Annotated in this window: 53 protein-coding genes and 1 tRNA gene (1 of these 54 only partly in view); 30 read left to right on the forward strand and 24 right to left on the reverse strand. The window is 70.3% G+C overall.

Annotated elements, in window-relative coordinates; all coding sequences use genetic code 11:
• Positions 1-318 precede the first annotated feature (318 nt).
• The 4 genes from IE239_RS09595 to IE239_RS09610 all read left to right on the forward strand — a co-directional run bounded on the left by IE239_RS09595 (position 319) and on the right by IE239_RS09610 (position 4,884).
• Positions 319-1,014 (forward strand): TnsA-like heteromeric transposase endonuclease subunit, encoded by a 696-nt coding sequence (locus IE239_RS09595; protein WP_229878019.1) that lies wholly within the window; start codon positions 319-321, stop codon positions 1,012-1,014.
• Positions 1,015-1,019: 5 nt separating this feature from the next.
• Entirely contained in the window at positions 1,020-3,074 is a 2,055-nt protein-coding gene (locus IE239_RS09600; RefSeq protein ID WP_491591135.1) for a Mu transposase C-terminal domain-containing protein, read from the forward strand.
• A complete protein-coding gene (locus tag IE239_RS09605; protein ID WP_190148871.1) occupies positions 3,071-4,093 on the forward strand; it encodes a TniB family NTP-binding protein in 1,023 nt (340 codons plus the stop codon). The genes IE239_RS09600 and IE239_RS09605 overlap by 4 nt, the downstream gene beginning before the upstream one ends.
• 464 nt (positions 4,094-4,557) lie before the next feature.
• Positions 4,558-4,884 carry a hypothetical protein gene (locus IE239_RS09610; RefSeq protein ID WP_190148872.1) on the forward strand — a complete coding sequence of 109 codons (327 nt, stop codon included), beginning with the start codon at positions 4,558-4,560 and terminating at the stop codon, positions 4,882-4,884.
• A 255-nt stretch (positions 4,885-5,139) separates the two neighbouring features.
• Here the strand turns inward: IE239_RS09610 and IE239_RS09615 are convergent, their stop codons facing one another.
• The 14 genes from IE239_RS09615 to tap form a co-directional block, all read right to left on the reverse strand.
• Positions 5,140-5,724: a hypothetical protein gene (locus IE239_RS09615; protein WP_190148873.1), complete on the reverse strand. Its 585-nt coding sequence runs from the start codon at positions 5,722-5,724 to the stop codon at positions 5,140-5,142.
• Between the two features lie 69 nt (positions 5,725-5,793).
• Positions 5,794-7,473 (reverse strand): DUF4209 domain-containing protein, encoded by a 1,680-nt coding sequence (locus IE239_RS09620; protein WP_190148874.1) that lies wholly within the window; start codon positions 7,471-7,473, stop codon positions 5,794-5,796.
• Between the two features lie 71 nt (positions 7,474-7,544).
• Entirely contained in the window at positions 7,545-8,795 is a 1,251-nt protein-coding gene (locus tag IE239_RS09625; RefSeq protein WP_190148875.1) for a competence protein CoiA family protein, read from the reverse strand.
• Between the two features lie 377 nt (positions 8,796-9,172).
• Positions 9,173-10,651, reverse strand: coding sequence for a GIY-YIG nuclease family protein (locus tag IE239_RS09630; RefSeq protein WP_190148876.1), 1,479 nt, complete (start codon positions 10,649-10,651; stop codon positions 9,173-9,175).
• 362 nt (positions 10,652-11,013) lie between these two features.
• Positions 11,014-11,439 carry a DUF3592 domain-containing protein gene (locus tag IE239_RS09635; protein WP_190148877.1) on the reverse strand — a complete coding sequence of 142 codons (426 nt, stop codon included), beginning with the start codon at positions 11,437-11,439 and terminating at the stop codon, positions 11,014-11,016.
• A gap of 172 nt (positions 11,440-11,611) precedes the next feature.
• On the reverse strand, positions 11,612-13,150 hold the full coding sequence (locus IE239_RS42935) for a serine/threonine-protein kinase (protein WP_190148878.1): 1,539 nt from the start codon (positions 13,148-13,150) through the stop codon (positions 11,612-11,614).
• Positions 13,151-13,291: 141 nt separating this feature from the next.
• On the reverse strand, positions 13,292-13,753 hold the full coding sequence (locus IE239_RS09645; RefSeq protein WP_190148879.1) for a hypothetical protein: 462 nt from the start codon (positions 13,751-13,753) through the stop codon (positions 13,292-13,294).
• Between the two features lie 206 nt (positions 13,754-13,959).
• Positions 13,960-14,033: transfer RNA gene (locus tag IE239_RS09650), tRNA-Met, on the reverse strand.
• Positions 14,034-14,089: 56 nt separating this feature from the next.
• Positions 14,090-14,293 (reverse strand): cold-shock protein, encoded by a 204-nt coding sequence (locus IE239_RS09655; RefSeq protein WP_060880712.1) that lies wholly within the window; start codon positions 14,291-14,293, stop codon positions 14,090-14,092.
• A gap of 189 nt (positions 14,294-14,482) precedes the next feature.
• Positions 14,483-14,764, reverse strand: coding sequence for an HU family DNA-binding protein (locus tag IE239_RS09660; RefSeq protein WP_190148880.1), 282 nt, complete (start codon positions 14,762-14,764; stop codon positions 14,483-14,485).
• A gap of 342 nt (positions 14,765-15,106) precedes the next feature.
• Positions 15,107-15,757 carry a DCL family protein gene (locus tag IE239_RS09665; RefSeq protein ID WP_190148881.1) on the reverse strand — a complete coding sequence of 217 codons (651 nt, stop codon included), beginning with the start codon at positions 15,755-15,757 and terminating at the stop codon, positions 15,107-15,109.
• 271 nt (positions 15,758-16,028) lie between these two features.
• Positions 16,029-18,428, reverse strand: a complete 2,400-nt coding sequence (locus tag IE239_RS09670) for a DEAD/DEAH box helicase (RefSeq protein WP_190148882.1) — start codon at positions 18,426-18,428, stop codon at positions 16,029-16,031.
• Between the two features lie 38 nt (positions 18,429-18,466).
• Positions 18,467-19,042 carry a telomere-protecting terminal protein Tpg gene (gene tpg / locus IE239_RS09675; RefSeq protein ID WP_060880709.1) on the reverse strand — a complete coding sequence of 192 codons (576 nt, stop codon included), beginning with the start codon at positions 19,040-19,042 and terminating at the stop codon, positions 18,467-18,469.
• A 22-nt stretch (positions 19,043-19,064) separates the two neighbouring features.
• A complete protein-coding gene (gene tap / locus IE239_RS09680) occupies positions 19,065-21,614 on the reverse strand; it encodes a telomere-associated protein Tap (protein WP_229877973.1) in 2,550 nt (849 codons plus the stop codon).
• 265 nt (positions 21,615-21,879) lie between these two features.
• On the opposite strand from tap, the gene IE239_RS09685 reads away from it, so the two are divergent.
• From IE239_RS09685 to IE239_RS09695, 3 genes are all read left to right on the forward strand, one after another.
• The gene (locus IE239_RS09685) at positions 21,880-22,527 is read left to right on the forward strand and encodes a hypothetical protein (RefSeq protein WP_229877975.1); all 648 of its coding nucleotides are present in this window, start codon (positions 21,880-21,882) and stop codon (positions 22,525-22,527) included.
• A 73-nt stretch (positions 22,528-22,600) separates the two neighbouring features.
• Positions 22,601-22,990, forward strand: coding sequence for a DUF6354 family protein (locus IE239_RS09690; protein WP_190148883.1), 390 nt, complete (start codon positions 22,601-22,603; stop codon positions 22,988-22,990).
• 109 nt (positions 22,991-23,099) lie between these two features.
• Positions 23,100-23,738 (forward strand): hypothetical protein, encoded by a 639-nt coding sequence (locus IE239_RS09695; protein ID WP_229877977.1) that lies wholly within the window; start codon positions 23,100-23,102, stop codon positions 23,736-23,738.
• Positions 23,739-23,763: 25 nt separating this feature from the next.
• Here the strand turns inward: IE239_RS09695 and IE239_RS09700 are convergent, their stop codons facing one another.
• Together IE239_RS09700 and IE239_RS09705 are read right to left on the reverse strand one after the other, a co-directional pair.
• Positions 23,764-25,248, reverse strand: a complete 1,485-nt coding sequence (locus IE239_RS09700) for a hypothetical protein (RefSeq protein WP_190148884.1) — start codon at positions 25,246-25,248, stop codon at positions 23,764-23,766.
• A gap of 44 nt (positions 25,249-25,292) precedes the next feature.
• Positions 25,293-25,802 (reverse strand): hypothetical protein, encoded by a 510-nt coding sequence (locus IE239_RS09705; protein ID WP_190148885.1) that lies wholly within the window; start codon positions 25,800-25,802, stop codon positions 25,293-25,295.
• 248 nt (positions 25,803-26,050) lie between these two features.
• On the opposite strand from IE239_RS09705, the gene IE239_RS09710 reads away from it, so the two are divergent.
• The 9 genes from IE239_RS09710 (at position 26,051) to IE239_RS09750 (ending at position 33,331) form a co-directional block, all read left to right on the forward strand.
• Positions 26,051-26,635 carry a hypothetical protein gene (locus tag IE239_RS09710; RefSeq protein ID WP_190148886.1) on the forward strand — a complete coding sequence of 195 codons (585 nt, stop codon included), beginning with the start codon at positions 26,051-26,053 and terminating at the stop codon, positions 26,633-26,635.
• A 340-nt stretch (positions 26,636-26,975) separates the two neighbouring features.
• On the forward strand, positions 26,976-27,473 hold the full coding sequence (locus IE239_RS09715) for a hypothetical protein (RefSeq protein WP_190148887.1): 498 nt from the start codon (positions 26,976-26,978) through the stop codon (positions 27,471-27,473).
• A 67-nt stretch (positions 27,474-27,540) separates the two neighbouring features.
• The gene (locus tag IE239_RS09720) at positions 27,541-27,801 is read left to right on the forward strand and encodes a hypothetical protein (protein WP_190148888.1); all 261 of its coding nucleotides are present in this window, start codon (positions 27,541-27,543) and stop codon (positions 27,799-27,801) included.
• 78 nt (positions 27,802-27,879) lie between these two features.
• Complete coding sequence (locus IE239_RS09725) at positions 27,880-28,332, forward strand: hypothetical protein (protein WP_190148889.1); 453 nt, start codon at positions 27,880-27,882, stop codon at positions 28,330-28,332.
• A gap of 25 nt (positions 28,333-28,357) precedes the next feature.
• Positions 28,358-28,714 (forward strand): hypothetical protein, encoded by a 357-nt coding sequence (locus IE239_RS09730; protein WP_190148890.1) that lies wholly within the window; start codon positions 28,358-28,360, stop codon positions 28,712-28,714.
• Between the two features lie 60 nt (positions 28,715-28,774).
• Entirely contained in the window at positions 28,775-29,293 is a 519-nt protein-coding gene (locus tag IE239_RS09735; RefSeq protein ID WP_190148891.1) for a hypothetical protein, read from the forward strand.
• Positions 29,290-29,979 carry a hypothetical protein gene (locus IE239_RS09740; RefSeq protein WP_229877978.1) on the forward strand — a complete coding sequence of 230 codons (690 nt, stop codon included), beginning with the start codon at positions 29,290-29,292 and terminating at the stop codon, positions 29,977-29,979. The genes IE239_RS09735 and IE239_RS09740 overlap by 4 nt, the downstream gene beginning before the upstream one ends.
• A 1,049-nt stretch (positions 29,980-31,028) precedes the next feature.
• Complete coding sequence (locus IE239_RS09745; protein WP_190148892.1) at positions 31,029-32,120, forward strand: ParA family protein; 1,092 nt, start codon at positions 31,029-31,031, stop codon at positions 32,118-32,120.
• Positions 32,117-33,331, forward strand: coding sequence for a hypothetical protein (locus IE239_RS09750; protein WP_190148893.1), 1,215 nt, complete (start codon positions 32,117-32,119; stop codon positions 33,329-33,331). The genes IE239_RS09745 and IE239_RS09750 overlap by 4 nt, the downstream gene beginning before the upstream one ends.
• Before the next feature lie 176 nt (positions 33,332-33,507).
• Here the strand turns inward: IE239_RS09750 and IE239_RS09755 are convergent, their stop codons facing one another.
• Entirely contained in the window at positions 33,508-34,758 is a 1,251-nt protein-coding gene (locus IE239_RS09755) for a Fic family protein (protein WP_190148894.1), read from the reverse strand.
• Between the two features lie 2,105 nt (positions 34,759-36,863).
• Between IE239_RS09755 and IE239_RS42940 the strand changes: the two genes are divergently transcribed.
• The 13 genes from IE239_RS42940 to galE all read left to right on the forward strand — a co-directional run bounded on the left by IE239_RS42940 (position 36,864) and on the right by galE (position 51,763).
• Positions 36,864-38,054 carry a hypothetical protein gene (locus IE239_RS42940; RefSeq protein WP_190148895.1) on the forward strand — a complete coding sequence of 397 codons (1,191 nt, stop codon included), beginning with the start codon at positions 36,864-36,866 and terminating at the stop codon, positions 38,052-38,054.
• Positions 38,051-39,115: a bifunctional DNA primase/polymerase gene (locus tag IE239_RS09765; protein WP_268254503.1), complete on the forward strand. Its 1,065-nt coding sequence runs from the start codon at positions 38,051-38,053 to the stop codon at positions 39,113-39,115. Before IE239_RS42940 ends, IE239_RS09765 begins: the two co-directional genes overlap by 4 nt.
• Complete coding sequence (locus IE239_RS09770; RefSeq protein ID WP_190148897.1) at positions 39,112-40,689, forward strand: AICE element replication initiation protein; 1,578 nt, start codon at positions 39,112-39,114, stop codon at positions 40,687-40,689. Before IE239_RS09765 ends, IE239_RS09770 begins: the two co-directional genes overlap by 4 nt.
• 608 nt (positions 40,690-41,297) lie before the next feature.
• Complete coding sequence (locus IE239_RS09775) at positions 41,298-42,029, forward strand: phosphotransferase family protein (RefSeq protein WP_190148898.1); 732 nt, start codon at positions 41,298-41,300, stop codon at positions 42,027-42,029.
• A gap of 76 nt (positions 42,030-42,105) precedes the next feature.
• Entirely contained in the window at positions 42,106-42,942 is an 837-nt protein-coding gene (locus IE239_RS09780) for an SDR family oxidoreductase (protein WP_190148899.1), read from the forward strand.
• Positions 42,943-43,133: 191 nt separating this feature from the next.
• On the forward strand, positions 43,134-44,153 hold the full coding sequence (locus IE239_RS09785; protein ID WP_229877980.1) for an XRE family transcriptional regulator: 1,020 nt from the start codon (positions 43,134-43,136) through the stop codon (positions 44,151-44,153).
• A 285-nt stretch (positions 44,154-44,438) separates the two neighbouring features.
• Positions 44,439-44,564 carry a hypothetical protein gene (locus IE239_RS42945; RefSeq protein ID WP_268254504.1) on the forward strand — a complete coding sequence of 42 codons (126 nt, stop codon included), beginning with the start codon at positions 44,439-44,441 and terminating at the stop codon, positions 44,562-44,564.
• A 30-nt stretch (positions 44,565-44,594) separates the two neighbouring features.
• Complete coding sequence (locus IE239_RS09795) at positions 44,595-46,145, forward strand: site-specific integrase (protein ID WP_190148901.1); 1,551 nt, start codon at positions 44,595-44,597, stop codon at positions 46,143-46,145.
• Complete coding sequence (locus IE239_RS09800; protein WP_190148902.1) at positions 46,142-47,875, forward strand: hypothetical protein; 1,734 nt, start codon at positions 46,142-46,144, stop codon at positions 47,873-47,875. The genes IE239_RS09795 and IE239_RS09800 overlap by 4 nt, the downstream gene beginning before the upstream one ends.
• Positions 47,872-50,013: an integrase gene (locus IE239_RS09805; protein WP_190148903.1), complete on the forward strand. Its 2,142-nt coding sequence runs from the start codon at positions 47,872-47,874 to the stop codon at positions 50,011-50,013. The genes IE239_RS09800 and IE239_RS09805 overlap by 4 nt, the downstream gene beginning before the upstream one ends.
• Positions 50,010-50,417: a hypothetical protein gene (locus tag IE239_RS09810; RefSeq protein ID WP_190148904.1), complete on the forward strand. Its 408-nt coding sequence runs from the start codon at positions 50,010-50,012 to the stop codon at positions 50,415-50,417. The genes IE239_RS09805 and IE239_RS09810 overlap by 4 nt, the downstream gene beginning before the upstream one ends.
• 47 nt (positions 50,418-50,464) lie before the next feature.
• Positions 50,465-50,608 carry a hypothetical protein gene (locus IE239_RS09815; RefSeq protein ID WP_190148905.1) on the forward strand — a complete coding sequence of 48 codons (144 nt, stop codon included), beginning with the start codon at positions 50,465-50,467 and terminating at the stop codon, positions 50,606-50,608.
• 159 nt (positions 50,609-50,767) lie between these two features.
• Positions 50,768-51,763, forward strand: a complete 996-nt coding sequence (galE, locus tag IE239_RS09820) for a UDP-glucose 4-epimerase GalE (protein WP_229877982.1) — start codon at positions 50,768-50,770, stop codon at positions 51,761-51,763.
• A 17-nt stretch (positions 51,764-51,780) separates the two neighbouring features.
• On the opposite strand, the gene IE239_RS09825 is transcribed toward galE, so the two are convergent.
• From IE239_RS09825 to IE239_RS09855, 7 genes are all read right to left on the reverse strand, one after another.
• Positions 51,781-52,479: an alpha/beta hydrolase gene (locus IE239_RS09825; RefSeq protein WP_190148906.1), complete on the reverse strand. Its 699-nt coding sequence runs from the start codon at positions 52,477-52,479 to the stop codon at positions 51,781-51,783.
• A gap of 70 nt (positions 52,480-52,549) precedes the next feature.
• Complete coding sequence (locus IE239_RS09830; protein ID WP_190148907.1) at positions 52,550-53,323, reverse strand: sugar phosphate nucleotidyltransferase; 774 nt, start codon at positions 53,321-53,323, stop codon at positions 52,550-52,552.
• A gap of 14 nt (positions 53,324-53,337) precedes the next feature.
• Positions 53,338-54,402 (reverse strand): DUF2332 domain-containing protein, encoded by a 1,065-nt coding sequence (locus IE239_RS09835; RefSeq protein WP_190148908.1) that lies wholly within the window; start codon positions 54,400-54,402, stop codon positions 53,338-53,340.
• Between the two features lie 12 nt (positions 54,403-54,414).
• On the reverse strand, positions 54,415-55,080 hold the full coding sequence (locus tag IE239_RS09840; RefSeq protein WP_190148909.1) for an RraA family protein: 666 nt from the start codon (positions 55,078-55,080) through the stop codon (positions 54,415-54,417).
• A gap of 16 nt (positions 55,081-55,096) precedes the next feature.
• Entirely contained in the window at positions 55,097-56,317 is a 1,221-nt protein-coding gene (locus tag IE239_RS09845; RefSeq protein WP_190148910.1) for an SIS domain-containing protein, read from the reverse strand.
• Positions 56,318-56,338: 21 nt separating this feature from the next.
• Positions 56,339-56,842: a sugar nucleotide-binding protein gene (locus tag IE239_RS09850; RefSeq protein WP_190148911.1), complete on the reverse strand. Its 504-nt coding sequence runs from the start codon at positions 56,840-56,842 to the stop codon at positions 56,339-56,341.
• Entirely contained in the window at positions 56,734-57,234 is a 501-nt protein-coding gene (locus IE239_RS09855) for a sugar nucleotide-binding protein (protein WP_190148912.1), read from the reverse strand. Before IE239_RS09855 ends, IE239_RS09850 begins: the two co-directional genes overlap by 109 nt.
• A 220-nt stretch (positions 57,235-57,454) precedes the next feature.
• On the opposite strand from IE239_RS09855, the gene IE239_RS09860 reads away from it, so the two are divergent.
• A protein-coding gene (locus tag IE239_RS09860) for an NsdA family TPR-like regulatory protein (RefSeq protein ID WP_190148913.1) crosses the window boundary here: on the forward strand, positions 57,455-57,516 show its 5' end (the start). The gene runs 1,255 nt beyond the window's last position; 62 of the gene's 1,317 nt are visible here — the first part of the coding sequence; the start codon lies at positions 57,455-57,457; its stop codon lies off the right edge, out of view.

Consider the following 57,516-nt stretch of genomic DNA (forward strand, 5'->3'; position numbering starts at 1 on the left):
GGCCGAGTTCGAAGCCCTCCACGCAGCATCACCCGCACCCCAGACCACCCCCTGAAAACCAGCTATCCCACCCTCCACAAAACCCGGGGCTTGACAGGTGTGCGGACGACGCGCGGTGTGACAGTCGGAGCAAACGAATTTCCAAGCTCGTTCGGACGCTGGGCGAAGGGTGTGTCCCCTGACGCTGAACCTGGACCGATTGCCAGGGAAGTTGGACAACCACTACGTTCCTGCCATTGATGTTGGACCGAAGAGGTTGGGGGCAGGGTGGGGGCACCGGCTCTTGCGTACGGGGACGCCGCGTTATCGGCCTTTGAGCTGGACTTTCTTGAGCGCGGGCGTCGGCGTCGGCAGCCCTTGGGGCAGGGGTGGACCACACAGTTCGAGGCCGTGGAGCCGGTCCGGGACTTCCGCTGGGCCAAGGGGGTCGAGAGCTTCGCGGGCTGGTACTACTGCGCGACGGCCCGGGACCACGTTGGCTACGAGTCGTGGCTGGAGCGGGACCATCTGATCTTGATGGACCGTGATCCGCAGGTGGTGGGGATCTCCTCGCAGCCGTTCTGGCTGCACTGGCACAACGGCACCCGTCGGCGCCGGCACGCGCCGGACTACTTCGTCCGGCTCGCCGACGGCCGCGGCCGTGTTGTGGACGTGCGGGCTGATGACCGGGTCGATGACGCTGCGTCCGAGTCGTTCGAGGCGATGGAGCTGGCCTGCCGGGCGGTGGGCTGGGAGTTCGTCCGGGCCGGGGCGCCCGATCCGGTCTTCATGGCGAACGTGCGATGGCTGGCCCGCTACCGGCGGCGCCGGTGTCTGCGGTGGGCGATCGCCGCACGGCTGCTGGAGGCATTCGAGGAGCCCGCGCCGCTGCTGGAAGGGGTGCTGGCGGCGGGCGACCGGCTGGTGGTGCTGCCGGTGCTGTTCCACCTGATGTGGTCCGGCGTCCTGGCCGCCGACCTGCGGGGCGAGTTGCTGCACGACCACAGCATGGTCTGGAAGGAGCGGGGCCGGTGAACGCGATGCGGCGGCCGACGGGCATCGAGGTCGGGTCCTGGGTCCGCTTCGACGGCCAGGTCCGCGCGGTGACCGCGGTGACCACGACGACGGTGACGCTGACCGCGACGAACGAGCTGGCCGTGGTCGTCGAGCTCGACGTGCTGCTGCGCGGTGAGGACTTCGCGGTCGTCGACGTCCCGGTCCGCCAGCCGCTGCCGGCGGGCTCGCTGCTGGAGACGTTCCCGAAGGCGGTGCGGGAGAAAGCCCTGTGGTGGGAGGGGCACATTCTGGAGGTCCTGCACGGGCTGCCGCCCGGCGCCGATCCAGGGACGTCGCCGCGGCCCGAGTACCGGTCGGACCGCTCGCTGACGGCCCGGCAGCGGGCCAAGGCCGCTGAGCTGACCGCAGCCGGGCACAAAGTGGCTGCTCAGACGGTCGCCAACTACCGGCGCCGCTACCAGGCCGACGGGATCGTCGGGCTTGCGGACCACCGTCCGGTCCGCAAGAAGCGCGAGTTCGGATCCGTCGACGACGCCGTGGTCGCGGCCATGCGGCAGGCGATCGCCGAGGCGACGGACGCCTCGACCCGCCGGGGAACGTTCCTGCTCTGGCGGACCGCCGAGATCCTGCGGCAGACGCCCGCCGGCCGGGCGGTCAAGCTGCCGTCCGAGCGGACCCTCTACCGGCTGCTGGACAAGCTCACCCGAAACACGCACACCTTCAGCTCGGCCACGACCCGCAGGTCACGGGCCCACGGCGCCAGCGGGGAGTTCGGCGAGCTTCCCGTGTTCGCGCCGGGCGAGGTGATGCAGATCGACTCCACCCCGCTCGACGTCCTGGTCCTGCTGGACAACGGGGTGATCGGCAAGGTCGAGCTCACAGCCATGATCGACGTCGCAACGAGGTCGCTGACCGCGGCGGTGCTGCGGCCGACTACGAAGGCGGTCGACGCCAGCGTGCTGCTGGCCCGCACCGTCACCCCGGAGCCGATGCGGCCCGGCTGGGTGGACGCGCTGAAGATGTCCCGGTCGGTGCTTCCGCACCGCCGCCTGCTGACGCTGGACGAACGGCTCGAGCACGCCGCCGCCCGCCCGGTGATCGTCCCGGAGACGATCGTCTGCGACCACGGCAAGGTCTTCATCTCCCGGAACTTCAAGTCGTCCTGCCGCTTTCTGGAGATCGACTTCCTGCCCACCCACAAGGGCTCGCCGTTCGAGAAGGGGCACATCGAGCGGATGCTCGGCTCGGTGGCCTCGCTGTTTGCCCAGTTCCTGCCCACCTACACCGGCCGCAGCCCCGAACACCGCGGCCGGAACCTTGACCAGGGCCGGGCCTGGTCCCTGCTCGAACTCCAGGACCTGCTGGACGAGTGGATCGTCGCGAAGTGGCAGAACCGGCCCCACGACGGACTGCGCGACCCGTCCCACCCGGGCCGGCTGTTCACACCGAACGAGAAGTACGCCGCCCTCGTCGAGGCCTGCGGCTACGTCCCGGTCGCCCTGGAGGGCGACGACTACATCGAGCTGCTCCCGGCCGAGTGGCGGGCGGTCAACGACTACGGCATCAAGATCAAGAACCGCACCTACAACAGCGCCGACCTCGCCCCGATGCGGCGCCGGCACTCCGGCGTCACGGCCAAGCGGGGACTCTGGGAGATCCACCGCGACCCCTACGACGTCTCCCGGATCTGGGTACGCGACCACCGCGGCCGCGGCGAGTGGGTGCCAGCCGTCTGGAAGCACCTCAAGCGGGTCCCGGTCCCGTTCGGCGAGCTGGCCTGGGACCACGAGGCCCGCAAGCTGCCCGGCGCCACCGAGGCCGAGATCGCCGACGTCGTCGCCGCCCTGCTGACCCGGGCCCACGCCGGCCCCGGCCGGCCACGGACGGGCACGGCCGCGAAGAAGGACCGCCGGGTCGCGGCCCGCACCCGGGCCGCCCGTCCGTCGACGCCCCTGCCTCCGGCGGTCCCTGAGCCGGAGCCGGTGGCCGAGGCCACATCCGAGGAGCCGGAGGAGCTGGCCGAGGTGATCCCGCTCGGCCTGTTCGACCCGCTGGAGAACCCGTGGAGGCGCTCATGACGATGCCGGACACCGTGGACACGGACGCCGCCCGGCATCTGACCACCAGGGAAGGCTGGCACGCGTTCACCTCGCAGCGGCCCTCGCCGCCCGCGCTGCTGAGCGAGCACGAGTACGCGGCCCTGTCGGAGGCGGAGCTGGAGCGCTACAACGAAGACCGTCTGGACCATCACGCCCGCCTGCTCGTGGTGGCGACCTCCACGGTCCGGCACACGGTGACCAGCGGGCGGCGGCTCATCCTGCTCAACCGGCACGCGGTCAGCGCCCGCCGGGGCCTGATCGTCTCCGGCCCGGCCGGAACCGGGAAGACCATCGCCATCACCCAGCTCGGCCTCGCCCACGAACTGCAGGACCGGGCACGGCACCCGGACGTCGACGACCGCATCCCCGTCGTCTACATCACCGTCCCGCCGGCGGCGACCCCTCGCATGATCGCGGCCGAGTTCGCCCGTTTCCTGGGCCTGCCCACGGCACGCCGGTTCAACATCACCGACATCATCGACTCGGTCGTCGGTGTCTGCACCGCCGCCCGCACCGGCCTGGTCCTGGTCGACGAGCTGCACAACATCTCGCTGACCACCCGGCACGGCGCCGAGGTCGCCGACACCCTGAAGTACTTCTCCGAACGTATCGCCGCCACGTTCATCTACGCCGGCATCGACATCGAGCACAGCAGCCTGCTCTCCGGCACCCGCGGAGCCCAGATCGCCGGGCGCTTCACCCTGATCCCCACTCACCCTTTCCCCTACGGTCAGGAGTGGAAAGGGCTGGTCAGCACCATGGAGAAGACGCTGCTGCTGCACCGTCACGCTCCCGGAACGCTGGTCAAGCTCGATCGCCTCCTGCACAAGCGGACCGGCGGCATGATCGGCGCGCTCTCCCACCAGATCCGCGGAGCCGCGCTCGACGCTGTCCTCACCGGCACCGAAAAGATCACCCAGGACAGCCTGGAGGCCGTCCCGCTCGACGTCGCCGCAGAGTCTCCCCGGCTGCTGACGGACACGAGGCACACCTGGTGACCAGGACAGCCCGCAGCACTGCCCCGGTCAGGAAGCTCCCCTTCCAGCCCCGACCCCGACCAGGCGAGGGGCGCACCGCGTTCATCGAGCGGCTGGCCACCGCGAACTTCCTCCGGCCCAGCTACCTGCGCGCCTACCTGCGTGCCCCCGGCTCCGACAAGGCGGCTCCATCCTGGGAACGCCTGGCTGCGGTCACCGGCCGCGACCCAGTCGTCCTTCAGGAAGTCCTCGAACGGAAGCAGTGTGTCGAGTGCGGCAGACCTCTGCCGATCGGGGACTACCTCACACCTCGGCGGCGATGCTCCCAGGCTTGCCGCCAGAAGAGCTACCGCAAGCGGCACCCCAAGCCACTGAAAGCCACGCGGATCACCAACTGCCAAGAGTGCGGCAGAAGACTCCCCTACCACGTGCGACCACGTCAGTACTGTTCACCGGCATGCCGAACAGCCGCCTACCGCAGGCGAATGAGCGCTGCTCGCCCGCCGCAGATCCGGGCCAAGAACTGCCTGGCCTGCGAGGCACCCCTTCTCTCCGGCCCCACAACCAAGATCTACTGCTCGAAGCGCTGCGCCCGCTGGACCTACACCACGCGACGCATCGATCAGGGCCTTCCACCTCTGCCCCAGCCAGCCGCCGACATCCCGCGGGGCTTCCAACCGGACTGCTGCGTCGTCTGCGGAACGCCACTCACCCTGGGCACCACCGGACAGATCCGGCTCACCTGCTCAGGCTCCTGCCGGGCAAAGCGCGCCTACTGGCGCAAGAAGGAGAAGCTCGCCACCGCCGCCTGACCGGTCCACCTTGCGTGACAAACGATCCAACTTCGATGTCAGAGGACAGGGTGCGTCGCACTGGGCGTTGAGCGAGTCCCATCGCAGGCTGCCGGCTTGCTTTCGTCTCACCGACGATTGCGTACGCCGTCCAGGGGGTTGTCGCCTCTCGCTCCTGACCGCGGAAGAGCCCGGGCAGGGTCGGCCAGAACGCCGACCCTGTGTAGTTCTCCGCGCCTCTCACGGACCGCTGCCCATGCCGCGCAGCTCCGGCTCTCAGCTGAAGATGTCGAGGACGTCCAGCCAGGAGCCGTCGTCGGCGGAGCGGGGCCGCATCGCGCGCGGCTCCGGGTAGGTGGCTGCTGCAGCTCGAGCGCGGACGACCTCCGGCCCGCCGCACGCCTCGACCGCGAAGGCGCCGAAAACCTCGGCGAAGGCGGCGGGGTCGCGAAACTCCACGCCGAACGCCCGGCCGTCTTGGAGCGGAACCCACACCACCCGGTCGAACCGTATCCACTCCAGCACCGGCTGGTCGTCCGCAGTCGACCGCCCTTCGAGCCACAGTCGCGCCACGTGCAGCAGGTTCACCTGCTCCATCGCCAGCCGCTTGCGCCGCACACGCAGTTCGCGCGTCGTCAGCGTGATCCGCTGGTCCTTCTTCGGATACCAGACGACGCCGATCCCGAACGGCACCCACAGCAGGATCCCGATCATCGGCCAGACCAGAGCGTCGCCCCACGATCGGACCAGGCCCCCGTCCATCAGGTACAGGGCCCCGAAGACCACAACCCACTTCGCCGTCATCCGCCAGAACCCAGTGCCCTGCCGGTACAGGACCCGCCGCTTCCCCCTCATCGTCATGCCCGCACGCTATCCGCCTCACCGCGGAAGGCGGTGACGTCCCCCGTCGGGTTCAGACTTGCCGGACGCTCAGGGAGCGGGCGGGGTGAGGGTTCGATGCCCGTGGGCGTAGCTGAGCAGGTACAGCGCCGCCTGGAGGATGAGCGCGACGCGGTGCTTGGGCGGGGTGTCGATCAGGCCGTGGCAAACGTCGTTGCGCAGGTTCATCCCGCGGTCGGGGTCGACCAGGAGCAGCTCTAGGGCGCGGCTCCAGTCCGCGGGATACCCGGCGGCCGGCATGCTGCGGAGGAGTCCTCCCAGCTGGTCGACGGTCCCGGGGGACTCGCCCTTGGCCACGGACAAGATCGAGACTTGCCAGCGCAGGAGCTGTCTGAGGATCTGCTCCACCTGAGGCAGGGCGATGCATACCGCTGCGTCGAACTCCCCCAGCCAGAAGTACCGGAAGGCGTAGGCCAGCGTTCGGGCGCGCGCCTCCGGCAAGACGGCGTCATGGGCGAGGGCGCCGATCAGCTCGGCCTCGTCCGGATCGAAGCGCTCGTGGATGTGGTCGAGCTGATGGGCGGCGAGGTGCCCGAGGAAGTCCATCGCGAGGACCTGCAGTCCGACGAGGTGGTCGTCGGCGGCGGCGACGGGCGGAGCGACCTGGACGGGTCCGGCGGTGTTGATGCGCGTGCGCGGGATCCGGAGCAGACCGTCCAGGAGGCCCACGTCGTCGGGGTGCTCGCGCATCGCCGGATGGGCGTCTTGCGCGGTTCGCCACAGTGCGTCTCGCAGGCTTGGGGCGGCGTCGACGTGCGCCCGGGCCCCGGCGAAAAGTCCCGGCGGGGGGATGAGCGGGCGACGGATTCGAGTCCATCCCAGGGAGTCCGGATCGGTCTGTTGCAGGGCCATCTCGGCACGCACCCTCAGCTCGGGCAGACCTCGATCCCGCGCGATGGTCGCGGCCTGGGTCAGCAGGTTGTGGCGACGGAACCCCGTGTCGGCATCGGCGGCGTCGAGGAGGGCGCTGACGATCTCGGTGTCGATGCCGACTCGGCGGAACTCGGACGCTTCTGCCCGTATCAGCTTGAGGAATCCGACGCGGGCGTGCACATCGCCGGCGTACCGACGGGCGGCGCGTTCTGCGAAGTCGGTGATGTCGTAGCGCTGGACACGCAGCCCCTCCAGGAGATCGGCCATGATCGCCGTCTCGTCCTCGGGAGCGGCAAGGACTCGCTCGGCCAGGGCGACCGTGTCGTCGGTGACGCGCTTGCACAGGTCGGTCTGGTTATAGGTCCGGGCGAGGTCTCCGGCCCAGCGCAGACACTCGGTCGCACCCACCAGGCCGGGGAAGCGCTTGCGGGCGGCGAGCAAAAGCGGCACCGCGTCCAGGTACCCGGCGGCCGCGCCCCGGATGCGGTCGACCTTGCGACCGTGTCCTGCGACGAGCAGAAGGTGATGGAGGCGTCCCCGGACAAAGGAGTTGGTCACGGCCTCGGCGTACGCGCTCCAGGTCTCCATCTGGTCGGCGGCGACGCCGGACAGGCTCGCAGGCGGCCGGCCGAGGACGATCCCGGTGAACGTCTGCGCCCTGCCAGTCCCGGCGGGTCGGAGACGCAGCGCGGCGAGTAGCGCATCGCGCTGCTGCTCGGCGGCCGCGTTCGTGCCGGTGTCCGCGGCCGCGAGGACGGCGGCGATGTCCTCGCAGGAAGCGGCGTTCGCCGCCGCTTCCGTGAGCACGTCGAGCACACACGGTTCTACTTGCGGCATGGGCGCCTCACTTCCTCCGTCGCCAGTATCGGTACGACTTCGGACCGGGCCCACTGCTTTTCCGGAGTTCGTCAACGCTCACGCCGTCGGCGCAGCATGCGGAGGGTGTCTACCCATCGGCGTTGCCGGGGCGCGCGGGGCGCGGGGGGCGCGGGGGGCAGCTGTGGGGGCGGGGGAATCGTGGGCGGGGCCACAGGTGGAGGTGGGAAGGCCGGCGCGAGGTTCGCGGACGAGGCGACGGACGGGGTCACGTTCCCGCGCGGGGGTGCCTCGGCATCGTGCTGGTCGGCCGGCTGCGGAAGTTGTGGGGCGGTGTGCTGATCTGTCTCAGCCTCGGTGGCGGGGGCTTCGGCCGTCGGGATCGGCGCGGCGGGCTGAGGAGTGGGCGGAGCGTGCCGCTCGGCGTACACCTCGCGGGCTCGCCGGTCGCGCCAGCGGTGCCGGCCCTCCTGGGCGGCATACAGCTCGTCCATGACCTTGTGCGCGTCGGCGGGGTGGAAGACCGCCCGGGTGCGGGTCAGCGAGGACAGGGCGATCGGGACCAGGCCCCAGCAGTCCGCGGTAGGGGCCGGACGGGGCTTGCTGATCCGCCAGTCGTCCCGGGGGTCCTTGTGGCGCGGCCACTTCGGCCAGGCCGTCCAGTCCTGCTCGGGGCGGGCGGGGTGCCGGAAGGCGTGGGAGCCGTAGGGCACCAGCACGAGCTTCCCGTCGAGCCAGTACACATGGCCGCCGGCGTCGAGGATGGCCAGCTGCTGCTCGGTGGGGGCGACACGCTGGTGCTCGACGTCCCGTCCGCTCAGGCGGACCTTGTGGCTGGGGAGTTGGCCGAATTGGCCAGGGTCGCGGCGCAGGAACCAGACGTGTGCGGCTCCGGCGTGGTGCTCGCGTACCGCGAGGATGCGTCGGCGGACGGCCTGAGGGCTGGGCAGCGTGCCGGGGCGTTCGATGACAACGGCGGTGTCGCCGCACTGTGCGATGACGACCGGCGGGAGTCCGATCGGGTCGCGAGGGTCGTCTCCGGGGGAGGCGAGGGTGCAGCCGGTGATGCCGGGCAGGGCGCGAATCTGGTGGCTCAGCTGGATGACGACCTGGTCGTCCGCGTCGATCTGCGCTTCCCGTTCTGCCAGTCGGCACGGACCTCCTTCCTGGTGGGAGAAGTGCGGCGTGACCTTCGCTTCGGGCCGGGCGCCCCTGAGGATCAGTGGATCCGCGCAGGCTCTGCACAGGTACCGGCCGCCCGCCAGGCCGATCGGCAGCCCCTCCACGCCCAGATCGACATAGATCGGCCGCTTGGTCTCGGTGTCCCACGCGCTTGCACCCATGCCGTGATCATGACGGGCGCTACGGGTGCCCGGCCAGACCTTCTCCCGCCACACGGGCGCCCGGTGCCTGAACGACCAGCACGACGGGAAACGGCTTGCCCCCGTGGCCCGCCTGACGGGAGCTTCGCCGACGAGAGCCGGCCACGCTGCGACCGGCCGGCGTGCTGCCCGCGCCGTGGCCGCGGCCGGCGTGGGGGCACCCGGCCAGCTGACCGACGAGGCGGCCGTCGTCGCCTTGACGTTCACCAAGGCGCTGGAGGCGCCGAGCAGGCCGCCGTGGCAGTCCTTGCCGTCCAGGGCGCGGCGTAGCCCACCCCCTCACCACTCCCCCATCGCCGCCGCCGAGGTCAGCTCGCTCCCCCGGCCCAGGTGTGCGGCTAGAACAGGGTCAACGGCTGAGGAGGGGTTGGTGCGGTCTGGTGTTCTCGGATCGCGTCCCGAAGCTCCGCGGCGGTGACGCGGGCGGCGTCGAACGTCTCGGTCCAGCCGTTGGGCAACTGGGCGGCGGTGAGGAAGACGCCGTGCCCGGCGGCGCGCAGGCGCCGCAGGATCGTCTGTTCGACGGACAGGGCGTCGTCGCCGGTGGGCACGTGGTGCTCGTAGTACAGGGTCCAACCAAGGCGGCGGTGCTGGCCGATGCGGTCGTTTCGCTGACGAGCGCCGGCGACGCCGATCTTGACGGCGCCGTGCTGTACGTGGGTGACGACGTAGACGCGGGCGGGCGCGGCACGGTCGAAGCCGAAGCGGGCGCAGTACTTGCATCCGCGGCCGCTGCGGATCTTGGACAAGGTGGGAGTCGAGGTGCGGCCGCAGGTGGTGCAGCGGCAGCGCCAGGGCGTCATGGACGTGGTGTAGGGCTCCAGGGGCTCGAGACCGGCCTCGCGCATGGAGGCGGCGGCGCGCTCGGGGTCTTCCCGTCGTGCGGCGGCGGAGCGGAGGTCGGCGCAGCGCCGGCATCCGCTCTGGCCGGCGAGGATGGATCCGAAGGTCGGTGAGGTGATGGTGCCGCAGCCGTGGCACAGGCACCGCCAGGGGTACTTGACCCCGCGGTACGGCTCCTGGGGTTCGAATCCGTGCTCGCGCATCTCGGCGACGGCCAGGTCCTCGTCGTGGCGCTGTGCTGCACCGTTGGCCCGGTCGGCGCACCGCTTGCAGCCAGGACGCCGGCTCCGGCCGGTCAGGGAACCCAGGCGCGGGGAGACGATGGACCCGCACGTGATGCAGCGGCTCTTCCACGCGAACTCCGTGCCGGGGTACGGCTCCAGCGGCTCCAGGCCCGCCGCCCGCATCACCGCGGCCGCGGTCTCGGCGTCGTGGCGCATCGACTCGTTGGCCTTGCGCCGGCCGCAGGGGTAGCAGCCGCCCTGCCCCTGACGGATGGAGCCCAGCGTGGGGGCCCCTGGCGCTCCGCACGCCCGACATCGGACCGGCCAGGGCGTGTCCACTCCCGGGTACGGGCCGAGGGGGTCCAGGCCCGCGGCCCGCATGTCGGCCGCCGCAACGTCGGGGTCGACCGGCGCGTTCGGTGCGCACCACCGGCAGGGCCCGGCACCGGAGTTGATCCGGACATAGGTGGGTGTGACCTCGCGTCCGCATGCGCGGTGACGGCACCGCCACTTCCGGTCGCTGCCGCCGGGGTACGGCTCGAGCGGCTCCAACCCGGCCGCCCGCATCACCGCGGCTGCGGCCTCGGGTTCGATCCGGGCGTGTCCGGAGCAGTAGACGCAGCCGCGCTGTCCCTTGGTGATGTTGCTCAGGCGGGGGGTGACCTCCCGCCCGCACGCCGTATGGCGGCACCGCCACGGGGCGGAGCTGCCGCGGCAGGGCTCCAGCGGCTCCAGGCCGGCCGCGCGCATGATCTCTTCCGCCTGTCGCGGATCCCTCCGCGGTCGGCCGCTGCCTGCCAAGTCCAACTCCCCGCTCTCCAGGGTGAGCGGGGTCATGCCTCGCTGTTCGGCGCAGCATAGGGGTGGCCACTGACATCGACTCTGATCGTCGCCTTGCCGCTGGTGGGTTGCGGTGTCCGTCTTCCGCTGGGTGGCCCGGCGGCTTCATTCAGTTCGCGGCCGAGCAGCACGGTGACGGTCCGGGGCGCCGGGGACCTGTTGAGGGCCGCCGGTGGGCGGTGCGTTCGGCGCGGTCATCAGACAGGGGAAAGGTCCGGCACGACAGTGGGCCCGCCCGCCTGAACCACTGGGTGCGCAACATCTCACGGCGGTCAAAGAGTGCTCAGCAGGACGAGGAGAACCGTCAATGTGCCTGTTGTGAGCACCGTGCCTACCACGGTGAACACCATGTACAACGAAGTCGAGTCCCAGCCGCGGATCTCGAAGCGGCGGGGATCGTTCTCGTCGTAGAGGACGAAGACCGAGTTGCCGACGCCGTAGCCGTTGAGGACCTTGCCTCGGCCGAACGTGGAGGAGTACGTGCACTCGCTGCCGTCCCGGGTCGTCCAGGCTACGACCGGGTGGTGGTACTTGGCTCCGTCGTCGTCTCGCCTGGTGTCGTGGCGGACGACTCGCCCTACGGCGGTGATGCCCGTGCGGCGAAGCGCGCTGGCGCGGCGGAGTCCGTACACGCCGGCACAGAGAAAGCTCACGCCGATCACCAGCGGTATGAGCGTGAAGAGCCATTCGCGGTTCATGTCGTGTCCGACGCGTGCGTGGCGGCATCGGTTGCCCGAGGCACGAGTGCCGTTCGCCCCGGTGACCTGCGGACCCGTACGTATCGACGGTCGTGGCGCCGTATTCGGGCGGTAGGGCGGCGCTGGGAGGTGCACGCCGATGGCGGCACGGTCTGGTCGGTTCGTCGGGGCGCTAGGGCATCCGGGGCTGGGCGGGGAGGGGGCCGGGGCGGTGTCGGTGCGTGACCTGGCCGGTGGGAGTCGGCCGAGCAAGGCTGGAGGGGGAGCGGCCCGGGGTGAGCATCGCCGTGAGCAGTGCCGTGGCCGGCCACAGCACGACGCCGACAGCGGTGAGGGCAAGTCCCGAGAGGCCGGCGTGGTGGCCGGTGAGCAGGACGACGGCGGTGTGGAGGATGCCGGCGGTCGTGGCGAGATCGGCGTGCCAGGCACTCCGGTGAAGGCTGTGCTCGACCAGGCGGCGCACGCCGCTGGCGAAGGCGAGCAGGGCGGGGCCACCGAGGACTGCGATGGCCAGGGCGTTCGCCCACAGGCCGGGGGCGTTGACCAGGACGGCGAGCGCCATGCCGCCGGTCAGGAGCAGGGTGGTCAGCAGGCAGGCCGTGGTGATCCTCAGCTGCTCGGGGTGCGGCGACTGGGGCGGGTCGAGAAGGTAGAGGGCGGCGAGGAGCAGCCCAGCGAGAGTGCCGAGGGCAGCCGTCCAGGCGGTCGGCAGTGTGGTGGTGAGTGAGAGTTCGCCGGCGATGGCGGCGGCGGTGACGGCGCCCGCGACCACGGCGGGGAGCCGGGTGCCGGGTTCGCGGCCTTCGGCGGCCCGGTCGATGGTGGTGGCGACCCGCGTGGGCGGCTGCGGGTTCGGGACTGCGGTGGGTGCGTCGGCGAAGGCGGCCAGTGCGGTGTGCAGCTGGGTGAGGCGTGTGCGGGTGTCGGCCGCGGTCGGCCGGCGGTCGGGGTTCTTGTCGAGGAGCTCCAGGACCAGCTGTTCGAGCTCGCGGGGGACGCCGGGGCGCAGGGCGGACAGCGGGGCCGGCGCGTCGTTCAGGTGCTGGTTGAGGACCTGCCATCCCGTGCCGGTGAAGGGGACGCTGCCGGCGAGAAGTTCGTGGAGGAGGCAGCCGAGCGAGTAGAGGTCACTGGGTGCGCCCAGGGTGGTGTCTCCGCGGGCCTGCTCGGGCGACATGTAGGCGGGGGTTCCGATGGCGACGCCGGTCACGGTCAGGGTGTGATGGGTGGCTTCGGCCAGGCGCGCGATGCCGAAGTCGCACAGGTACGCGGTGTCCGACCGGTCGATGAGGATGTTGGACGGCTTGAGGTCGCGGTGGACGATGCCGGACTGATGGGCGGCCTCCAGGGCCTGGCTGATCTGGATCGCCCAGGTCAGGGCATCAGTGAGGGAGAGTGGACTGCCGGTCCTTGTGTTCAGCGGGCGGCCGTCGACAAGGTCCATGGCCAGAAAGAAGATGCGGCGGCCGTCGAGGTCGGCGGCGCCGTGGTCGTGGACGGCGACGACGTGCGGGTGGGACAGGCGCGCGGCCACGTGTGCCTCCCGGCGAAAGGCCGCCTCACGTACTGGGTCCCCCTCCCCCACCGGGATGATCTTGAGGGCGACGTCGTGAAGGTGGTGGAGGTCCTCGGCTCGCCAGACCGTGCCCATGCCTCCGCTGCCGATGGCCTCCTTCAGCCTGTACCGGCCGGCGACCGTCGTGCCGCGCATCATTCCTCCAGCCCTGCATGCTCCTGCGCTGGGCCGGCCGGCCCAGCGCACCGCCGGTCGCGGGGCGCGCCCGGCGGTGCGGCGGAGCATACGCACACGACTTGCCGGAGGGCGGCGAGGCGTGTGTGAGGGTGCCAGCTGTCAGTCCTTGAGCTCGTACTTGCAGGGCTCGGCCGACTTGCCGCCCTGGTTGTCAGCGACCTGCTTGCCGTCGACCTTGATCGTGCACGGGGCGGGCTTGAGCATTCTGTCCGGGCCCTCGACCGAGGCGGGTACCACCGACACCGTGACGCCGACCTTCAGCTCGGCCCCCTCCAGTTGGATGGACTCCGTCTTCGTCCAGGGCAACGTCACCTGCTCGAAGTGGTTGGTGTTCCCGATCCACATGACCTTGCCCGTGCCCGTGCCCCCGACCTCGAAGACCACCTGATGGGCAACGCCCTTCTTCCCCGACGACGAGCCCTTCGCGCCGCCGCTCGCCGAGACGCTCGGCGAGGCCTCGCCCGCCTTGGCCGGGCCGGTGTCCTTCTTCTCGCTGCCGCACCCGGTCAGCAGCACGGCCGCTGCGAGCAGGGTGGTGGTGAGCGTTGTTGTCTTGCGCATGTGCGTACTTCCCCGTTGCTGAACTGATCATTTCGGTGCCGTAGGAGACCGTAGATCATCGCGCCGCGCGGAAGGACACGGCCCGAGAGGCAGCGGGCAATGCCCATACCGGTCTGTTCCGGTCAGGGCCAGGGACAGCCGCTAGTGCTCCACGTGGTGTTCGCATACGACGAAGGGCCCGGCTGCATGCCGGGCCCTTCGGTCAGTAGCGGGGACAGGATTTGAACCTGCGACCTCTGGGTTATGAGCCCAGCGAGCTACCGAGCTGCTCCACCCCGCGTCGGTAAGGCCACTCTACACAGTGATCTTCGCGGGCGGGGCGGTGCCGTACGGCCGTCAGCTCCGGACGATGTTCTCGGCCTGGGGGCCCTTCTGCCCCTGGGTCACGTCGAACGTGACCGCGTCGCCCTCCGCCAGCTCGCGGTAGCCGCTGCCGGCGATGTTGGAGTAATGGGCGAAGACGTCCGGGCCGCCGCCCTCCTGGGCGATGAAACCGAAGCCCTTCTCCGAGTTGAACCACTTCACGGTGCCGCTGGCCATACTGCGTGTCCTTCGATCTTGCCGAGGTATCCCGGCTGGTCTGGAGTCGGAGCCCTCCGTCGAGGGAGGGCACCCGGCGTCCGTTCTACCCCGTCGGCGCCACAACTATCCGGGCTCCGCGCAGTGATCGCGTGACGCAGTGCGTCCGTGAGTCAGTGCGCGGTCCTGGAGTGCCCACGGCGCGGGGGGCTACTTGCCCTTCGCGGCTTCCTTGAGCTTGGAGCCTGCCGAGACCTTCACGCTGTATCCGGCTGCGATCTCGAGCGGCTCACCCGTCTGGGGATTGCGGGCCGTACGGGCAGCGCGGTGGGTGCGCTCGAAAGTCAGGAAGCCGGGGATGGTGACCTTCTCATCGCCATTGGCGACGACGTCGCCGACGGTCTCTGCGAGGGCGGCCAGAACAGCGTCGGCGTCCTTGCGGGTCACCTCGGCGCGCTCGGCGAGGGCTGCGATCAGCTCACTGCGGTTCATGCGGTACTCCGTGACGTTCGGGTTGTCGCGACCGCTGCGCGGACGCGACGCTTCGTTAGCCATCCTTGCACCGAGGTCTGACAACGCTGTGCCCGGCACCAGCAGCGGAACGCTGCGGCGAAGCTGGCGGCCGGTAGGCGGGCGCGCCGCAGGAGCAGCCGTTGGAGTTCGCCCAGCACGCCGGACCCGGCAGGCCCCGCACCACGGACACAGCTGGCGCTCGACCAACCCGGCGCCGGCGCGCTCGTCCAGGTCCCCGTAGACCGCCCCTCCCTCACCCGACCGACTCTACGGCCGCAGCTGCACGTCGGAGCGGACGTGCGGCTGCGTTCGGGCACCTTGTTACCTGCGGGGACGGCGCTGGTTCTCCTTCGTCGACAACAGCCCGAGAACTGCACGGTCCTGGTGGTAGCTGAACCACTGCTCGGCCAGGTCGCGGTCCTTGAACCGCCCGAGTCCAGGCTCGGTGGAGGGCGTCAGTTCGATCGCCTCCCACCCGCCGACGCGGTCGGCGAATTCCCCGGCGATGTCGTTGAATGAGGGCCCGCCGAAGTAGCTCACGGCCGTGTCGGAACTCTCCAGCGCTGTTCCGGACAGGTCCGAGACGAGGGAGCCGGCCTGCTTGCGGGACTCGAAGTACGTATTGATGGCCGACTTCACCTCGTCGCGCATCACGTTCAGGACCTGCTGGCGGTAGGTCTTCGGCTTCAGACAGTCCTTGTACGAGAAGTCGATGCGGCTGCCGTCCACCCGGACCACCTCGAAGCAGGGGTACGGACCGCGCGGCGGAGGGGCGATCGCGAAGGCTTCGACACCAGGGCCGATCTTGTCCTCCGCCTCCCGGTGCATGTTCAGAAGGTCCAGCAGGAGAAGGTGGTCCTCTGGCTGATCCACGATGCTGCCCACCGAGTACCGGTACAGCACCTTCTGTACCGCCTCCTGCGCATCCCCCTTGGTCCGGTACTTGCGATGCCCGATCCAGAACTCGGCCATGAACCTGGCCCTTCCCTTCTTCGATGACGCCACCACCCGGCGACGCTACGCCGAAAGCATCCCCAAACTCCGCTGTAGTGCGGCCTTCGCGCACCCGTGATCAGCGTGGAGGGGATGGGAGAGCCTGCCTACCGATCACCGCGAATTCACTCGTTCGGGTGATCGGGTAGGCGGCCCCGCCCAGGTCGCAGGGTGCGAGTACGTCCCTGTCGTGCTGCGGGGGGCCCTCTTCCGCCGGCGAAGCCCGCCCTTCGGCAGGGTGCGGCGGCGTTCAGCCGGTGACCGCGGCCTCAGGTGTCTGTGGGTGGCGGGTGAGGCCCGCGGCCGTGACGGCCTGAACGTGTTCGGGCGGCAGGCTGTCCCAACGTCGGCGGAGGTTCTTGAGCCACTGGCCGACCTTGAACTCCTCGCCGTCGACGGTGACGGTGTCGCGCTGATGGATGTGGACGTGGCCTTCGCGGTCCCGGAAAGCGGCGACGGCCGCCAGGCCCTGGCTCAGCTGCCGCTGCTGGCGGGCGGCTCGGCCGGTGGGCTGCGGCGGCTCATCGTCGGGTTCGATCAGGGTGATGCCCAGTTCGCTCACGAGCCGGAGCTGCTCGGGATGGAGTGTGCTGTATTCGGTGCTCTGCGCCGCGACCCATTCACCGAGGGGCTCGTCGTCGTCGGTGATGAAGTCGGCGGGGAGGTCGTCGAGCGTGATGCTGGCTTCGGCGTAGGTGCGGGCGGTGTAGTAGAGGCGCTGCCAGGTGATCGGCCACGGCGGGTTCCAGTACGGGTCGATCTCGGCGAGTGCGGTGTCGGTGGGGTCGGGTTCGAGTCCGTTGTCCGCGCGGGTGCGGGCGGCGGCTCGGCGGTTGGTGAGCCAGCGGCCGAAGGCGTAGTCGCCGATCATCTCGTCGCTGGGAACGGCGAGATGGCCGCGGCGGGCGGCCCAGCTGCGGGCGTGGAGGAGTCCGCGTTCGGCGGCCTGGGTCTGGAGGTTCCAGATGATGCCGAGGTGTTCCAGGGACTTGATCTGGGAGGGCTTGAGGGTGCCGGCCGCGTACGCCTTGCGTGCCCGGTTGATCCAGCGGCCCAGCGCGAATCCGCCTGCGTCATCGTAGAGCCGGGGGACGTCGAGGTGCCCGTGGGCCTGCTGGTAGGCGGTGGCGGCTTCCAGGCCGCGCCGGAAGGACGCTTCGCGGGGGTGCAGGACGCGCAGCCGAAAGGCCTGGGCGATGGTGTCGGCGGGGAAGGGCCGGTCGAAGACGATGTCGACGGGCACGCTCGCGTCGTCCTGCTCGTCCTCCGGCTGCGGGTAGGAGGGCTGTTGGGGGACGGCGAGACGGTCGGCGATGCGGTCGTCGTGTGCACGCAGGGCCTGGAGGACCCGCCAGAGCGGGCGGTACAGGTTGGAGCCCATGAGGTCGTCGGCGTCCTCGCCGGGGGCGACGTAGACGGGGACGATCAAGGTGGCCTTCTTGCCCTGGCCGGGCTTTTGTCGAAGGGCGCGGCCGACGGCCTGGACCGTGTCGACGATCGATTCCTTGGGATCGGCGAAGACCACGGTGTCGATGCTGGGGATGTTGACGCCCTCGCCGAGAAGGCGAGCGTTCGCGATCACCGTGCGGAGGGCCGGCGCGAGGAATGCGCCCGGGCGGCCGTCGAAGCGGTCCAGGAGCTCGCGTCGGTAGGCGGGGTCCTGGTTGCCGTCGAGGCCGGCCGCCCACAGTTCTCCCGGGTCGGGGCAGCCGGTTCCGGTCTCGTCCAGCGCGTAGAGGAGTGCGGCCGTCTCGAGGAGGGTGTCGGCGAAGGCGTGGGCGTCGGCAACACGGTGGTGGAAGCTCACGACGCGGCGCAGATCGAGCTCGGCCATGGCGCGCAGGACGGCGATCTGGAGGGCGGCCTGGCGCAGTTCGGCTTCGGTGGCCTTGTCGGAGATCCCGAGCCGGGTGCGGATGGTCGCCTCGTTCACCTCCATGACGACGACCCGGTAGTCGGCCAGGAGGTCTTCGTCGATGGCCTCGGCGAGCGGGAGGCGAAAGCAGGTGTCGCCGTAGAGGGCCGGGTTGTCCATGGACGCGACGAGCGAGTCGTCCTCGTCGTCACCGGGCTCGCCGGCCGACCAGATCCTCGGGGTGGCGGTGAGGTAGAGCCGCTTGTGCGCGGGGATCAGTTCGTCGTCGTGGACGGCGGCCCAGCGTTTTCCCAGGTCACCACTGGTGCGGTGGGCTTCGTCGACTGCCACCAGCGACCAGGCGGGGAGAGCGAAGTGGGTGTGGGCGTACTGGACGCGGTGCAGGGAGTGGTAGGTGGCGAAGACCGTCAGTCCGGGGTTCTGGTGGACGGTGGCGGCCAGGGCGGCCGGGTCGGTGGTGAACGCGACGGGCTCGCCCGCGGTGTTGGGGCGCTTGGAGCACAGGGCGAGCACGGGCCCGGTCATGCCGGCGGTGCGCCAGTCGTCGATGGTCTGGGCGAGGAGCTCCAGGGTGGGCAGCAGCACCAGCCGGGTGCCCTGGGGGGCGACACGGGCGGCGGTGCGCGCGGCGACGTACGTCTTGCCGGTGCCGCAGGCCATCACGACGGAGGTCCGGGCGGTCAGGCGCAGCGCGGTGTGCGCGGCGTGGACGGCCTTGGACTGGTGCGGGCGCAGCCTGATCCTGGGCGGTGGGGCGGTGGCGGTCGCGGTCACGGGGTGGCCGGTCCTTTCAGCCGGGTGCGGGCGGCGGGTCAGATGCTGAACTTGATGTGGTCGATGCCGGTCAGTGCGACCGTCTGAAGAGAGGTGGCCCGCGAGCCGCCGTCGGTGAAGTAGTCGTCCCGCAGCCCGTCGGCGACGATCTGGGCGAGGTCTTCCTCCGAGGCGCCGGCCTCTTTGGCTTCGAAGAGGGCTGCGGCGGTGGCGGCGTCCAGGCGGCGGGTGAGGCGGCGGTAGCGGGGGTCGTTGGTGGTGCCCTTGGGGGACTTGAACCCGAATTTCCCTCTTACGTCCACTTTGATGCCGCCGGTGGTGACGGCGGCCTGGAGCTTCTTCGCCTTGACGATCGGCTGCCAGAGCTGCTTGACCGTGGCTTCGATGAGGGCGGCGGTCTCGGGCTTCGCGGCCTTGATCTCGTCGTCGCGGTAGCGCTCGACGGTGCGCTGGGATTTGCCGATCTTCTCGGCGACCGCGCGGGCGGCCTCGGCGCGGCTGACGCCCTTCTCCTGCTTGAGCAGGAAGCGGATCCGCGCGCCGAGCGTCTTGGGGATCGGCTGGGAGTAGGCGGTCTCGGCGGCCTCTTCCAGTCGGTCTTCGATCAGTCCCACGGTCAGTCAGCTTCCCTACGGTTCAGGCCACGCGGACGAGCGAGGCGTCCTTGATTTCGTTGGCGATGTTCACTCCGTCGGCGAGCAGGTCCAGCGCCCAGCCGATGGTCTGGCTCCCCTGGTGCTTGACGGAGCCCGGGTTGACGCCGAGGCGGAAGCCGCCGCGGATCGGCTCGCCGTCGGGGCCGAGCAGGATTGGCAGCGGCGACAGGCCGTCGATCGCGTAGACGACGCAGTCGTTGTTGACGGCGAGCGGGTACCGGCCGGCGGTGGTGAGGCTCTGCATCTTGCGGTGCATGTTGGTCCGCGCCTTCGACAGGATCATGGCGCGGATGTCGGGCCGCCACGTCAGCCGCTTCAGGGCCGGCCACGGGTCGCCGAAGACGTGGTCGAGGCCGAGGTTGGGGCGCTGGCGCAGCTTGCCGATCCCGGACTTGGCGGTGGCCTTGATGGCGTTTGCCAGCGTCACCAGGAGCGGGTCGCCGTCCTTGTAGTGGGCCATCGCCGCGAGGAAGGCTTCGTCGTCGAGGTCCGTGGTGACGCCGAGGTCGGCCATCACGGTCAGGTAGGCGTCGCGGAGGGTGTTGTACCAGGGCTGGAGGTAGGGGCTGTGGGTCTCTCGGACCCATGCCTCCATCGGGCGGACGTCGGCGCCGAGTTCGACGGCGTAGGCGACGGTGGGGGTGGCGTACCAGCCGGGTCCCTCGGGGCGCTCGCCGCTGGAGGTGAAGGGGTTGGGCAGGCGCGGGTCGGTCTCGATGTGGGAGAGGTCGAGGAACCAGGAGCCGGGCAGCTCGGGGTCGAAGGACGGGTTGCGGGGGTAGTGGATGGCCGGGCCGGTGCCGACGTGGAGGCGCCGGCAGGCGGCGAGGAAGGCCACCTGCACGTCGAGGGCGGCGACGTGGGTGCGGGACCGTTCGTCGTCGGTGATGAGTTCGGCGGGGCGGACCCAGATGCAGGCTTCCTCGTCGAGGGCCTCGCTGGCGGGCCGGGAGCCTTCCTCGGGGTAGTCAGCGACGACGACGGGGTGTTCGTCGGGTGCCTCGCACGGGGCGGGGTCGACGACGGTGTGAAGGGTGTGGGGCACCTTCGCCGAGACGTACTTGTTCTCCTTCTCGCTCCACTCTGCCTTGGTGGGCGGGCGCAGCGAGGTCATGAGCTGTTCGCCGGTGACCGCGAGGGTGCCGCGGGGAGTGATGACCAGACGGGCGTAAGTGCCGAGCATCCTGGCGAGTTCACCGGCGGGCAGGTCACCGGCCTTGCCCCAGGCGCGGGTCTCCAGCGCGCCCCAGGGCACGAGGGCGAGCTGGACGCAGTGGCGCTTTCCGTCGAGGCGCTTGAAGATTCTGGCCCAGGGGCCGAAGCCGGACTTGGTGAGCTCCCAGCCTGCCTTCGTGATGTTCTTGACGATCTTGTCGTCGGCCGGCAGGCGCAGGTCCTCCTGGTCGGCGAGGTTGGTGGGCAGGCCGAAGTGGGCCACGGCCCCTTCGGTGAGGATGATCAGCGGGTCCTGGTGGAACCCGTTGTCGTGGAGCTTGGCTGCTCCCAGGCGGATCTTCTTCTTGTCCAGCGCCCACGCGGCCAGAGCCTGGAGCGTCTTGGCCGGGCACGGCATGGTGCGGCCGTCGACGAGGTGTGCGGTCAGGGCGCCGTCGGTGATGTCGAGGACGGCCAGCGGACCGTCGGCGTGCTCGGGGGCCACCGCCTTCACGGCCGGCTTCTTCGCCGTCTTGCGGCGGAGGGCCGAACTGGTGGCGGCGCCCGGGCGGCGCGGCACGGCCGGCGGACGAACGGGAGACGCGGGAGCAGCAGCCGGGAGCGCGACCGGTGGTGCGGCGGCCGGTGGTGCGGCGTCCGCCGAGGGGGCGGGAGCCGGTGCGACGGAAGCGGGCACGGGCGCGGGCTCGGACGCGGACGGCTCGGTTGCGGTCGGCAGGACGGGCGCGGCCGGGGCGGTGGGCTGCGTGCCGCAGCGGGGCACGCCCATGGCGGCCATGGCCTGGAGGTAGATGTGGCGGGGCTGGCCTGCAACGAGGCATGACGTCGGCTTGCCGCAGCGGACACAGGGGCGGGTGACGTCCTCGGGCAGGTAAGTCCCGGAGCCGGGCGCGTCGTACTCGGGGTACTCGGCCTGCCCCGCCGCGTTGTCGAGGGCGGGGCTCTGGTCGGTGTCCGGCCAGGCGAGTTCGGGCGGGTCCTCGATGTCGTAGTCGAACAGGGGGGGCTGCTCCTCCTCCGCGGCCGCCGGCTGCGGCGGAGGCGCGGCATCGGGCACGGGCACCTGAGCGGTGGCGCCGCTCGTTGCTGCGGCGCGAGCGAGCTCGTCGGCGAAGTAGGCGAGGAGCCGGGCGTAGAGCTGCCCCTTCTCCCCACGCGGCGTGCGGGGTGGATCCGATTCCCAGGTCCACACCGTCTCGCGGCGCACGCTGGTCGCCTTGCCCATCTGCGTCACGGTCCAGCCGAACTCCTCGCGGAGCCTGACGCGTGCGGCCGGGTCCGGCAGCGGCGGCACCGGGCCGTCGACCGGGATCCGTGCGAGCACCGCCGTTACCGGGTCGGTTGCCGGGTCCACTTCCACCTCCACCCTCAAAAACAGAATCTAACGCGAATCTAACGTACTCGCACCGGCCGCCGATCGCAATTTCTGTTGGCATTTCAATGTGTATTATGGTTGTTGCTTGTTCTGGTTTCAAGATGTAAGTTGACTGTTCGTTGAGAGGGGCCGCCGCTGGATGGCGGGCGCGCCCCCACACAGGGGCGGCACACACCGAGCCCACCCCCGTCCGAGCTGGGAGCCCCGTTCCTGTCGGGCATGACACCTGAGGAGTACGACAGCCATGGCCTTTCCCTCTCGGCACGTTCTGCCCCCTGAGCCCGGGGAGCCTGCCGCGCCCGGGTCGCGGATCACCGTGGAGGCCGGCGACATCCTGATGCGACGAGGTCTCAACGATCACGCCCGCTCGGCCCACGTGAACGTGATCGAGGCCGCCAAGGCTCTGGAGGACTTCCGCCTCGGTCGCAACGCCGCGCTGGAGCGCGCTGAGATCCTCGCCCGCCGGGCCGTCACGACCTTCCAGGAGCGCACCGGCGAGCACGACGAGGCCGCTTGGCAGGCCGTCGTGGTTTACATGGTGGAGCTGTGGGCGAGCCGCTACACCGCGGGCCGCCCGGCCGCCTTCGACCCGGCCCCGGCCCCGCCGTCCCTGTTCACCCCGGGGCACCCGCTGCGGCTGGAGACGGTCAGCCGCGATGCCCACGACCACGTCCTCGGCGCCGGCCGGTCGCTGGAGCGGGCGGCGCGCGGCGTGGACACGATCGACATCGCCCGCGCACAGCACGGCATGCACGAAGCCGCCCGGCTGCTTCATGACCAGCTCGACGGTCTGTCCATGCCGCTGTGGGTGCTCATCAGCCGGTTCTGCGCCGAGATCCACGCGGAGAACCTCCGCATTCTGAAGACGCCCGCCCCGGGCACCTCGGCCTGAACCTCTTCTCGTCGTCGCCGGACGCATGCCCGCTGCCCGGCATCACCCCTTCGCCACCAGCCAGGAGTTCACCATGAGCATCACCGCGCCCGTCTTGTCCGCCGTCGGCCCCGTCCGGGCCGGGCAGCTGTGGCAGGACATGGCCCCCGACATGGTCGATCGCGAGCGGATGCTGCGCGTGGTCGCCGTGGGCGCGACACACGCCGACTGCGTGGTCGAGCGCGACAACAGGCCGGGCGCGGCCGGCCGCAAGGCGCGTCCGCTGGCACTGAGGCGCTTCGCGACGAGCGCCTTCACCCTGATCGAGGACGTCGTCGACGACGCCGACCAGCTCGTCTACGCCCGTTTCCTGGCGGCGATGACGGACGTGCAGGGCGGCAGTCCGTCGCCCGTGGAGTACGCGACCGCGGCGCTGCGCGTACACAAGGAGCTCACCGCCGAGGCAGCGAAGGGCCAGGGCTGACCCGGCCCTCGGCGCCCGCCTGTCGAGCCGCGCGGCGGCCGCCCGAGGGTGGCCGCCGGTCCCGCGCCCCGCTGGCCCGCGGCCTGGTGGCCGTTTCGTGTGATCACTGATGGAACGAAACAGGGAAGAGATGGTGTTGTCGGCGAAGACCGGGGCCGCCCAGGCCCCGGACACCGCGTCCGGGGACGGGGTGTTGCGGTCCGGTGAGATCGTCGCCGTGGAAGGCTGGCCGGGCGAGTGGGAGCTGATGGGGCCCGGGCCCGGTCCTGGCGTGTGGACCGTGGAGTCCGCGCGGCTCGAGGATCGTGTGAGCGCGCAGGCCGCGCTGAGCGCGCTGCAGCGCCTGGCTGATGCTCCCCACGTGCGGCGGGGCGACCTGGTGATGCAGTCCTACCCCGAGCAGGAGCGTGCCGCAGTGGTCGGCGCCGTGTTCCGGCTGGGACAGTGGGTGGCGGTGAAGTCGTACACGCTGCCCGACGGCAGGGTCTGGCGCACGATGGACGCGGTCGACCGCCTGGAGGTGGTCACGCCGGAGCAGCTGACCGCGGCCGTCCGGCTGGAGGTCGCCCGCGGCACGCACCGGGGCCGGATCGTGCAGGCGGTCGTGTCCTCGCGCGCTGGTCAGTTCCGCGTGGTGTGCCGGTGTGCGCCGGGTGCCGGCGAGATCTGCCGCGACGGCCGCAAGGTCACCTGGTGCCCCAGCCTGACCAGCGCCCGAGACCTGTGGGACTGGCACGTCCACCAGTGATAGTGAGTGCGTACTCACCCGGCGGTCAGGCGGGAATGGTTGACGCTTTTGCGATGGCGTGGGCGTAGGCCATCTCGATGAGCTGGTGCTGCGCGGGTGCCTGCTCGGTGAGCTCGCGCAGCCGCTGAGTGTGGGGGCGGGGGTAGCGGACGTCGGTGCTGAGGGTGCCGTGGCGGGTGATCCACCCGGGGCTCGGCGACGCGCCTTCGTGCAAGGGGAGGAGTTCGAACTCCCATCCGATCAACTCGTCGTCGGCGTCGCTGCGGACCTCCGTCCAGCCCAGGATGATCGTCCTGGCGGGGCCGGAAGCGGCCACCTTCTCCCGGGCAGCGGCGGCGGTCAGAAGGGGCGTCTGTGGTTGCGGCGGGCGGGGCTCCGCGTATTCGGTGCGGGCCTGGGCGAGGTCGTCGGTCAGGGCGGCGCGCATGACCGTCTCCGCGTCCTCCCGGGAGACTTCCGGGCGGTTGTGGCGGGAGCGGTAGGCGGTGACCCACCCGTACCCGTGCGCCATGCCCGTGCCGACCCGTGCGAGGTAGCCCAGCAGCTGCCCGTGGTCGGTGACCGGGTACAGGTCGGCGGTGCGGTCCGGCTCGTCGAGGGCGGCGCGCGCCTCCTGTTCGTCGAGGTGGGGCAGCGGCTCCTGGACGGCGGCCGCGGCGGCCCGTTGCCGGGCGGCGGCGTGGTGGGCGTCGCACAGCGCCTTGTGCGCGTTGGACCAGTAGTCGTGGCCGAGGTGGTCGACCGTGCGGCCGTCGGCCGTCACCCACGCGTCGGGGGCGGCGAGGGGTCCCGTGCGGAAGAGGTAGCCGATGGTCTCGCCCTTCTCCTTGACGGGCCGGAAGCCGACCGCGGCCGGCCAGACGCGGCGTGCTGCTGTCTTCGCCGCTGCGGCTACCTCGCGGTGGGCCGCGTACGCGGCGCGGACCGCGTGCTGCGCGCCGGTGGGGTCGTAGACGGGGAAGGGCCACTTTGCCGCGTTCCAGTCGGCGACCTCCTGGTCGGTGATGTCGTTCGGGGAGACTTCCGCGTCTGCGGTCACCCAGTGCGCGCGGTGGTAGTGCTTCCACGTCCAGCCCGCCAGCTCGCCGGAGTCCATCCGGACCGGCTCGTAGGAGAAGTGGCGGGTCTGCTCCCCGAAGACCTCGCGGACCGCTGCCTCCACAGCGCGCAGGGCCGCCCCTTCGAAGTCCTTCTCCCGTGTGCCGTCAAGGAACTGGGCGCCCAGGACGCCGAGGTGAACCGCCGGCGCCCTGCTGGGTGAGGACGGCCCGCGCAGGGCCGGCACGAGGTCGGCGACCCAGCCATCCCGGCCGAGCGTGTGGACGGTGACCAGCCCCTCTTCCTCCCACTGGCGGGCCAGGGTCAACAGGCGGCGCCCGGCGGCACCTTCACGTCGGACGGAGCCACGGAAGACACCCCGCGACAGCCCGTTCCACAGCCTGACGTGGAGAGGAGTGGGCAGGGACGGGCGGATGGAGTCGGTCAGGGCGGCGGGCCGGATAGCAGTCACGGGCTCTTCCCTTCAGCGGGACGGGTGGCGGATGGCAGCGATGTTCAGGCGGCGGACGTGCGAAGACGGCTCAACCGGCCGCCGAGGCGGTGAGTGTGCCCGAGGTACGTCCCGGCCCCGGTGGGGTGGTCGGTGGGGTCCTCGCCGGTCCTGAGGAGGGGGACGTTGAGGGCCGCGAGCAGAAGGGGGCTGCCGGCCGGGGGGAGGCTTCGCAGCAGGCCCTGCGGTCCGCCGCGGCGCGCGTCGACGCGACCACGGTTGAGCCGCAGGTCCAGGTCGGCGAGCGGGCGGGGGCGGCCGGCGACGAAGTACGCGAGCCAGGTGGCCTGGTCCTGGCACGGCTCGGGCTCGTAGTCGGGCGCCGGGCACGCCAGGAGAAACTCGCCCAGCTCGGCGGCATGATGGCGGCCGACGGATCCGGTGTGCACGTGCTGGTCGCGGACGAGCCGGGTGTCCGGCTCGGACAGCCAGATGCCGACGCCGGCGGACATCTCGGCGAGGACCAGACGGGCGCGTGGCGAGGCGGCGTTCAGCGCGATGGTGAGGGTACGCAACGGCGGCTACTCCAGGGGGCGGCGGGAGCCCTTGGCGGGCATGACGACCGGCCCGCACCGGAGCGGGCCGCGTCCCCGCGCTCGCGGGGAGAATCCCGCCAGGGCCGGCTCTCCTGGCCAGGTCATGCTAGCCGCACGGCTCCGTCTGGCTCCTGGGTTGTCCGAATCCCGGTGGCCGTCGCACAGATGGAGCCACCCTTTGGCCGGACGCAGGACTCCTCGGCCTCACCGGGGCGAGAATGGCGGCCATGTCACTCTCCCTGGCCCGCTGTGTGGAAGCGGTTGCCCGCTTGCTGGATGCCTGCGGCTCGCTGGAACCGGTCCGGCTGTGCATGAGCGAGGCGGACGTGCAGGCGGAAGTGTGCGCGAGCGGGCCGGCCGCCTCGGCGAGCATGGCGCGGCTGGCAGCAGCGTGCGGCGAGGCGGCCGGCCACCCGGCCCAGCGTGACGAGGGTGTGCTGACGGTGGACCTGGAGGAGGAGCTGGTCCTGGTGGCCGCCGTGGACACACCGGTGCGCGGCGCCGTACCGGGGGAGCGCGTGACGTCGACGGCGGCAGCGGCCGAACTGCTGCGCACGCTGGTCCCGTGGACGGCCGGACTGGACCAGGAGCGGTTGCCGGGGGCGCAGTTGTGGGTGGAGGACGACGGCTGGGACTTCACGGTCCGGCTGCTGGCGACAGCCGCGAGCGGTGACGACGTGGACAGGGTCGCCGCTGCCGCCGGCGCAGGGCTGGAGCGGATCCGGACCCGGCGCACCGACAGCGGACTGGACGGGCAGGGATGCCTCCCGTGCGGCCGGACCGTACACCTCGGGATCGTCCCTCTCTCCTGACCACCGGAATCGGCCGGTGTCCCCGTCCGGTGTGCGGTGCGCAGCGGGCGGCTCCAGCTGAGGATCCGTTCCACCAGCCGGGCCGCGCTCTCCCGCGCGAGATGAGGACGCCGGGCCCCGGCTCATGGCCCGCGTGAGGCGTGTGGAGCGGCGGGCCAGCGTGGTGGTGGCCTGCTTCCCCTGAGGGCGGGACTGCACGAACTCCCGACCCACCCCCACGTTGTTGCGTATCCTTGTTTCACTATGTAATGTTGTTCGTGTTGAGGGCGCCGCTTCCCTCCGACCCACACCACTTGGAGCCGCACCGCAGCTCCCCCATGCCCCCTTCCGGAGAACTCCCATGTCCGAAGCCGAAGTCGTCCGCACCGTCATAGCCCGGCTCGTCGCCCAGGCCGACGAGACCCAGACGCAGCTCATCCACGAACTCGCCCGCCAGGCCGGCTACCTGTGGCGCTGCGGCAACCCGGCCTGCCCCGACTACAACGACCGGGGCCGGCGCTACTGCCAGGGCTGCGGCTGGGGCCGCAAGGGCAAGCCGGTCGGCGACGTCCACCCGTGCATGTACACCGAGCGCCGGTGGACCAGGCTGCGCCGCGCGCTCCTCAAGCACTACGCACCCGACGCCCCGATGCCCGACGCCGTGGTCTTCGACTACTGGGGCGGGCCCGGCTGGCGCGGCGCCGAGGTCACCGAGATGTACGGCGGCATGACCGAAGCGATCACCGACGGCTTCCGCGACCGGGCCCGCTTCGAGGACATCGCCGCCGCGCTCGACTCCCTCACCAAGTGGTCGGAGCCGAGCTATGGCGAGCACATCCGCGTCGTCCTGGCCCCCTGAACCCCGCCGCCCGCCGGGGCCCGGCGAGCAACCGCCGGGCCCTGGGGCCGCAGAGAGCGAACCCGCCGTGTCCACTCTGCTGATCGGCTGCTGGTCCAAGGACCGCGCCACCCTCAGCGTCACCGCTTCCCACCAGGTCGCCGACGGGGACCAGGCCGCCATCGACGCCCTCACCCGGCCCGCGTTCGCCGACGGCGCGAACTGGGCGTGCGAGTTCGACGTCGACGCACATCGTCGCGCCGTGCAGCGCGCGTACGAGGAGTTTGCCCGCGAAGACGGCGCCTGGGTCGACGACACCGTCGAGCACTTCGAGCCCGACGCCTTCTGAACCTGTCTGCCACCGGGCGGCCTTGCCCCCCGGGCCGCCCGGCTCCCTCCCCCGCATCCGCATCCGAAGGGCTCCCTCATGCTCGACAACACCGAATTCGAATGGGTCTCCGCCGACGCCACACCGGTCCTGCTCTACCCCGGCTTCACCTCCGACGACGCGATGGTCGAGCCTGGCGAGATCACCGCCGCCGTCTACGACAGCAGCGACGGCATCGCCCTCTACGGCAACCGCGACAAGGTGCTCGCCCTCCTCCTCCGGCTCGCCGACGCCGTCCGCAACGCCCCGCCCGTCCCCACCACGGAGGCGTGCATCGCGGCCTCGGCCGACCCCTCCACCTGGAAGCCGGGCCCCCTCACCGAAGCGCTGGCCCCGATCACCAGGGCCTGGCCCCTGTGCGACTCCGAGACCCCCCAGCCCATTGCGGCCGACCCCCGCCTGGCCACCTGTTCCGACTGCGTCGACGCCTTCAACGAGCGCGGGCCGCTGACCCTCCTCCGCCTCGTCCACTTCCTCCCCGACCAGCCCTGAGCCACCCACCGCGAAGGCCGCTTCCGTGAACAACTCCAAGCCTGCCCGCCGCCCGAAGCCCCTCCCCGAGATCGGCGCCACCTACGCCGACCGCAGCGAGCTGTGGCGCCACCACGTCCTCGGCGCACGCCAGGTTCATGTCTGGACTGTCACCAGCCACATCGACGGCCGCGTCGCCTTCAACGGCCACACCGAGCCGACGTTCTCCGCCTACTGGATCGGCAAGCACTTGATGCGCTGCGAACCCGACGGCTCCCCCACCGACCCCACGTACGTCGCGCGCGAACGCGCCCGCCTCCAGGACATGGAGAGGCAGCACGCCGCCCTTCCCCCGCTCGACCAGGTCATCAACGAACTGATCGCCGAGAAGCTCCGGCCCTGACCACACCCCCCTTCCGGTGCCGGGCCCCGCAGGGCCCGGCACCCCGACCCAAGGATCCCCATGAATCCCCAAGACGCAGCCGGCTCCCTCTACGAAGCCCTCCTCTCCGAAGCCCGGCAGTGGGCGTGCGACGACGCCGAAGACCAGGAGGTCCTCGACGCGATCGAGAACGCGCCCACCCCGCACGACCAGCTCGCGCTGCTGCAGACCTCCAGCCTCGTCCCCTCCCACCTGTCCTCGGCCATCGCCGACGCCGTCCTCGCACTCGACCCCGCCACCTACTCCCCCACGCCGACACCCCCGGGAACTGCCATGGCCGACCCCCAACTCCACCGCGTGCGCGACGCGTCGATCACCGTGGTCAACGCCGCCCCCGAGGACAACACCCCCAGCGACGTCTACGAGATCCAGGTCTTCGGCGTCAGCGTCCTCATCCGCCGGCGCGCCCAGTGGGGCCCCGCCACCGACGTCCCCTACATCCACATCGAGGACCAGGGCGACGACGGCCTGCTGCTCGTCGAGGTGAACAACAGCGGCGAACACGAGCACCGCACCGGCGCCGAGGGGACCTCAGCATGACCCCCGACCGCGCCTACGCCACCGCACGCCAGCTGATCGACCCCGACGCTGACTACACCGTCCACGTCCGCACCGACACCGGATGGACGCAACCCGCCGACCCCGACCACCGGGAACTGCCCGGCCTGGACGTCCTCCTGGCCGCCCGCCGCCTCCTGCGCGCCCGGCCCGCCGGCCACGTCGGCAGCACCCACCCCGACACCCTGGACATGCACACCGGCGACGGCCGACTCTGGTTGCGCTTCACCGCCACAACCCTGGGCGACAATGACCCGGGCCCCGCCGAGCCGGCCGCCGACGAGCGGGCACCGCAAGGGCTGTGGCGGCTGCTTGGCCTCTCCGGATCCTCGCTCGCGCCCCTCGCCCGCTGCGATCTCACCGACTCCGACCTGGTGACACTGGCCCGCACCTGCCTCACCCTGAGCCGAGCCCACCCGCTTCCACAGCCGGGCATGCCGCCCGAAGCCGCGCTGCTACTGGAGCGCCTCGCGAGCAGCACGGAGGCCCTCGACAGCGGCCTCCCCAGCGCCCCGGACATCGACGACGACTTCTCCCGCACCGAGCTGCTCACCCTCGCCGACACAGCACTCGCCCTGTACCGGACCCACGGCGACCCCAACGACCTCCTCGGCCGCCCCGAGGTACTCCTCCTGGCCCACCTCGCCTACGACGACACCCCGCCCTGACCTCCCTCCCCACACCACGAGAGCCCGGTCCGCGCTGCTCAGCGCAGACCGGGCTCTCTGCCGCTCAGCCACCGAGTGAAAGTTCCGGCCGGAGGCACTGCAGAGCCTCTCCTATCGCCCAGCGTTTCGAGTTGGTGGCGTACCTGCGCGGCCCTGCCACGGCCGCTCCCCCGGCCACTGGCGGCACACAATGCGCGGGCCGCCGCGTGCAGCTGCCGCACAAGCTCGATCCCGTGCCCGTCACGCAGAACAGCCTGCGCCTCATCAAGGCTCGCCGCCGCCCAGTTGGCCTCGTCGCCCTCCCGGCCGAGTGGTCCGCAGCCTCCAGAGCTCATGTACGGCTGCGCAACCGCCAAGTCACCGCCCACCACCCACCGTGCGGCGAACCTGACAGCTCCGGGCCCAACACCTGTGAGTGGCTGTCAGCCACTCTGCAAGTCGCAGATTCTCGGACTCAGCCGCTGGCGGACCCCTTTATGGGCAGGGAAGAAATTCGAAGTGCCGGCGAATCTCCCCCAACAGCCTCGGCGGATGAGGCGCTTCTACGCAGGTTGACCGTTCCCCACTCACGTGATTTCACGGCTCACCTGCCAGCGATCCCCAAACGAGACGGTACGTCTCGACTTAGCCTAGCCCTCCGACCACCCCGAACAACCTTCAAGAAATGGCAAAGTGGCCTCTGACCTGCACGTTTCACAAAATCACATACATCACTCACTTACTCACTCAGGCACTCACCTACTCAGTCCAGGACAGTCCCCAATGCCTGGCTTCTAAATTCTCCTCATCCATAAATAGAATATGGAGCAGTAAATTAAATGCCTTTCCATGCCATTGGAGGCGTGAAATAAGGCAGGTAAGGAACGATCTTGTGTGTCGCAACACGCCAACAGGCACGTCGATGTGACGTGACGTGACACGAGCTTGCTGCCCCGTGTATGGTCACGCCCGAGCATGAAGGGACACGCGGGCCGATTGCGGATCAGAGAATCCACTGTGGGCCAGCCATCGCGTGGTTCTCGTGACCATCTCGCGACGGCGGAGAAGCCTTGGAACTTTACGAGTACAACGAACTGCAGAGTCGCCTCGACGCGATCGCCGAGTTCGACGACATGTCAGATGACGCCATGCTTGCGGCGCTCGTCGAGCAACTACGCCCCTACCTGCGGAACGTCATCGGCTCCACCATCGGCAAGGGCGGCGAGGGCAAGACCACCTTGGCCACCAACCTGGCCTACATGCTGGCTGAGGAACAAGCCAACCGCGACAGCCAAGGAAAGTCCGCCCTGCCCGTCCTCTACATGGAGATTGACGCCAACGGGGACGGGAGGACTGACCTGGGCCTGGATGCAACGGTCTTCAATGACCACGGGAAGGCCCTCCGTGATGCGATCACTCACGACGGACCCCTGAAGGTCGTTAAGGACGTTCGGCCGTTCCTGGACGCAACAATCTCGGGTAGGCATTGCTCCGACATCGCCGGTCGCATCAATAAGCTCGCCGACACTCACGCCATCGCCGCCTACCTCCTACTGGCTCTCCTTCTGGCACAGATCTCCCACCTGTACCGCTGGATCGTGCTCGACTTCTCACCGGGCGACAAGGCCATCCAGCGAGCCGGCCTGGCAGCATCCACTCATCTCGTGTCGCCCATTCACAACACGGACAATGCCGCTCTGCGAGGTCTGTCCACCGTCACACGGCTCATTCGCGCCAACCGTCGCCTCAACCCCGAGGCGCAGCTCTGTGCGATCGCCTTCCTGGGTTTCCGAAAGGTCAAGGGCGAGCCGACCACGGAGCTGACCAACGTTCGTGCCAAGATCGAGAAGTTGCTTACAGACGCTGGCATGGACCCTGGACTGATTCTGGACGAGTACGTACGCGATGCCCGCTCTATCGCTACCTTGTGCCGCAACCACGGTCGCCCTGCCCGCGAGTTTGCGCTGGCGGCTACTGGCCAACTTCGGGACGCGAACGGTGAGTTGGTTCCCCGGCCTCGGGACGAGAACGGGCGATACGTGGATCCGCAATCGTCTGTCAATCTCGCGGACGACTACTCGAACCTGGCACGAGGAGTGATCACCCGGGTGCGCCAGCGCAACGCCGAACTCCGTGAGAAGCAGATGCAGGGAGCGTCATGAGTAAGTCCACCGCCAGCACGACGGGCACTGGAACCGGGCCTAAGGCGAACGCCAAACGGGGCGAGGCAGCGGACAAGAAGGAGCATCTCATCGTTCCCGACCTGAACCTCGGGGGCGATGACGATGACGAGGACGAGGACGACTTCCGTCCGGTCCGTGCCTTCGTGCCTCCGACGGCGGCAAAGCCGACCGCTGCTAAGGCCGTCGTCCCTCCGCAGCAGGGCGAAGAGGTGGAGCGCAGCTCTGTTGCCGACGGGCCTGAGCCTTCGTCCACTGCTAGCCGCACCGCCGTGCCGTCGGCTCCGGCACCCAGTCCTGCCGCTCTCCGCGATGCGCCTGATCACCCTGTCAGGGGCTCGTCTGAGGATGGGCGGGAGACGGTGCACGGGTCGAGGGAGCCGAGCACCGGATCAGTAAGTGAACCGCTGTCGTTGGGGGGCGTCTCCAGTCGGCCCGCAGCCGAAGTTCAGGAGGCTCCCGCCGAGCGATTGGCGGAGTTGGCCACGGTTGACCGGCATGCGTCACCTGCCCTGCGCGCCTCGGCCTCCTTGTCTGGACTCCCCGCCCGGCGGCCTGGCCGGCGGAGGCCCGCCGAGCCGTTCAACCCGGACGAACCGCGCCAGCGCAATGAGCAAGTGATGCTCGAGCTGTCACAGCAAGCCCCGGGCTACGCCTCGCTGTTGACCGTGTACAGCGCCTCTCAGCTGAACGCCGTTCCGTTCGAGAACCGCAACATCAACCTCTACGGCCTCACTGCAGACCAGGTTGGCACCCAGCGCACCGCCGACATGGCTCTCTTGAAGATGTTGACGCTCCAGCGTCCGAAGCTCACTCCGGCGCACTACGTCGATGCCGCGCTGGAGCCGGTGCTGCGGCCGCTCGATCCGGATGGCATCGACATGGACGCTATGGAAGACGAGCGGGACTACGTGTGGCAGCTCGCCCAGAAGGGTCTTGCCTACCGCAGGTACATCCTCAGTGATCCCGAGAGCGCCAACATGGACAACTACCGGCCCGTGTGCTCCCTGCGGAAAGATGTCAACGCTCGCCTCACCCGCATGATGGACCTAATGGACTCGATCCAGGGGATCCAGGCGAAGCCCTTCGAGATCGTCAGTGCCTGTCTTGCTGAGTACGTAGCCAGCCTGCCTGGTGAGCGTACGCACCTGTCGGAGTTCTTCCAGAAGCACCTGGTCACGACGATTCAGTAAGCCTCGGACTCAGTCCGCCTGCTTCTCTCTCGGCCCCCGCCCCCAATCTGTGGGGCGGGGGCCGAGTGCCTACCGGTGCACTGCCCAGGCGCGCCGGGAGCCCCACCGGGCAATCCCTTAGCTACCGAGAGTCACCTTTCCCTTTAACCGGGGCCGCATCGGGTTAAAGGAAACTGTCACACCCACGCGTCGAGCTCCGGAAGATCCCACTTCGTGTACGTCAGTCGGCGCTCGGCGCCGTTGATCAAGTCGAGGACGTCGGTGGCCAAGTAGGCACGCGTCCCGCGCTCCACCTCCTTTACCTGCACGACCCCGGCCCCAGCCAACTCCTCCAAGGCGTTCGAGGCCGAGACAAAGGAGATGCCGAGCAACGACTGCGTAGCCCTCGCGGTCACAATCGGCACGCCCGGGAGCTGCTCCATCAACCGCACGACTGCAGCCCCCTTTCGGGGTTGCCCACGGAGTCCTTGGCCCTCCCTGTAGTGGGCAAGTTTCGCGTACCAGGCCCTCCGCATCTGGCTTAGCTCGTCGGTGAAGCGCCGAGCTTCTGCGACGGCATCGCGAGTAGCGGCCAGGAACACACGAATCCACGCATCGACGCCGACGGCCGCGGCGGAACTGTCGGGCTCACCCACGTATCGGAACGCGTTGAGGCCGGCGATGTACTCGCGAGCATGAGCCAAGAGAGACATGGAGATCGGCAGGACATGTCCAACCGCGAGGCCTTGCCTAGCGAGTGCCGTGTGAATCAGGGCCCGCCCGGTTCGACCGTTGCCATCGTGGTAGGGGTGGATCGTCTCGAACTGCGCGTGGACTAGCGCGGCCTGGACGAGAGGCAGTGGGTGATCTTCGGAGATGAAGGCGGCGAGATCGTCCATGAGAGGACCTACCGCTTCAGGGGTGGGTGGCACGTACTCCGCTCCGTGCGGCCCGTAAGCGTTGCCTCCGACCCAGTTCTGAACGGTCCTGAGGAAACCCGATGACTCGTCTTGCTCTGTTTCCACCATCAGGGCGGCTTGCAGGCCGTTGATGTCGTCAACCGTTACCGCCTCGGTCTCTGACAGCGCAGTGACAGCGCGGCGTAGAGCCAGAACGTTGTTAACCACCTCGCGTGCACTGTCGCTGATGCCGCGGTGGGTGCGCTGATCATCGCCGGCCTTGGTTGCAAGCATCAACTCGAGGTGGGCGATTGCTCGGGCGGAAGCCACCACGCCTTCGATGCGCGAGGACGCCACCGCCTCCGATCGGAGAAGGAAGCGGGCCAGAGACTCCAAATGGGGGCTGGTCGGCGCGGCGTCGTTGAAGGCACGAACCAGCCGGTCCACTTCGGCAACCTCTGCAGCAAGTTCGGCTGACAGGCGGAGCTGGCGCCCCCGAAGTAGATCCGGCTCGTACGCGGCGAACGTCCGGAGGTCCTGCTCCTCCACACCAGGCATTGCGCCAGGCTGTGACGGCCAGGGCCGTTCCGAAAACCTTGCCACTAGACACGCTCCAAAGGTTCAGCCTCAAGCAGATCCATTTAAGGATAGTGTGTGCCCCGTGATGTTTGGTGTGATGCATGGGGTGGTTCCGGAGAGTGGGGCTCGCGCTCTTCTCGCCGGATGCCGGCCTGTGAGGACTCTGAACTCACGCGCTTCGGGCCGGTTCGAGGCACGCCATGCCTCGGCAGGGTCAACGCTGGGATCGTCGCCGCGGTCACACAGCATTGGTCTTCAGGCTCGGGGCGAAAGCGAAAAGGCGACCCAACGGGTCGCCTCACCGGGTGACTTCGCCAAGTCACCCATCACCACCACTCGGGGTCGCCACCTCGAGCATTTCCGTGTCTGCCACATCGAGCCGACTTCGTCGGCGTCACTTGCAGCCTGCGGTGCCACCCGCATGCCGCAAGGGGAGGAGAAGCCAACGGCAACCTGACCTGACTCTTCCGCCCTCAAGCGGATCTCAACTTCACCCCCGCTGACCAGGAATTTTCCGTCCATCGGTCGAGCGGTCGGTCGCGTTGTGCCTTCATCCCTATGCAGTTCTGGAGCAGATCATAGCCGCCAGCCATAGGGCTAGTCCCGTATTGCCAAAAAGAGCCTCGAACGAGTCTCCTCTGGACGATGCCCAAATCAGGACAAAGAGGTCAACCGAGAGTGGTCGATGGACATCGACTCATCCTCGGTGGCAAAACAAACCCCGCTCCTCCGACAAGGAAGGACTTTCCGAGCCGCTGGTACTGCGCCAAGGGATGCGACAGCGGCTCTCAAGCGCTCTCGATGCTCTGCTGTCAGACCGGGCGCTCTACCAGCGCCCCCTGGCCGAGGTATTGGGGGCCACAGTCCTGCTGGCGAAGTCGCCAACGGGGGAGTCGCGGTTGGAGCTACGCGCGGGCGAGCTTGCCCGGTGGTTGGGGGTGTCGAAGTCCTACGTCGATCATCGGGTGCTGCCTGGGCTACGGGGCTCTGGTGCGGTGGTGACGGAGGTCGTCACGAAGACGGTGGACGGGGTGCGTCGGGTTGACGGCCTTCGCTGGGAGCTACTTCCACTGACGGCTGCTCAGGCCCGGTGTCGCCCGCAGGCTCTGGTGCTGGAGAAGCGTGAACTGGCAGTCCTGTTGTCGTTGTGCGAGGCGCTGTTCGCGCCGGGGTGGGCGCCGGTGGGCAAGCCAGAGACGCCCGTGGGTCTGCTTGGTGCTCGGCGGGGCCGAGGGGCTGCCGCGGAGCGGCTGGCGTTGCTGCGGCTGGTGCTGACTGCCCGGCCTGACGGTCGAGTGCGGCTCGTGGGCGGGGCGGTGGCGGCTAGCTGTGACCGTGCGGATGCGACGGTTGCGCGCCTGTTGAGATGTTCCGTGGCAGAGGCGGCCCGGGTGGTGGACGGGCTGATCCAACAGGGGGCATTGGAGGTACGAGGCCGGGGTGTGCCGGGTGCCCGGATTCGGATGGTGGTGCCGGCGGTGGCGGTCGCGCACGGGCGGGGTACCGGGCCCGAGCTGCGGGTCGTGCCCGATCCGCCCGAGGACGAGCGGGCTACAGATGTCGCACCGGAGGAACAGCGATTCTGCGCGCACTGCGCTTCGGGATTGGACGAAGCGGGACCGGAGGAGCCGGGGGAGGGGTGGGTTCAGGAGGGGTTCTTCGAGGTCGGTAACGATGGCCTGGCTGACGGGGGTGATCGTGCACTCAGGGATCAGGAGGCTGCCGAGAGTCTGTGGGCCGGACAGGAAAGTGCTTCTGACCTGGGGGAACGCGAGGACCAGGATGGGGTCGAGGCGCCCGGTGCGGAGGCTGTTGGTGCGCTGCTCCACGCCCACCACGCTTCGGTGGTTACTCAAGGTGGTTTTAGCGCTGCTTCGTCTTGCTTTTCCGGCGAAGCCGCTTCGGGGTTCCCACCGTTGCCGGAGCGCGCGGACAAGCGCGAGACCGAGTTGCGGCCGAGCAGGATCGGCGCAGCCGACGAGCCGGGCGGGCAAGGTGGCCCGCTTCGCGGGGAACAGCAGCCAGATCGAGCGGGGGAAGGGCGGACGCGTTCTGAGCCGGTAGTCCCGAAGACGGTGCCGTTGCGGTGGTCGCTGCCGCAGGGACTGGAGCGGGTGCTGGCCCCGGTGCAGTTGGAGTGGGCCCGTATCGGCCACGCCGGGGGGCGCTCCCGGGTGCGGGTGGCGCTCAAGGCCGAGTTGCGGCGGCTGGCGGGGATCGTGGGTTCGGAGCAGGCGCCGGTGGTGCTGGCCGAGCGGCTGGAGCGGCGGCTTGCTGCTCAGCACGGTGAGCGGGTGCGCGAGCCGGTCGGCTGGCTGTTGTCGCGGGGTCTGCCGCAGCGGGCGGAGTGCTATGCGACGGCGTGCGATGACCAGGTTCGGATGGACACCGGGCTGGTGTGTCCCAGCTGCGAACTGCTGATCGGGGACCGGCGCGCGCTGCGGCACCAGGTTGTCCAGGCCATGGCCGCCGAGCTGCCCCGCCTGGCGCCGGCCGAGGCCCGGGCGGAGGTCGAACGGCGGCTGAGCCGGGAGGTCGCCCTGCGGGCCGCGCGGGACGCCGTACGGCGCGAGCGTGCGGTGGTGGAGCGGGCGCGCCGCGAGGTGGTCTGGGCGCAGCAGCGCGAGGAACTCGATGTGGCGAAGGCGGAGTTGGCGGCACGGGCGTGTGAGGAGTGCGGGGTCCCGGAGGCCGCTGGCCTGTGCCCGGTGTGCTCGTACAACCGCACGGCCCGTGCGGCTCTGGAAGAGGCGGCGCAGGTCGCGGCCGCCGTGATGGGGCCGGTGATGGATCTGGGCGTGGTGGCGGGCCGGCTGGCTGCGCACCGGGTTCGGCTGGAGGGCGAAGTCGACCGGGTGACGGGACGGTTGCGGCGCGAGGGGATGCCGGAGGCCGCGGTGGCCTGGGAGGCGCGGAACCTGGCCGAGGAGCTGCTGCGACAGGAGCGGGCCCGCGCGGTGGACGCTCTGCTGGAGTCGGCGGAGGCCCAGGCGGAGGCCGAACGAGTCTTCGGCATCGAGCGGGCGCGGCGCAGCGGTGAGCTGCAGGCCCGTGCGGTGTCCGAGCAGGCCCGGCGTCGCTGCGCGGAGCTCCTTCTCGCCCAGCGGCTCAGCCAGGTCAGGGCTGTGGATCGGCCGTCGGCTTCCGAGGAGGTCGTCGGTTGGCGGCAGCGGATGGTCGAGCTGGCGGCGCGTCCGCTCGACGAGGAGATCCGCGTGCCGCAGCCGGCGGCGGGCGGGTGCCGGGAGGCGGTGAGCGCGGCGTGATCGGGGGACTGGAGTTGGCCCTGCGGTGCGCTGAGCGGGGGTGGTGGGTGCATCCGCTGCTGCCGGGGTCTAAGCGTCCAGCGGGCAACTGCCGCAGGTGCCGGCCGCCGTCGACCGGGGCGCGCCCGGCGTGCGGCTTCCCCGATGCGGACGGGTGTGCGTGCCGGGAGGCCGGGCGGTACTGCCACGGGGTGCGTGCGGCGACGCGGGAGCGGGAGCTGATCCACCGCTGGTGGCGCGGCCAAGACTTCGGCGTCGGCGTGGCCACGGGGCCGTCCGGCCTGGTGGTGCTCGACCTCGACGACCATGACCGTCCGCCGCCGGAGCAGGCGCTGTTGCTGCCGGGCATCGACCTGACGCAGCACCCGGACACGGAGCTGGGCCGGGTGCGGACCGGGGCGGACGTGCTGGAACTGCTGTGCCGGGTACGGCGCGCGGGCAGCTTGCTGGAGGCCCCGGCCACGCTGACCGTGCAGACCCCGTCCGGCGGGATCCACCTCTGGTACCGCACGGGGGACACGAGCCGGTACGTGCAGGGCGCGGGGCGACTCGGCTGGCAGGTCGACGTACGGGCCGGCTGGTCCACCGCGGTCGCGCCCGGCACCGTCACCGCGGCCGGCCGCTACCGGATGGTCGGCCACCAGGACCGGCCGGCGCGTCTGCCACGCTGGGTCGCACTGGAGCTGGACCGCGTCGGACTGCGCCACCGCGATGCGGCCGCCGGCCCGCCCCGCCGGGTCCGGCTTCCCCGCCCCACCCGCGAGCACGGTCCGGGGGACGCGCCCGCGTACGCCGCCGCGGCGCTGCGCGGCGAACTCGAGGCGGTGGCATCGGCCCGCGCCGGCCGCAACGACCAGCTCAACCGCGCCGGGTTCCGGCTCGGGCAACTGGTCGGGGCCGGGCTGCTGGAGCACGACCAGGTCCACCAGGCGCTCACCGACGCCGCCGAGCAGGCCGGGATCGACCCCGGAGAGGCCAAAGCCCAGTCCACCCTCCGCCGCGCACTTCAGGCGGGCATCCGCTCGCCGCGCACCATCCCGAGCCCGGGAGCACGGTCATGAACCACCCCCTCACCTCCCGCGCCGCGCTGCCCTCCCCGGCCCGAGAACCCCAGCCCGCCGAACCGGCCGGCGCGGACGGGCAGGAGCGGCCCGCCGAGCGGGGGCCGAAGTTGTCGCAGGCCGACATCCTGCTGCACCTGGGCATGGACGAGTACCAGCTGGTGCGCCACGACCAGACCGCGTACGCCGTCCCCCTCGACGGGCCGCCGATCGCCCGCCCGCTGCGGGCTGCCGGCGGCTTCGGCGGCACCGGCTCGCTGCGTCAACTCCTCAACCGTGCCTATGTCCTGCGCACCGGCCGGTCCCCGTCCCAGGGGTGTCTGACCGACGCGATCGCCTCCATGGACGCCCTCGCCCTGGACGCCGAGGAACAGCCGGTCTGCCTGCGGATCGCCCCCGACCTGGCCGACGACCAGGCGACCTGGCTCGACCTGGGCCGCTCCGACGGACTCAGCGTGCTGATCGAGCCGGACACCTGGTCAGTGACCACCCCGTCCATCGGCGAGGGCCCGCTGTGGCGGCGCACCCGGCTGACGGGCGAACTCCCGATGCCCGAGCGCGACCCGGGCGGCTGGCAGGGTGGACTGGGGCTGCTGCGCGAGCTGTCCGCGCTGGCCGAGCCATCCTGGCGGATGGCCGTCGCCTGGCTGCTGGCCGGGCTCAGACCCGACATGCCCCGCCCCGTCGCGTACTTCAACGGTGAACGCGGCACAGCGAAGACCACCTCCGCCCGGCAGCTGCTGCGGGTACTCGACGGAATCCGCGCCGAGGTCCGCAACGTCCCGCGCTCCGAGGACGACGGCGCGGTCGCCGCGTCGGCCGGCTGGACCATGGGCCTGGACAACATCCATGGTATTCCCCAGTGGCTGTCGGACTTCCTGTGCCGCACCGTCACCGGGGCCTCCGTCGCCAAACGCGAGATGTACACCGACGACGACGTCGCCTCCTGGGCCTACCAGCGTCCCGTCGTGCTGACCGGCATCGACGTCGGCGCTCTCCAACCCGACCTCGCCGAACGGCTGCTGCCTTTCACCCTGGAGGCCATCGACCCCAAGGCCCGGCGCAGCGAGCGCGACCTGTGGCATCGCTACCGCGCCGCCCACGGCCGCATCCTCGGCGGCCTGCTCGACCTGGCGGCCGCGGTGTGGGCGCGCCTGCCCGACGCGGCCGACCAGCTCGACCAGAAGCCGCGGATGGCCGACTGGGCCGAACTGCTGTGGGCGCTGGATGCGGTGACCGGCTGGGACACTCTGTCCACCTACACCGGTTCCCAGGACGCGGTCACCGACGACGTCATCGACGCCGACCCGGTCGCCACCGCCCTCACCCGCTGGTCCGCCACCTCCGGCAGCACCAAGTGGCAGGCCACCACCGGCCAGATCGACGAGGTCCTGCGACCACCCGGCCCCATCCCCGACACCTGGCCCAAGACCACCGCCCTGCTCTCCGCCCGCCTCACTTCCCTCGCACCGGCCCTGCGCCAACGCGGTATCGACATCCGCAAGTTGCCCCGGACCAGCGCCACCCGAGGCTTTCTCATCACCCTTCAACCGGACTCCGGACCGCCGGCCTGACCCCAGACTCCCGCCCAGCCGCGAAACAGCCCCTATACCTGTCACCGAACCCGCCGCGGCGCCCGCCACGCGCGGGCCTTCAGCATGCCCCGGACACCCGCGGGAGACCGGCCCGCGGACCGAAAGCGCCTCCTGGGTCGCCGGTCTGTCCGTCGGGGCGGCTGCGAGCCGGACAGCTCCCGTGTCGACGGCCGACGAGTCGCCGGGGGACTGCCTCGCCCGCGAAGAGATGACGCCGTGCTGACGCTGCCCATGACGCACCCGGCACCCCGCCCGGACCTGCCACGACCTGCAACGCTTCCCTCCGACCAGCAACCCCATGACGCAATGACGCTCTCCCGCCCCATCTCTCTGAACGAAAGAGGGGGAAGGAAGGAGAGACATGGCGCGCCAGAGCGTCATCAGCGTCCGCCGACCGGCGCCCGGATGGTAGATGCACAGGTCAACACCACCGTGGGAGAGAACGGTGCAGCGTCATCCGGCTGCGTCACCGATGCGGTGCGCGTGTCCGGACGGGACCTTGACCGTTTGCCGCTGAACTTGACCGATGGCCTGCGCGTGCAGGGTTGGCTAAGCGTCCGGTGCACGAACGAGGCCAGGATGAAGCCATGGAGAACGAAGTGCCATTGTCCGGCGGACGTATCACCCTCGGCGTGGTCAGGGTCGGGCGCACCGTCCGGCGGCCAGCCACCGCGTCGTCATCGTTCGTCGCCGAGCTGCTTTGGGACCTCCAGCGAGAGGGCTTCACCGGCGCTCCGCGCCACCTCGGGTTCGACACAGCCGGCCGCGAAATCCTCAGTTACCTCCCCGGCTGGGTGCCCGCCCGATTCCAGCGCTGGACCGACCCCCAGGTGGCCGCGGCCGGCACCCTGCTCCGCTCCTTCCACGACGCCACCCGAAGCAGTCGCCTGACCGGACGGCATGCCGTGGTCTGCCACCACGACCCGGGGCCGAACAACACGGTCTTCACCGACGACATCCCGACCGCCTTCATCGACTTCGACACCGCCGCCCCCGGCGATCCCCTCGAAGACCTCGGCTACATGGCGTGGACCTGGTGCATCTCCTCCAAGCCCACCGCTCCGCCCGCCACCATCCAGGCCGCACAGGTACGTGTCCTCGCCGACGCGTACGGGCTCGACGCCACCTCCCGCTCCCGCCTCGTTGATGCCGCGCTCGACCGCCAGGCCCGCAACGCCAGGTGGTGGCACAGCCAGCTCGCAGGCCCGTTTCCGCACGTTGCCGACGACTCCACGATCACCGGGCGCATCCGGTGGTCCGAGCAAGAGCACGCCTACACATCGGCCAACCGCAAGACCTTCGACACAGCCCTGGGCTGACAAAGGCTGGACGCTGACCACACACTTCAGACGGTTGCGCCCCAGGACGCACCTTGCAGTCCTAGCGTGGGTAGGCGTGACGGTACTGATTGTGGGCGGCAGCGGGTTCCTGGGCGTTGAGCTGGCCCGCCAGGGACATTCAGCAGGCATGGAGACGGCCGCCACCTTCCACTCGCACCCCGGCAAGGGCGCCGGCGCGTGGCACCGCCTCGACCTGCGCAACTCGGCGAATCTCCAGGAGGTCCTGGATGCCGTCAGCCCCACGGCGGTCATCAACGCGAGCAGCGGCGGAGCCGAGTGGGCGGTCACGGCCGAGGGAGGGATGCGCCTGGCCCAAGTTGCGTCGCAACGGGGCATCAAGTTGGTCCACGTGTCGAGTGACGCCGTTTTCTCCGGCCGCCGCGAGGACCTGTACGACGAGACGTGTCTGCCCGACCCGGTAACACCGTACGGGGCCGCGAAGGCGGCGGCTGAAACGGCCGTGCGGCTCCTGAGCGCGGGCGCCGTCGTCGCACGGACCTCGCTGATCATCGGCGATGGCCGGTCCGAGCACGAACGCATGGTGCACGCTCTGGCCGCCGGCACGCGGGACGGGGCCCTGTTCACGGACGATGTCCGATGCCCAGTCCACGTCGGCGACCTGGCCGCCGCACTGTGGGAGCTCACCCTGTCCGATGCGGCCGGCGTCTTTCACCTCGCCGGCCCGGACGCCGTCACCCGCCACGAACTCGGCACCCTCATTGCGCAGCGGGATGGCCTTGACGCATCGCTGCTGCCGACCGGGCGTCGGGCTGACAGCGGCCTCCCCGGCGGACTTTGTGTCCGCCTCGACAGCCGCGTCACCCAGAAAGGCCTGGCCACCCGCCTTCGCGGAGCCCGGGAGTTCCTCCGGCGTCGTAACCCCGACCGCTGACTCCGACCGCGCAGGGCCGGCAGGCCGGAGCCGAGCGGGATGAACGGTAGCTGGACGACCTTGCGCGCAGCGGGGAACCCGGATGAGGTCTAGGTATTGGGGGCTGTGAGAGGCCCTTCTCTCGGCTCTCCGCCCCTAAGGTAGGTACACCCGGGCGGGAGGACGGTGAAGATCCAGTGCACCGACGGAAGTTGCTCGCGGGCCTGGCGGCAACAGCCACTGCCCCCTTTCTGGGGAGCGGATCCGCGCAGGCCGATGAGGCCCTGCTCGGCGAGTTGCTCGTCGCCCGGCTCCGGGACGCGATGCTCGGACTGGGCGCGGCCACGCCCGTGCCGTCGTCCGAGGCGCTCTCCACCGACTTCACCCACGCGCTCGCCGACTTCGACGCCTGCCGCTACGCGTCCCTCGCTGTGCGCTTGCCCCGCCTCATCCGCGCCGGCCACGCGCCTTCCACCGGTAGCCACGACACAGAGCAGTCCGCCCTCCTAGCCAAGAGCTATCTGCTGGCCACCCGCATGCTCGTGAAGATGGACGAGCAACAGCTCGGCTGGATGGCCGTGGACCGCGCGCGGCAACTCGCCGAGGCAGCAGGAGACGTCCTCGCGGTCGCTGAATCCGCCCGGCAGGTGGCCGTGCTCGCCAGAAGGGCGGGATGGCATGACCAGGCACTGTCGATCGCGCTCTCAGCCGCTGATAACCCGGATCTGCGCGGCATCGGACGAGCCGGCACCGCGGTGCGCGGGCTCCTGGTCCAGAGCGCGTCGTACACCCTCGCGCGCCGAGGCGATCGGGACGGAATGCGAGAGCTGACCGACGAAGCCGCCGCCCTCGCCAAAGAACTCGGCGGAGCCACCATGCTGCGCGACCACGGGGGCGGCTTCAGCCCCCTCACCGTGCAACTCCACAAAATCAGCGCCGAGAACCACGCAGGCGATCCCCAGGCCGCGCTCGACGCCGCTCGCGCGATTTCACTGAAGGCGCTGCCCAGCGTCGAACGCCGCTCTCGCACACTCTGCGACATCGCCGTCACCTACGACCGTCTCGGCCGCCGCAGCGACTGCGTCCGCACACTGCTCGCCGCTGAGCGCTGCGCTCCGCAGGAGACCCACGCCCGTCCGGCGACGAAGTCCTTGATCTCCAGCCTGTTGGCCTCTGGCCCGACATCAACGGAACTGCGCTGTCTCGCCGAACGCAGCGGCGTTCTCCTCTGAACCCCTGCGTGCCCAGAGATGACCGAAGCAGGCTGTCGATAGCCCATTCTGGGGAACCTGACCACTCATCGGCGGGCTCCATCCCGGCGCTCTGGCGGTGCTGCCGTGCTGGCCCCCTGCGGACTTTAGGGGTGGGCAGCTGGTGACCAGGTATAAGGCGGCCGGGAAGCGGGCGAGCGCTTGCGCGCGGACCTCGCCGCAAGCTCTCGGCAACAACCACAGGTTCAAGAGGAGGCTGGCACACTGGCGGGCTCAACTTCCCCAATCTGTCGCGGAGATGAACAGATGAACGCCACCCCCGACCTCGTCGCAGCAGTCCAGGAGCGCTCCGGCGGCTGTCTGTGCGGCAAGATCCGCTTCATCGTCAGAGGACTGGCGGTCTATCCCCACCTGTGCTTCCCTGATGATTGAGTGAGTTCAAGGGACTCACAGGGGTGGCAGATGGACGAGTGGTGGCTGGTGTTCGTGCCGGATCCGGAGCGGTGGGGGCCGCTTCCGGAGGAGGGGGTGCTGGGGGTCCGCGACTTGCCGGCGGCTGTGGCCGCGGTGGGGCTTCAGCCGGGCGATCCGGTTTTTGTACGGCCTGATTTCGTGGTCGATCCCGAGCTGCTGGAATTCGTGCTCTCCCCGGAATTCCACCCGCTGGAGCGGGAAACTCGACGGAATTACGCCCTGGACATCCGGCTATTGCTGACTTGGTTGTGGCGACGCGGGATCCCGTGGCGGCAAGCGACTGAGAGCGAGTTGCGCGCGTACAGGGAATTTCGGTGTGACTCGCCACTCAACCCAAGGCGAATCAGCGGGACGAAGTGGGATAGGGAAGCGCCGGCTTTCACGCGGCTCTACCGGTGGGCGAAGGTCACGCCGCTGCCGGTGGACAGCCGGCGCCGGGCGGACCGCGCCGCGGACGCCCGCAGCTCGCGGGTGTCGTGGCTGACACCGCGAACCTGGGGTCTTTGGCAGGACGTGGGCCTTCGCGGCCTCGGTCCCGACGGGACACCGGTGCCGGGCTGGGACGCGCGGACCGAGCTTCGGAACACCTCGTTCGTCGGGTTCACGCTCAGCTCGGGACTGCGGCGGCAGGAATCCGGCGCCATGCTGACGTTCGAAGTGCCGTCCCGCCCGCTGCGCTCGGGCCGCTACTGCCACGGGCAGATGGCCCGAGCGCTCTCCCGGTCGAAACGAGACCGGACCTTCTACGCGTCGGTCGATTCATTGCGCCAGGTCAGCGCCTACGCGGAGTCGGAGCGGGCCTGGGCAGTCGAACGGGCCCAGGCCCAGGGACGCTACGAAAAGTTGCCGCTGATGCGGCTGATCACGAAGGTCACGACGGGCCTCACCCCGAAGGTCCACTGGGTCGACCGCGACGGCGTCCAAGGCCGATATGACCTGAACCTGCTCGACTGGCGCGAGCGGCAGTGGCTGTTCGTCGAGGGACCACAGGGCCCGGAGCCGGCGTGGTTGTGGCTGACCGAGCAGGGCATGCCCATGCTGCCGGACCGCTGGAACACCGTGTTCCGGCAGGCCAACCAACGGTGCGAGCAGGCTCTGCTGACTCCGCAGGAGCGAGAGACGCCCCGGCTGCTGCGGGTCGCGGAGATCCGCGGGAAGGTCCCGTACGCGACACCCCACTCCATGCGTCACTCGATGGCGCTCTACATGTTGATCCTGCTCAACGAGTTGATGGACAAGAAGTACGGGCTGACCGCTGCGGACCGGCGCGACTTCGCCCAGCTCTACGGCGACCCGTGGTGGCTGGTGAAGACCCTGTTGGGGCACAAGGACGTTGAGACGACGAAGGAGCACTACCTCCGCCCGGTCATGCATCTGCAACTGGAGTCGATCCTCGCCTTCGACAGCGAAGACGAGCACGGCGAGTCGGACGAGACGAAGGATCTGAACGGTCTGTTCGCCCGGCTGGCCCGGGAGACCTCCGGGATCCAGGACATCGAGGTGCTGGTTGACGCCCTGCCCGTCGCGGAAGCGTCATGAGCGGGAGAGGCCGCCGAGCGGTCCTGCCACCGCCGGACTTCCAGGCAACCGAGCGAATAGCCGCCGACGGACTGCAGGTCACCGTGGTCAACAAGGAGGGCTTCAAGCGGGTCTTCGACTTCGCCGAGCTCTCCGTACCGCAGCCGATGCGCTGCTCACTCGCGCGAGCGTTCGCCGCGCAGTCCATGGGATGGAACAGCCACTCAAGCGGCGAATCGTATTGGCGGTCCTTGGAGGTCTTCGCCCGGTTCCTCAAAGCCCAGGGGCACCCTGCCGAGGACCTCGGCGCCCTCACCTCGGCCACGCTCCGGCTCTGGCGCAACAACCACAAGGACACCCCCGGCGGGCGCGAGGCCCTCGCGAAGATGCGTACGCTGCTCAAGCGGGAGCCGAGGCTGGCGCAGGGCCTGGCCGCCGAAGAACTGGCCCGCCCGGTCCCGAAGAAGGGCAAGCCGTCCAAACAGTCCTACCGGCCGTCGGAGCGCGACCAGGTGCTCCTGGCCGCCGAGCGACAGTTCCGGGCCGCGCTGCTGCGGATCCGGGAGAACACCACGCTGCTGGACCGCTACCGGGCAGGCTCGCTGGACCCAACCAGCCGTGAGTGGAGGGTCGCGTCCGTCCTTGAGTGCTTGGCCGCCACGGGCGAACTGTCCGGGTACCCGGACAAGGAGGGAAAGGTCTACACCCGGGCCGAGAATCTGCTGCGCGGAAAGAACCGCGGGAAGACGACCGGCCGGCTGTTCCTGAGCCGGGCGGAGCTGACGGCGCTGGCCGTGATGATGACCGACCGCTACGGCTGGAACCTGTCGGTTTACGACCGTCTGCACGTGCCCGTCATCACCCCGTCCGCAGGAGAGAAGACCACGATCACCTACGAGGTCCTGGTGGAGAAACGCCGCTCCGGCGAGGGCAGGTGGTTCGCCACGGAGAACTACACCGACTCCGGCGCGGACTCACCGGGCCGGCTCATCACCCAGGCCCTGGAAGCCACGAAGCACGGGCGGACCCTGGCCGCCGCCCTGTCACCGGGCCACGACCTGCTGATGGTCGCCCGCAACCGGCGCCGTACGGACGTGGACTCCAACCTGGACCGGCCCCGGAACGTCGGCCCGCTGTGCTTCGGGGTGTCCAAGGCCGACGCGCGAGTGTGGGCCAGGACCCACAACATCGGCTCACCCTTCCAACGTGCCCGCAGGACGACCGTCACCACGACGGGAAAACCGCTGCAGCACAAGCCCGGCACCCACGAGAGCATCTACGTCCTGCCCGACAAGAACGTCCAGGAAGCCGCCGTGGACGTGATCGCGGCGGGCGCCCAGGAGGCCCTCGAACAGGCCCGCGACTACACCTTCCACGGGCGCCTGACGGACGCGGCCGACGCTGCCCACCAGGAGACCGCGACGGCGGACTGCGCGGATGAGAACAGCAGCCCTTGGCCGGACCCCGACGGCGGGTGCGGCGCCGACTTCCTGCTCTGCCTGTCCTGCGAGAACTCCCGGGTCCACACCGGTCACCATCCGCGCCTCGCGCTTCTGCGACGGCAGTTGATCTCGCTTCGCTCCGCCTGGCCCGAGAAACTCTGGCGCGAGCGCTGGGACGAACATCTCCTGCGACTCGATGACCTGCGGGTGAAGGTCAACGAGAGCACCTGGGATGCGGCACTGCGCCGGGTGACCGACCGCGACCGAATGATCATCGACCACCTGCTCGAAGGAGACCTGGCCCCGTGACGACCGCACTGTCCATCGAGGCCGATCCCTACATCCTGCCCCTGCCGGAACCCGACAGCCCGGTCGTCATGGACCGGTGGATCAGCGCCGGCAACACCCACCCCAACTCCCGGTACAGCGACGACATCTGGTCGATGGGACCGCTGACCGACAACCCCGGGGACAGCATCCACAAGATCAATTGGAGAAGGTGTCCCGCCACCCTGCGAAGCGAGTTCCGGCGCATCGTCTGGATCCTGATCAACGGCGAACTGCGACCCACCTACATACGGGAACGGGGCTTTCAGAACCGGACACGCGACGGCGTGATCAGTATGCGCGACAACATCCTGCAATGGCTGAAGTTCGCGCGCTGGCTCAACCGTCAAGGCGTGTCCCAGCTCAGTGACTGCACCATGGAGCATTGGAAGGCATACGCCGCCAAGTGCACCAGCGGCTGCACTCGCGATCATGCCCAGACGGTCCTGCGCTGGCTCTCGGACCTGTGGGCCTTCGACCAGCTGTCCGTTAACCCCTGCGGCATTACGCAGCCGCCCTGGGAGAGCGAGGGCATCGACGACTACCTGCCGGCCGCGACGGGCGAGGCGGGCGGGGAGAACAAAACCGAGCCGCTGGACCCGACCGTGATCGGCCCCTTGCTGACCTGGTCGATCCGCCTGGTCGAGGACTTCTCCGAGGACATCCTGGCCGCCTGGGCCGAGCGCCGCCGCATGCACGCCCGCGTGAAGGCCACCCCGAGCACGCGAGGGGGCCTGGCAGCCGTCAAGAACTATCTGCAGCCGCTGCTCGATTCCGGGGCCCTCCTGCCCGCCACCGTGAACCGAAAGCACGGCATCACCCTGGCCCACCACTACGTCGCCGCGGTCACGGGAGCCAGCTGGAACCAGGTCCACGACTTCTCTACTCGGCGCGGGCTCCGTGCTCTCGTCGCCCGGCGGCCCGGCCCCAGCCCGATGCAGGTGCCGGTGACAGGCCGGATTGAGGGGCGCCCCTGGCGTGAGTACATGGACTACGAGGAGACGCCGATCCTGGTACGGCACCTGGCCACGGCCGCCGCCATCGTGATCCTGTACTTGACCGGGATGCGCCCCCAGGAGGCCCAATCGCTGCGGTCTGGCTGCTGCCCCGATCCGGAACCCAACGAGGACGGCTCCATGCCGCGGCATCTGATCCGAGCCCACCACTACAAGAACGTCCGCAACTCCGACGGCCACCACATCTCCGCTGGTGAGGAGCGCGCCGTCCCCTGGGTCGCGATCACTCCAGTCGTGAACGCCATCCGTGTCCTGGAACGCATCGTCCCCAAGGGCGAGCTGTTGTTCAGCTCCACCCACCACGATGTCATCAGCCAGCGCAAGCACCACGGTGCGCTGAAGCGCGCCAGCCTGGGCCGCCGGGTCGAGAATCTCGTGTCATGGATCAACCAGGAGGCCACCGCCCAGGGCCTGCCCGCCCAGATGGTGCCGGAGGACCCGCACGGCAACCTCGGACTGAGCCGGCTGCGGCGCACGCTGGCCTGGCATATCGCCCGCCGCCCCGGCGGTCTGGTCGCCCTCGCCATCCAGTACGGACACATGCGCACCGCCCTGGACGCCCGCACCTCCACCGGCTACGGCAGCCGCGCCCGCCGGGGGTTCCACGGGGAACTCGACGTCGAGACCGCTCTCGCCGCCGCGCAGACCGCAGCCCGGCTGCGCGACGCCGCAGCGGCCGGAGAGAAGATATCCGGTCCCGCCACACGGCGGGCTCTCATCGGAGCCGCCTCGATCCCCGCCTTCGAAGGCGCCCTGACCACCCCGAAGGCCGCCGCCAAGTTCCTGGCGCGCGATGGCCTCGTCCTCTTCGACAATCCGGACGCGTTCCTCATCTGCGCCTTCAAGCGCGACACGGCCCTTTGCGAGCCGGATCCCGGGGCGACGGCACCCAACCAGTTCGCCTGCCAGCTCGGCTGCGGCAACGCGGTCCGCACCGACAGTCACGCGCAGGCGGCTCGGGAGCACGCTGATCGGCTCGACGCGAAGGCAGCCCTCGTGCCTCAGCCCCTGGGCGACCGGTTTCGCCGAACAGCCGACCGCTTCCGTGCTCTCGCCGACGCCCACGACTCCGCCGCCCAGTCCGCCGAGGAGGCCATCGCATGAACCAGCAGCACGAGGACGAACGCTCCCGCATCCGCGCAGCCATGGACCGCCTCCTGGCCGGCCAGCCCACCAGCTCCAACGGCAGCCTCACGGTCGTCGCGCTCGCCGCAGAGGCCGGTGTTCACCGCATGGCTCTGCAAAAGCGCCACGCCGACCTCAAGGAGGAGTTCTACGCGCGGGTGCGTACGGAAACGCACCAGACGCCGGAAGTCGAAAGGCGACTACGCAAAGAGGTCGTCCGACTGAAGGAAGCTCTCAAGGACTCCCGTGCTGCCGAGGCCGAGTCCCGGCATCGAGCGGAGCAGATGGCCCTCGCGGCAGCCGTCCTCATCCTCCGGCAACCCGATGGCCAGGACCAACCTGCCCCCGACAACGTCATCCCGCTCCGCCCGTCCAACGATTGAAGAGAGCAGGCCGTCACGCGGCGACGCCGAGCTCCTTGCGGGTCCCGGTGGATGAAGTCACGGACGGCCGGCTCGCGCCGCCAAGGGGCGAGGGCCGTGTTGACGAACTCGGCATCGTCCCCGATGCCTACGAGCCGCACCTGGACGTCGACTTCACCAGGCTCCGCAACGGCTTCGACGACGCGGCCTGACCGGCGGGCGGGGCCGTCGCTCTCCCCGCCCGAGCGCCCGGAGCGTACGCCCGCGTCTGCCAACCGCCGTCGCTCGGGGTGAGGGTGGCGCCTGGTTTCTCCGCTAGCCTTGCTGCCGGTCGCCTACTGGGGCTGGAACGAGGCCGGGAGAGAAGCATCGTGGTGAAGGTCCTTATCGCCGGGGGAGCCGGTTACATCGGCAGCACGGTCGCCTCGGCCTGCCTGGACGCGGGTATTACCCCCGTGATCCTCGACAACCTCGTTCGGGGCCGCCGAGAGTTCACCGAGGGCCGCACCTTCTACGAGGGCGACATCGCGGACGGCGCGCTGGTCGACCGGATCTTCTCGGAGCACCCGGACATCTCCGCTGTGGTGCACTGCGCGGCGCTGATCGTGGTGCCGGAGTCCGTCGCGGACCCGATCGGCTACTACGAGGCGAACGTGGCCAAGAGCCTGGCCTTCGTCGGCCACCTGCACCGCAATGACTGCGACCGCATCATCTTCAGCAGCTCGGCCTCCATCTACCGGGCCGAGGACGGCTCGCCCGTCAACGAGGACTCGCCGCTGGCGCCGCAGAGCCCGTATGCGCGGACGAAGGCCGTGTGCGAGGAGATGTTCGCCGACATCGCCGTGGCCGGGCCGCGCGTGCTGTCGCTGCGGTACTTCAACCCGGTCGGGGCCGACCCCGAGCTGCGTACCGGGCTCCAGCTCAAGCGGCCCAGCCACGCCCTGGGTGTGCTCATCCAGGCACACCAGGAAGGCCGTCCGTTCCCGATCACGGGGACGAACTACCCGACGCGCGACGGCTCGGGCATCCGGGACTACGTGCACGTCTGGGACCTCGCTGCGGCCCACATCGCGGCGATCGAGCGCTTCGACTCCATCCTCACGGGGTCGAAGCGCTCGATCGCGATCAACCTGGGCACCGGCTCCGGCACCACGGTCCGGGAGCTGTGCGCCGCGTTCAACAACGTCGTCAGCACGCCCCTGGCCACCATCGACGCCGACCCGCGGCCCGGTGACGTGGCCGGCGGCTACACCAAGAGCGACCGGGCGGCCGAACTGCTGGGGTGGACTCCGAAGCTGTCCCTGGAAGACGGCATCCGCTCCGCCCTGGACTGGATTCCGGTGCGCGACGGGCTGTTGAAGGACTGATCCGCCCCTTCCCGCCCTCACTCCTGCCGGGCGCTCGGGTCCGGGAGGAGGCCGGCTTCGAGGGCGAGCAAGTGTTGCAAGGCAGGAGCGAGCCACGCGGTGTCCCACCGGTGGTCCGCCGGTGCATCCCGGTAGGCGTCGTGGGGGATGCCGAGCGCTTCGAGGAGCTGGCGGCCGGCGGTCCAGTCGGCTTCCAGGGTGCCGATGCCCCCGAGCGCGATGCGGCGGGCTCCGTGGAGGACCTGGGCGTGGCGGCGCAGGTTCTGCCGCACGTCGTACTCGTCGAGCCGTGCGGTGCTGCCGGCGACGTCCACGAGCTGCGGGTGGGGCGGCCGGTCGCTGAGCAGTGAGGCATCCCAGACGCTCGCGACGGCGAAGAGGCCAGGGTGCCGGGTCAGCAGGTTGAGGGCGGCGAAGCCGCCCTTGCTGAATCCCAGCAGGTGCACCGGAGGCCGGGCCTGGCCGCCGAGCAGGGCCAGGACGGTCGGTACGACCACGCGGACGAGGTGGTCCTCCTGCTGGCAGTCGGCCCGGGTGGCGTGGTTGACCAGCCAGGGCGACTCGCTGAACGTCGGTGCGGCGAAGACGGCCCCGTCGCGCAGGTGAGCCGGGAGCCGTCCGATCTCGGCGAGGCTGTGGCCGTACTTGCGCCCGTCGTCCTTCTCGACGGGCAGGGCGAGCACAACCCTGCGCACCCGCTGCTCGGGCCAGATCACGGTGACTTGCGTTCCCGGCCTCTGGAACGGGCTCTCCAAGAGGACCAGCCGGGTGCCCGCGGGCAGGTGTTCATGGGCGGAGGGCGGCGACGGCATCGTGGTAGGTCTCCCAGTTGTCGCAGTTGAACCGGAGGTCGTCCGGCCTAAGCGGCAGCGCCGTGAGGTGGTTGCCGGTGCTGATCCAGCGCCGGACGGCGTCGATGAGGTAGAGCTCGCCGGTGGGGCGGGGCGGGCACGCGCGCAGGGCGTCGAAGACGAACGGCCCGAGGACCCAGCGGGCGGCGCAGGCATGCACCCACTGGGCACCGGCGTGGTCCAGGAGGTCCCTGCCGAAAGCGACGGCGGCCGGACCGGGGCCGCTCCCGGGCGCGTCGGCCGCGCCCAGGAGGGTCTCGTGCGCGGGGATGCTCCCCGCCGGGAAGACGCGGGTCAGGACGGAGCAGTCCGACGTGCTGGCGACGAGCCGCTTAAGTGGCGTCTCGCTGCCGACGGCGCCGCGGATCAGGTTGTCCCCGAACGCGAGGACGAACGGCTGGCCTTGGGTCCATGTCTCGGCGGCGAGGACGGGGGCGCCGGGGCCGGCGCCGTCGTCCTGGACGCGGTAGGAGAAGTCCATGCCGTACGCGGCGCCGCTGCCGAAGTAGGCCGGGATCTGCGGCTTGCTGGCAGAGATCACGAACAGGACGTCGGTGATCCCTGCCGCGCGCAGCTCGTGGACGAGGTGTTCCAGGATCGGCCGTCCTCCGGCGGGCAGCATCTCCTTGGGCATGATGCGGGTGATCGGGGCCATCTTGGTCCCGGCTCCGCCGGCGGCCACGACTGCCCTGGTGATCGTGCGCGACATGACGTCCCTCCCGGTCAGGCGCCCGTCCGGGCGGGCGGGGTGGCTAGCCAGTCGAGCCAGGTGCCGTAGACGTCGCAGTGGGCCACGATGTCGGAGCGGCTCACGCCGCCGTCGTGGCTGGCCATGATCATGCGGGGGGTGGCGTTGCCGAAGTGCCCGATGGAGATCTCGCGCAGCGGGCGGCGCTGGCTCAGCTCGGCGAGGGTGTCGACGAGGCGTTCCCGGCCGCCCGGCGAGCCGAAGATCTGGTAGATCGACCACGAGAAAACGAGGACCAGGTGCTGGTCGTCGGGGGTCTCGGCGACGACGTCGGTGAGGTGGTCCTGGGCGGTGCCGGCCAGGATCGTCGGCGGAGTGCGGCTGGCCAGCGCCAGGGCGGAGTTCAGGGTGCGCATCCGGCCGGTCTGTTCGGGCCAGGTGAGGCTGACCAGCCACTCGGTGGCCACGGGGTCGGTGACGTCCACCGGACTCGGTTCGATCCCGACCGGAGGTGCGAACCGCGCCGGATCCAGGGTCAGGGGCGGCGTCCCGCCCCTGACCTCGCAGTGCAGGACCGTGTCCGGGTCGCTGTCCGGCAGGGTGAGCCGGTGCCCGTCGTAGTCGTAGGTGTAGCGGTCCCAGAGCAGGGCCAGCCCGGCGCTGGCGCCCACGTCCACGATCCTGATCGGCCGGCCGTCGTCGAGCTGCTGCTGGAGCGCGGCGAAGGCGGGCAGCAGGACGGTACAGCGGTTGACCTCGTTGGTCTGGACAGCCCGGGTCGAGATGATCTGCCGGATGGCTTCGGCGTGGCGGCGGCAGAAGTCCGTCAGCAGGTCGGCGGCTCGGTCGTCGGTCAGGTCCTCGCGGCCGGTGAAGTAGGGGGCGAGCGCGTGCTTCACACCGCGGCGGAGGATGTGGTGGACGGCCCCGAGCAGCATGTTCGGGGCGGGCTGTCCCGGCTGGGTGAGGGCCGCGAGGTCGAGCAGCTCGGGGGTGCGGGCGACCGCGCGGGACAGGGTGGCGTACAGCGGGGACGGACCCGTCGCCTGCTGGTCGGCGAACCGCCGGAAGGTCTCCGCGAGCTGGGTGTGGGCGGTCATCGGTCAGTCTCCTCAGATGATCTTGTAGCCGGAGTCGGCGAGCTGCTGCACGGCGCCGAGGCTCTGGCCCCGGCGGGCCCACCACTTCTCCTCCTCGGCGGCCATGGACGCCTGCACCTTGGCGATGACGGCCGCGACCTGGTCGCGGGGGACGATCACCGTGCCGTCCTCGTCGCCGACCACGACGTCCCCGGGGGTGATGCGGACGCCGTCGATGTCCACGGGGACGTTGACCGCGCCGTCCTCTCGGGCGGCGGGGTAGTCGTAGTTCAGCGGGGTGGCGCCGCGGGCGACGGTGGGGAAGGCGATGCGGCGCAGCTCGGTGAGGTCGCGGACCATGCCGTCGACCAAGACCCCGGCGATGCCCCGGGTCTGCATGTGCGCGGCAGTCACGCCCCCGAAGCACGAGCGTTCCTTGCCGCCGCCGGCCGCGACCACGACGACGTCGCCGGGCTGCGCCAGGTCGATCGCCGCGCGGCGTACGGTCACGTCCGGGCCCAGCGCGGTGACGGCGCTGCCGCACAGGACCAGGCCGGGGGTCTGAAGGCGCAGGCAGTGGGAGAGTGCGCCGGTCTTGCCGAGGGCGTCCACGATGGAGGCGACCGGGATGCGCGACAGGGCGGCGATCTCGCTGCGGGCTGGGCGGGTGATCTCGGTGTGGATCTCGCGTGCAGGCATGGTCGGTGCCTTTCGTTCAGAGGGACGGGGTGTCGGAGAGTTCGCGGAGCGGCGCCAGGTCCTGGGCCATGAGGTCGTCGGGCGACAGAGCAGCGGCCAGCCCGGATGAGTCCACGGTCAGGACGGCGCGGGTGGTCCGGCACAGCAGATGGGCGAGGGACTGCACCAGGGCCGCGAGCGCGAAGTCGTCGACGCGCGGCAGCCGGAAGCCATGCGCCCCGGCACCGGAGTGGCCGGGGCCGTCACGGTGCAGGAGGAAGGGCCGGGTGCCTGCCGCGGTGGCGGCGTTGACGGCCTCGCGGGTCGTCCTGCCGGCCGAGTCGTAGGCCAGGAGGAAGACCACGTCCTCCCGGCTGGCGCTGCTGAGCTGGTGGCGGACGCCGTGGGCGGGGTCGGGGTGGTCGTTGAGGATCGCGCTCATGTCGGCCAGCGAGGGATCGCAGACGACGAGCGGGGGCTGTACCCCGTCGACGCCGAGCGGCGCGTCCCAGCGCAGGTTGTGCGCGAAGTGCTCGCCGACGAGAGCGAGAGGCCCGCCGTCCGGGCACAGCACGTAGATCCGGCGCCGGTTGCGGATGGCGTCCGCGACGGCCTCGGTCGCCTCCCGCAGGAAGGCCCCCAGCAGTTCGGTGTCCACCGCGGCCAGGGCGTGCAGGTGCCGCTCTGCCCGAGTCGGCAGCGGCTCCGTGCCGGGGCCGAGCGCGGTGGCGGCGGCCAGGGTCAGCACGGTCAGCATGGCGTCCTCGCTGATCTGCTGGTCCGTGGTCCCGGTCGCCCAGACCATGCCGTCGGCTGGCTCCATCTGGGTGCCGTCGCCGCCCACCAGCGCCAGCACCGGCACGCGGTGTTCGGCGCAGAGCCGGACGGCCTCAAGGATGTTCGCCGACCGGCCGCTGACGCTGGCGACGATGACCAGGTCCACCCGGCCGATGCCCCTGGCGAGCGACCGCGCGAAGGTCGTGCGGTACTCGTCCCGCTGCGCGGTGTAGGCCAAGGTCGCCGGGCTCATCATCGCGTCGTTCACCGGCACTCCGGCATGGGCGTGGAGCTGGAGGAGGGCCGAGCGGACGATCGCCGAGGAGCCGCCGTTGCCGAAGGCGCGGATCTCGCCGCCGTCGGCAGTGGCCTTGGCCAGCAGGTCGACGGCCTCGGTGCCGCGAGGGAGCATGCGGCGGACGGCTTCGCCCACCTCGGTCACGTACGCGTGGGCGAAGTCCTCGTACACAACGGTGGTCACGATGGGTCCTTCCTTCGTCCCTTAAGCGGGCCCGGCAGAGGTCAGCCAGGGCTCGACCGCGGGCGGGAACTCGATGTCGAACAGGCGGCGGCGGACCGGGCCCAGGGCCGCGGTCAGGTCCTGGCAATCGAGGCGGCAGTCGACCGGCCGGTCCCCAGTCGCCGCGTCCGTCTCGCCGGCGCGGACGTGATCGGCGGGCAGGTGGAACCTGCGCGCGATCAGCAGAGCCATCCGGTACTTGGTCAGGCCCTGCTCCGCACTCCAGTGGGCAACCGAGCCCAGGCGCTGCCCTTGCAGGAGGGCCCCGGCGAGCCGGCGGCACACCTCGGCGGCCTCGTCCGCGTGCGTGGGGTAGCGGACACACACGTCGTCCAGCTCGACCGGGGCCCCGGAGGCGACCTGGCGGGCGATCTCGGTCAGGTTCGTCTCGGCCGCGAACCGCACGGGCCCGTACAGCACGGGCAGCCGCAGGATCGCCGCGTCCGGGCAGGCGGCACGCACGGCGTGCTCGCGAGGAGCTTCCACCGGCCGTAGGCGTTCAGCGGGTTCGGGAGGCTGTCGGGCCGGTAGGGCGGCGCCGTCCCGTCGAAGACGTAGTCGCTGGAGATGTGCACCAGCCGGGCCCGGCACCGGCGAGCGCCCTCGGCGATCAGCCGGGCCGCATCCACGTTTGCCTCGCGGGCCCGGTCCGGGGAACCAGCCCATACCGCGGGGCGGCGCTCGCCCACGCAGTTCACGACGACGTCCGGCTGGTACCGGCCGAGCAGGCGCGCGATGGCGCCGGCCGACGTCGCATCGACCGCGACCAGAGCGCCAGCGGTCCGGCTGAAGGCGGCGCCCGTCACGGTCATGTCGCCGAAGGCCCGCATCACGCTGCGGCCCAGGAGCCCGGACGCACCGAAGATCACTGCTCGCATCCCTCACCTCCACGGTGTGGCGAGGTGAGTCAGACAAGCGGAGGCGCAGGCGTGATCGGCAGAGGTCGCCGCGGTGTAGCCGGTGCACACACCAACTCGGTGTACGGGCACCGGTTTTGCTGCCTGGTGTACGTACACCAGGCCCCATTCGCCCCATCTTCAGGCGGTCCCCTGAGCGGTGGTACCTTCCGGCCAGGACCCCGCCGGACTTGGAGTGCCCATGGAGCCAGCAGCGGTTGACGCCCCGCCGGCCAATGTGCTCGGCGCCCTGTTACAGCAGTT

The sequence above is a fragment of the Streptomyces humidus genome (assembly GCF_014649655.1).
Taxonomy (GTDB): Bacteria; Actinomycetota; Actinomycetes; order Streptomycetales; family Streptomycetaceae; genus Streptomyces; species Streptomyces humidus.

What these genes read in the sequence shown, in the direction of transcription:
- IE239_RS09615 (WP_190148873.1), bottom strand. Translation starts at nt 5,724, where the DNA reads ATGACGATGAGGGGGAAGCGGCGGGTCCTGTACCGGCAGGGCACTGGG.
- IE239_RS09600 (WP_491591135.1), top strand. Translation starts at nt 1,020, where the DNA reads ATGCGGCGGCCGACGGGCATCGAGGTCGGGTCCTGGGTCCGCTTCGAC.
- IE239_RS09625 (WP_190148875.1), bottom strand. Translation starts at nt 8,795, where the DNA reads ATGGGTGCAAGCGCGTGGGACACCGAGACCAAGCGGCCGATCTATGTC.
- IE239_RS09605 (WP_190148871.1), top strand. Translation starts at nt 3,071, where the DNA reads ATGACGATGCCGGACACCGTGGACACGGACGCCGCCCGGCATCTGACC.
- IE239_RS09610 (WP_190148872.1), top strand. Translation starts at nt 4,558, where the DNA reads ATGAGCGCTGCTCGCCCGCCGCAGATCCGGGCCAAGAACTGCCTGGCC.
- IE239_RS09660 (WP_190148880.1), bottom strand. Translation starts at nt 14,764, where the DNA reads ATGAACCGCAGTGAGCTGATCGCAGCCCTCGCCGAGCGCGCCGAGGTG.
- IE239_RS09620 (WP_190148874.1), bottom strand. Translation starts at nt 7,473, where the DNA reads ATGCCGCAAGTAGAACCGTGTGTGCTCGACGTGCTCACGGAAGCGGCG.
- IE239_RS09685 (WP_229877975.1), top strand. Translation starts at nt 21,880, where the DNA reads ATGGCCTTTCCCTCTCGGCACGTTCTGCCCCCTGAGCCCGGGGAGCCT.
- IE239_RS09855 (WP_190148912.1), bottom strand. Translation starts at nt 57,234, where the DNA reads ATGCGAGCAGTGATCTTCGGTGCGTCCGGGCTCCTGGGCCGCAGCGTG.
- IE239_RS09830 (WP_190148907.1), bottom strand. Translation starts at nt 53,323, where the DNA reads ATGTCGCGCACGATCACCAGGGCAGTCGTGGCCGCCGGCGGAGCCGGG.
- IE239_RS09775 (WP_190148898.1), top strand. Translation starts at nt 41,298, where the DNA reads ATGGAGAACGAAGTGCCATTGTCCGGCGGACGTATCACCCTCGGCGTG.
- IE239_RS09795 (WP_190148901.1), top strand. Translation starts at nt 44,595, where the DNA reads ATGGACGAGTGGTGGCTGGTGTTCGTGCCGGATCCGGAGCGGTGGGGG.
- IE239_RS09840 (WP_190148909.1), bottom strand. Translation starts at nt 55,080, where the DNA reads ATGCCTGCACGCGAGATCCACACCGAGATCACCCGCCCAGCCCGCAGC.
- IE239_RS09750 (WP_190148893.1), top strand. Translation starts at nt 32,117, where the DNA reads ATGAGTAAGTCCACCGCCAGCACGACGGGCACTGGAACCGGGCCTAAG.
- IE239_RS09725 (WP_190148889.1), top strand. Translation starts at nt 27,880, where the DNA reads ATGCTCGACAACACCGAATTCGAATGGGTCTCCGCCGACGCCACACCG.
- IE239_RS09735 (WP_190148891.1), top strand. Translation starts at nt 28,775, where the DNA reads ATGAATCCCCAAGACGCAGCCGGCTCCCTCTACGAAGCCCTCCTCTCC.
- IE239_RS09710 (WP_190148886.1), top strand. Translation starts at nt 26,051, where the DNA reads ATGTCACTCTCCCTGGCCCGCTGTGTGGAAGCGGTTGCCCGCTTGCTG.
- IE239_RS09835 (WP_190148908.1), bottom strand. Translation starts at nt 54,402, where the DNA reads ATGACCGCCCACACCCAGCTCGCGGAGACCTTCCGGCGGTTCGCCGAC.
- IE239_RS09690 (WP_190148883.1), top strand. Translation starts at nt 22,601, where the DNA reads ATGAGCATCACCGCGCCCGTCTTGTCCGCCGTCGGCCCCGTCCGGGCC.
- IE239_RS09800 (WP_190148902.1), top strand. Translation starts at nt 46,142, where the DNA reads ATGAGCGGGAGAGGCCGCCGAGCGGTCCTGCCACCGCCGGACTTCCAG.
- IE239_RS42945 (WP_268254504.1), top strand. Translation starts at nt 44,439, where the DNA reads ATGAACGCCACCCCCGACCTCGTCGCAGCAGTCCAGGAGCGCTCCGGC.
- IE239_RS09645 (WP_190148879.1), bottom strand. Translation starts at nt 13,753, where the DNA reads ATGCGCAAGACAACAACGCTCACCACCACCCTGCTCGCAGCGGCCGTG.
- IE239_RS09695 (WP_229877977.1), top strand. Translation starts at nt 23,100, where the DNA reads ATGGAACGAAACAGGGAAGAGATGGTGTTGTCGGCGAAGACCGGGGCC.
- IE239_RS09810 (WP_190148904.1), top strand. Translation starts at nt 50,010, where the DNA reads ATGAACCAGCAGCACGAGGACGAACGCTCCCGCATCCGCGCAGCCATG.
- IE239_RS09715 (WP_190148887.1), top strand. Translation starts at nt 26,976, where the DNA reads ATGTCCGAAGCCGAAGTCGTCCGCACCGTCATAGCCCGGCTCGTCGCC.
- IE239_RS09770 (WP_190148897.1), top strand. Translation starts at nt 39,112, where the DNA reads ATGAACCACCCCCTCACCTCCCGCGCCGCGCTGCCCTCCCCGGCCCGA.
- IE239_RS09740 (WP_229877978.1), top strand. Translation starts at nt 29,290, where the DNA reads ATGACCCCCGACCGCGCCTACGCCACCGCACGCCAGCTGATCGACCCC.
- IE239_RS42935 (WP_190148878.1), bottom strand. Translation starts at nt 13,150, where the DNA reads ATGCGCGGCACGACGGTCGCCGGCCGGTACAGGCTGAAGGAGGCCATC.
- IE239_RS09655 (WP_060880712.1), bottom strand. Translation starts at nt 14,293, where the DNA reads ATGGCCAGCGGCACCGTGAAGTGGTTCAACTCGGAGAAGGGCTTCGGT.
- IE239_RS09665 (WP_190148881.1), bottom strand. Translation starts at nt 15,757, where the DNA reads ATGGCCGAGTTCTGGATCGGGCATCGCAAGTACCGGACCAAGGGGGAT.
- IE239_RS09635 (WP_190148877.1), bottom strand. Translation starts at nt 11,439, where the DNA reads ATGAACCGCGAATGGCTCTTCACGCTCATACCGCTGGTGATCGGCGTG.
- IE239_RS09630 (WP_190148876.1), bottom strand. Translation starts at nt 10,651, where the DNA reads ATGCGCGCGGCCGGCCTGGAGCCGCTGGAGCCCTGCCGCGGCAGCTCC.